The sequence below is a fragment of the Ruegeria sp. BB7 genome, assembly GCF_056539365.1.
Genome location: NZ_JBQFUV010000005.1, coordinates 109264 through 163831, shown reverse-complemented (window position 1 = coordinate 163831; position 54568 = coordinate 109264). Strand labels below are relative to the sequence as shown.

At 58.1% G+C, this 54568-nt stretch carries 63 protein-coding genes (2 of these 63 running past the window's edge); 32 read left to right on the top strand and 31 right to left on the bottom strand.

Translation table 11 applies throughout. The annotated features are described in order from the left end of the window. Window positions 1–115, bottom strand: the 5' end (the start) of a protein-coding gene (locus ACR0D7_RS11285) for an RsmB/NOP family class I SAM-dependent RNA methyltransferase (RefSeq protein WP_480679098.1). Its footprint begins 1142 nt before the window's first position; the window shows 115 of its 1257 coding nt (coding positions 1–115); its start codon is at window positions 113–115; the stop codon falls past the left edge of the window. Window positions 116–204: 89 nt separating this feature from the next. Between ACR0D7_RS11285 and ACR0D7_RS11280 the strand changes: the two genes are divergently transcribed. Continuing rightward, window positions 205–387 (top strand): DUF1674 domain-containing protein, encoded by a 183-nt coding sequence (locus ACR0D7_RS11280; protein WP_480679097.1) that lies wholly within the window; start codon window positions 205–207, stop codon window positions 385–387. Between the two features lie 4 nt (window positions 388–391). On the opposite strand, the gene ACR0D7_RS11275 is transcribed toward ACR0D7_RS11280, so the two are convergent. Then, window positions 392–1249 (bottom strand): LysR family transcriptional regulator, encoded by an 858-nt coding sequence (locus tag ACR0D7_RS11275; RefSeq protein WP_480679096.1) that lies wholly within the window; start codon window positions 1247–1249, stop codon window positions 392–394. Between the two features lie 98 nt (window positions 1250–1347). Here ACR0D7_RS11275 and tmpA point away from each other — a divergent pair, with 98 nt between their 5' ends. The 3 genes from tmpA to ACR0D7_RS11260 are packed head-to-tail and all read left to right on the top strand — an operon-like array spanning window position 1348 to window position 3736. After that, window positions 1348–2484, top strand: a complete 1137-nt coding sequence (gene tmpA, locus ACR0D7_RS11270; protein ID WP_480679095.1) for a 2-trimethylaminoethylphosphonate dioxygenase — start codon at window positions 1348–1350, stop codon at window positions 2482–2484. Further along, window positions 2481–3071 (top strand): (R)-1-hydroxy-2-trimethylaminoethylphosphonate oxygenase, encoded by a 591-nt coding sequence (gene tmpB / locus ACR0D7_RS11265; protein WP_170382043.1) that lies wholly within the window; start codon window positions 2481–2483, stop codon window positions 3069–3071. Before tmpA ends, tmpB begins: the two co-directional genes overlap by 4 nt. Then, entirely contained in the window at window positions 3068–3736 is a 669-nt protein-coding gene (locus ACR0D7_RS11260; RefSeq protein WP_480679094.1) for an ureidoglycolate lyase, read from the top strand. The genes tmpB and ACR0D7_RS11260 overlap by 4 nt, the downstream gene beginning before the upstream one ends. A gap of 10 nt (window positions 3737–3746) precedes the next feature. Here ACR0D7_RS11260 and ACR0D7_RS11255 read toward each other — a convergent pair whose 3' ends face one another. Then, window positions 3747–4406, bottom strand: coding sequence for a DUF2306 domain-containing protein (locus tag ACR0D7_RS11255; protein WP_480679093.1), 660 nt, complete (start codon window positions 4404–4406; stop codon window positions 3747–3749). A gap of 38 nt (window positions 4407–4444) precedes the next feature. Beyond that, on the bottom strand, window positions 4445–5254 hold the full coding sequence (gene dapB, locus ACR0D7_RS11250) for a 4-hydroxy-tetrahydrodipicolinate reductase (protein WP_170571576.1): 810 nt from the start codon (window positions 5252–5254) through the stop codon (window positions 4445–4447). 92 nt (window positions 5255–5346) lie between these two features. Here dapB and rbfA point away from each other — a divergent pair, with 92 nt between their 5' ends. The 7 genes from rbfA to ACR0D7_RS11215 all read left to right on the top strand — a co-directional run bounded on the left by rbfA (window position 5347) and on the right by ACR0D7_RS11215 (window position 11297). After that, entirely contained in the window at window positions 5347–5742 is a 396-nt protein-coding gene (gene rbfA, locus ACR0D7_RS11245) for a 30S ribosome-binding factor RbfA (protein WP_170571573.1), read from the top strand. Continuing rightward, on the top strand, window positions 5739–6482 hold the full coding sequence (locus ACR0D7_RS11240) for a phosphodiester glycosidase family protein (protein ID WP_480679092.1): 744 nt from the start codon (window positions 5739–5741) through the stop codon (window positions 6480–6482). Before rbfA ends, ACR0D7_RS11240 begins: the two co-directional genes overlap by 4 nt. Before the next feature lie 54 nt (window positions 6483–6536). Continuing rightward, on the top strand, window positions 6537–7442 hold the full coding sequence (gene truB, locus ACR0D7_RS11235; protein ID WP_480679091.1) for a tRNA pseudouridine(55) synthase TruB: 906 nt from the start codon (window positions 6537–6539) through the stop codon (window positions 7440–7442). Between the two features lie 21 nt (window positions 7443–7463). Continuing rightward, window positions 7464–7967: a DUF1643 domain-containing protein gene (locus tag ACR0D7_RS11230; RefSeq protein WP_480679090.1), complete on the top strand. Its 504-nt coding sequence runs from the start codon at window positions 7464–7466 to the stop codon at window positions 7965–7967. 94 nt (window positions 7968–8061) lie between these two features. After that, window positions 8062–9087: a calcium-binding protein gene (locus ACR0D7_RS11225; RefSeq protein ID WP_480679089.1), complete on the top strand. Its 1026-nt coding sequence runs from the start codon at window positions 8062–8064 to the stop codon at window positions 9085–9087. Window positions 9088–9230: 143 nt separating this feature from the next. After that, window positions 9231–9500 (top strand): 30S ribosomal protein S15, encoded by a 270-nt coding sequence (gene rpsO / locus ACR0D7_RS11220; RefSeq protein WP_170379357.1) that lies wholly within the window; start codon window positions 9231–9233, stop codon window positions 9498–9500. 255 nt (window positions 9501–9755) lie between these two features. After that, window positions 9756–11297, top strand: a complete 1542-nt coding sequence (locus ACR0D7_RS11215; RefSeq protein ID WP_480679088.1) for an EF-hand domain-containing protein — start codon at window positions 9756–9758, stop codon at window positions 11295–11297. 77 nt (window positions 11298–11374) lie between these two features. On the opposite strand, the gene ACR0D7_RS11210 is transcribed toward ACR0D7_RS11215, so the two are convergent. Continuing rightward, complete coding sequence (locus ACR0D7_RS11210) at window positions 11375–12976, bottom strand: BCCT family transporter (RefSeq protein WP_480679087.1); 1602 nt, start codon at window positions 12974–12976, stop codon at window positions 11375–11377. Between the two features lie 197 nt (window positions 12977–13173). Beyond that, entirely contained in the window at window positions 13174–13935 is a 762-nt protein-coding gene (locus ACR0D7_RS11205; protein ID WP_480679086.1) for a DUF3299 domain-containing protein, read from the bottom strand. A 283-nt stretch (window positions 13936–14218) separates the two neighbouring features. Here ACR0D7_RS11205 and pnp point away from each other — a divergent pair, with 283 nt between their 5' ends. Together pnp and ACR0D7_RS11195 are read left to right on the top strand one after the other, a co-directional pair. Further along, complete coding sequence (gene pnp / locus ACR0D7_RS11200; RefSeq protein ID WP_480679085.1) at window positions 14219–16369, top strand: polyribonucleotide nucleotidyltransferase; 2151 nt, start codon at window positions 14219–14221, stop codon at window positions 16367–16369. A gap of 92 nt (window positions 16370–16461) precedes the next feature. Next, a complete protein-coding gene (locus ACR0D7_RS11195; protein WP_480679084.1) occupies window positions 16462–16851 on the top strand; it encodes a nuclear transport factor 2 family protein in 390 nt (129 codons plus the stop codon). A 3-nt stretch (window positions 16852–16854) separates the two neighbouring features. On the opposite strand, the gene ACR0D7_RS11190 is transcribed toward ACR0D7_RS11195, so the two are convergent. Next, window positions 16855–17490: a DUF1326 domain-containing protein gene (locus ACR0D7_RS11190; RefSeq protein ID WP_480679083.1), complete on the bottom strand. Its 636-nt coding sequence runs from the start codon at window positions 17488–17490 to the stop codon at window positions 16855–16857. Window positions 17491–17804: 314 nt separating this feature from the next. Between ACR0D7_RS11190 and ACR0D7_RS11185 the strand changes: the two genes are divergently transcribed. Continuing rightward, on the top strand, window positions 17805–18269 hold the full coding sequence (locus ACR0D7_RS11185; protein WP_480679082.1) for a PACE efflux transporter: 465 nt from the start codon (window positions 17805–17807) through the stop codon (window positions 18267–18269). A 162-nt stretch (window positions 18270–18431) separates the two neighbouring features. On the opposite strand, the gene ACR0D7_RS11180 is transcribed toward ACR0D7_RS11185, so the two are convergent. Beyond that, window positions 18432–19082 carry a peroxiredoxin gene (locus ACR0D7_RS11180; protein WP_170571548.1) on the bottom strand — a complete coding sequence of 217 codons (651 nt, stop codon included), beginning with the start codon at window positions 19080–19082 and terminating at the stop codon, window positions 18432–18434. Between the two features lie 182 nt (window positions 19083–19264). Here ACR0D7_RS11180 and ACR0D7_RS11175 point away from each other — a divergent pair, with 182 nt between their 5' ends. Then, window positions 19265–20704, top strand: a complete 1440-nt coding sequence (locus tag ACR0D7_RS11175) for an aldehyde dehydrogenase family protein (protein WP_480679081.1) — start codon at window positions 19265–19267, stop codon at window positions 20702–20704. 12 nt (window positions 20705–20716) lie between these two features. Further along, on the top strand, window positions 20717–21028 hold the full coding sequence (locus ACR0D7_RS11170; RefSeq protein WP_170382063.1) for a hypothetical protein: 312 nt from the start codon (window positions 20717–20719) through the stop codon (window positions 21026–21028). Window positions 21029–21035: 7 nt separating this feature from the next. On the opposite strand, the gene ACR0D7_RS11165 is transcribed toward ACR0D7_RS11170, so the two are convergent. Beyond that, entirely contained in the window at window positions 21036–21887 is an 852-nt protein-coding gene (locus ACR0D7_RS11165) for a methylated-DNA--[protein]-cysteine S-methyltransferase (protein ID WP_480679080.1), read from the bottom strand. Window positions 21888–22019: 132 nt separating this feature from the next. Between ACR0D7_RS11165 and ACR0D7_RS11160 the strand changes: the two genes are divergently transcribed. From ACR0D7_RS11160 to ACR0D7_RS11150, 3 genes are read left to right on the top strand one after another with little or no spacing between them, the layout of a single operon-like run. Continuing rightward, a complete protein-coding gene (locus tag ACR0D7_RS11160) occupies window positions 22020–22820 on the top strand; it encodes a class I SAM-dependent methyltransferase (protein WP_480679079.1) in 801 nt (266 codons plus the stop codon). A gap of 41 nt (window positions 22821–22861) precedes the next feature. Next, window positions 22862–23506, top strand: a complete 645-nt coding sequence (gene nth / locus ACR0D7_RS11155) for an endonuclease III (protein ID WP_480679078.1) — start codon at window positions 22862–22864, stop codon at window positions 23504–23506. Then, on the top strand, window positions 23503–24492 hold the full coding sequence (locus ACR0D7_RS11150) for an adenosine kinase (protein WP_170571536.1): 990 nt from the start codon (window positions 23503–23505) through the stop codon (window positions 24490–24492). The genes nth and ACR0D7_RS11150 overlap by 4 nt, the downstream gene beginning before the upstream one ends. 9 nt (window positions 24493–24501) lie before the next feature. Here ACR0D7_RS11150 and ACR0D7_RS11145 read toward each other — a convergent pair whose 3' ends face one another. The 3 genes from ACR0D7_RS11145 to ACR0D7_RS11135 form a co-directional block, all read right to left on the bottom strand. Further along, entirely contained in the window at window positions 24502–25338 is an 837-nt protein-coding gene (locus ACR0D7_RS11145; protein ID WP_480679077.1) for a DUF547 domain-containing protein, read from the bottom strand. Then, entirely contained in the window at window positions 25335–26708 is a 1374-nt protein-coding gene (locus ACR0D7_RS11140; RefSeq protein WP_480679076.1) for a radical SAM protein, read from the bottom strand. The genes ACR0D7_RS11145 and ACR0D7_RS11140 overlap by 4 nt, the downstream gene beginning before the upstream one ends. Window positions 26709–26891: 183 nt before the next feature. Then, window positions 26892–27389: an RNA pyrophosphohydrolase gene (locus tag ACR0D7_RS11135; RefSeq protein WP_480679075.1), complete on the bottom strand. Its 498-nt coding sequence runs from the start codon at window positions 27387–27389 to the stop codon at window positions 26892–26894. A 138-nt stretch (window positions 27390–27527) separates the two neighbouring features. Between ACR0D7_RS11135 and ACR0D7_RS11130 the strand changes: the two genes are divergently transcribed. Together ACR0D7_RS11130 and ACR0D7_RS11125 are read left to right on the top strand one after the other, a co-directional pair. After that, entirely contained in the window at window positions 27528–29555 is a 2028-nt protein-coding gene (locus tag ACR0D7_RS11130) for an FAD-dependent oxidoreductase (RefSeq protein WP_480679074.1), read from the top strand. Window positions 29556–29650: 95 nt separating this feature from the next. After that, window positions 29651–30562 (top strand): AEC family transporter, encoded by a 912-nt coding sequence (locus ACR0D7_RS11125; protein WP_480679073.1) that lies wholly within the window; start codon window positions 29651–29653, stop codon window positions 30560–30562. Window positions 30563–30587: 25 nt separating this feature from the next. Here ACR0D7_RS11125 and ACR0D7_RS11120 read toward each other — a convergent pair whose 3' ends face one another. Continuing rightward, window positions 30588–31028 (bottom strand): DUF4399 domain-containing protein, encoded by a 441-nt coding sequence (locus tag ACR0D7_RS11120; RefSeq protein WP_480679072.1) that lies wholly within the window; start codon window positions 31026–31028, stop codon window positions 30588–30590. Window positions 31029–31256: 228 nt separating this feature from the next. Between ACR0D7_RS11120 and ACR0D7_RS11115 the strand changes: the two genes are divergently transcribed. Next, the gene (locus ACR0D7_RS11115; RefSeq protein ID WP_170382074.1) at window positions 31257–32171 is read left to right on the top strand and encodes a LysR family transcriptional regulator; all 915 of its coding nucleotides are present in this window, start codon (window positions 31257–31259) and stop codon (window positions 32169–32171) included. Between the two features lie 193 nt (window positions 32172–32364). On the opposite strand, the gene ACR0D7_RS11110 is transcribed toward ACR0D7_RS11115, so the two are convergent. From ACR0D7_RS11110 to ACR0D7_RS11095, 4 genes are read right to left on the bottom strand one after another with little or no spacing between them, the layout of a single operon-like run. After that, window positions 32365–33267, bottom strand: coding sequence for an OmpA family protein (locus ACR0D7_RS11110; protein ID WP_480679071.1), 903 nt, complete (start codon window positions 33265–33267; stop codon window positions 32365–32367). Beyond that, a complete protein-coding gene (locus tag ACR0D7_RS11105) occupies window positions 33264–33836 on the bottom strand; it encodes a peroxidase-related enzyme (RefSeq protein ID WP_480679070.1) in 573 nt (190 codons plus the stop codon). The genes ACR0D7_RS11110 and ACR0D7_RS11105 overlap by 4 nt, the downstream gene beginning before the upstream one ends. Before the next feature lie 14 nt (window positions 33837–33850). After that, complete coding sequence (locus ACR0D7_RS11100) at window positions 33851–34561, bottom strand: GNAT family N-acetyltransferase (protein ID WP_480679069.1); 711 nt, start codon at window positions 34559–34561, stop codon at window positions 33851–33853. After that, window positions 34558–35280, bottom strand: coding sequence for a competence/damage-inducible protein A (locus ACR0D7_RS11095; RefSeq protein WP_480679068.1), 723 nt, complete (start codon window positions 35278–35280; stop codon window positions 34558–34560). Before ACR0D7_RS11095 ends, ACR0D7_RS11100 begins: the two co-directional genes overlap by 4 nt. A gap of 51 nt (window positions 35281–35331) precedes the next feature. On the opposite strand from ACR0D7_RS11095, the gene sfsA reads away from it, so the two are divergent. Then, complete coding sequence (gene sfsA, locus ACR0D7_RS11090; RefSeq protein WP_480679067.1) at window positions 35332–36033, top strand: DNA/RNA nuclease SfsA; 702 nt, start codon at window positions 35332–35334, stop codon at window positions 36031–36033. 28 nt (window positions 36034–36061) lie between these two features. On the opposite strand, the gene ACR0D7_RS11085 is transcribed toward sfsA, so the two are convergent. Then, a complete protein-coding gene (locus ACR0D7_RS11085; protein WP_480679066.1) occupies window positions 36062–36871 on the bottom strand; it encodes a class I SAM-dependent methyltransferase in 810 nt (269 codons plus the stop codon). An 86-nt stretch (window positions 36872–36957) separates the two neighbouring features. Further along, window positions 36958–38613 (bottom strand): tetratricopeptide repeat-containing sulfotransferase family protein, encoded by a 1656-nt coding sequence (locus ACR0D7_RS11080; protein WP_480679065.1) that lies wholly within the window; start codon window positions 38611–38613, stop codon window positions 36958–36960. Between the two features lie 179 nt (window positions 38614–38792). Here ACR0D7_RS11080 and map point away from each other — a divergent pair, with 179 nt between their 5' ends. Next, a complete protein-coding gene (gene map / locus ACR0D7_RS11075; protein ID WP_170571505.1) occupies window positions 38793–39605 on the top strand; it encodes a type I methionyl aminopeptidase in 813 nt (270 codons plus the stop codon). Here map and ACR0D7_RS11070 read toward each other — a convergent pair. The 4 genes from ACR0D7_RS11070 to ACR0D7_RS11055 form a co-directional block, all read right to left on the bottom strand. Continuing rightward, window positions 39593–39772, bottom strand: coding sequence for a hypothetical protein (locus ACR0D7_RS11070; RefSeq protein ID WP_170571503.1), 180 nt, complete (start codon window positions 39770–39772; stop codon window positions 39593–39595). The two genes, map and ACR0D7_RS11070, sit on opposite strands and share 13 nt — an antisense overlap. Window positions 39773–39796: 24 nt before the next feature. After that, a complete protein-coding gene (locus ACR0D7_RS11065) occupies window positions 39797–40432 on the bottom strand; it encodes an HAD family hydrolase (protein WP_480679064.1) in 636 nt (211 codons plus the stop codon). 86 nt (window positions 40433–40518) lie between these two features. Further along, window positions 40519–41076 (bottom strand): 16S rRNA (guanine(966)-N(2))-methyltransferase RsmD, encoded by a 558-nt coding sequence (gene rsmD, locus ACR0D7_RS11060; RefSeq protein WP_480679063.1) that lies wholly within the window; start codon window positions 41074–41076, stop codon window positions 40519–40521. Continuing rightward, window positions 41073–42284, bottom strand: a complete 1212-nt coding sequence (locus ACR0D7_RS11055; protein WP_480679062.1) for an NAD(P)/FAD-dependent oxidoreductase — start codon at window positions 42282–42284, stop codon at window positions 41073–41075. Before ACR0D7_RS11055 ends, rsmD begins: the two co-directional genes overlap by 4 nt. Window positions 42285–42383: 99 nt before the next feature. Between ACR0D7_RS11055 and ACR0D7_RS11050 the strand changes: the two genes are divergently transcribed. The 4 genes from ACR0D7_RS11050 (at window position 42384) to ACR0D7_RS11035 (ending at window position 43899) form a co-directional block, all read left to right on the top strand. Beyond that, on the top strand, window positions 42384–42869 hold the full coding sequence (locus tag ACR0D7_RS11050; protein WP_480679061.1) for a redoxin family protein: 486 nt from the start codon (window positions 42384–42386) through the stop codon (window positions 42867–42869). Window positions 42870–42973: 104 nt separating this feature from the next. Continuing rightward, window positions 42974–43219 (top strand): glycine zipper 2TM domain-containing protein, encoded by a 246-nt coding sequence (locus ACR0D7_RS11045; RefSeq protein ID WP_170382088.1) that lies wholly within the window; start codon window positions 42974–42976, stop codon window positions 43217–43219. Window positions 43220–43230: 11 nt separating this feature from the next. After that, the gene (locus ACR0D7_RS11040) at window positions 43231–43578 is read left to right on the top strand and encodes an EF-hand domain-containing protein (RefSeq protein WP_480679060.1); all 348 of its coding nucleotides are present in this window, start codon (window positions 43231–43233) and stop codon (window positions 43576–43578) included. Window positions 43579–43593: 15 nt separating this feature from the next. Further along, entirely contained in the window at window positions 43594–43899 is a 306-nt protein-coding gene (locus tag ACR0D7_RS11035) for a hypothetical protein (RefSeq protein WP_480679059.1), read from the top strand. Here ACR0D7_RS11035 and ACR0D7_RS11030 read toward each other — a convergent pair. Genes ACR0D7_RS11030 through ACR0D7_RS11015 form a run of 4 tightly spaced genes read right to left on the bottom strand, consistent with a single transcriptional unit; the run spans window position 43896 to window position 46638 of the window. Further along, window positions 43896–44189: a 4a-hydroxytetrahydrobiopterin dehydratase gene (locus ACR0D7_RS11030; protein WP_480679058.1), complete on the bottom strand. Its 294-nt coding sequence runs from the start codon at window positions 44187–44189 to the stop codon at window positions 43896–43898. The genes ACR0D7_RS11035 and ACR0D7_RS11030 overlap by 4 nt on opposite strands. Next, window positions 44186–45373 (bottom strand): GNAT family N-acetyltransferase, encoded by a 1188-nt coding sequence (locus tag ACR0D7_RS11025; protein ID WP_480679057.1) that lies wholly within the window; start codon window positions 45371–45373, stop codon window positions 44186–44188. Before ACR0D7_RS11025 ends, ACR0D7_RS11030 begins: the two co-directional genes overlap by 4 nt. A gap of 45 nt (window positions 45374–45418) precedes the next feature. Beyond that, entirely contained in the window at window positions 45419–46186 is a 768-nt protein-coding gene (locus ACR0D7_RS11020; RefSeq protein WP_480679056.1) for a glycerophosphodiester phosphodiesterase family protein, read from the bottom strand. After that, a complete protein-coding gene (locus ACR0D7_RS11015; RefSeq protein WP_170571473.1) occupies window positions 46183–46638 on the bottom strand; it encodes a RidA family protein in 456 nt (151 codons plus the stop codon). Before ACR0D7_RS11015 ends, ACR0D7_RS11020 begins: the two co-directional genes overlap by 4 nt. Window positions 46639–46929: 291 nt before the next feature. Between ACR0D7_RS11015 and ACR0D7_RS11010 the strand changes: the two genes are divergently transcribed. After that, window positions 46930–47745, top strand: coding sequence for an MlaA family lipoprotein (locus tag ACR0D7_RS11010; protein WP_480679055.1), 816 nt, complete (start codon window positions 46930–46932; stop codon window positions 47743–47745). Further along, window positions 47735–48328, top strand: coding sequence for an MlaC/ttg2D family ABC transporter substrate-binding protein (locus tag ACR0D7_RS11005; protein ID WP_480679054.1), 594 nt, complete (start codon window positions 47735–47737; stop codon window positions 48326–48328). The genes ACR0D7_RS11010 and ACR0D7_RS11005 overlap by 11 nt, the downstream gene beginning before the upstream one ends. Window positions 48329–48400: 72 nt before the next feature. On the opposite strand, the gene ACR0D7_RS11000 is transcribed toward ACR0D7_RS11005, so the two are convergent. Genes ACR0D7_RS11000 through ACR0D7_RS10985 form a run of 4 tightly spaced genes read right to left on the bottom strand, consistent with a single transcriptional unit; the run spans window position 48401 to window position 52576 of the window. Further along, a complete protein-coding gene (locus ACR0D7_RS11000; RefSeq protein WP_480679053.1) occupies window positions 48401–49498 on the bottom strand; it encodes an ABC transporter ATP-binding protein in 1098 nt (365 codons plus the stop codon). Between the two features lie 5 nt (window positions 49499–49503). Then, window positions 49504–50409 (bottom strand): carbohydrate ABC transporter permease, encoded by a 906-nt coding sequence (locus ACR0D7_RS10995; protein ID WP_480679052.1) that lies wholly within the window; start codon window positions 50407–50409, stop codon window positions 49504–49506. Further along, window positions 50402–51274, bottom strand: coding sequence for a carbohydrate ABC transporter permease (locus ACR0D7_RS10990; protein WP_480679051.1), 873 nt, complete (start codon window positions 51272–51274; stop codon window positions 50402–50404). The genes ACR0D7_RS10995 and ACR0D7_RS10990 overlap by 8 nt, the downstream gene beginning before the upstream one ends. A gap of 57 nt (window positions 51275–51331) precedes the next feature. Next, a complete protein-coding gene (locus tag ACR0D7_RS10985) occupies window positions 51332–52576 on the bottom strand; it encodes an ABC transporter substrate-binding protein (protein ID WP_480679050.1) in 1245 nt (414 codons plus the stop codon). A gap of 219 nt (window positions 52577–52795) precedes the next feature. Here ACR0D7_RS10985 and ACR0D7_RS10980 point away from each other — a divergent pair, with 219 nt between their 5' ends. Continuing rightward, on the top strand, window positions 52796–53533 hold the full coding sequence (locus ACR0D7_RS10980; protein ID WP_480679049.1) for a response regulator transcription factor: 738 nt from the start codon (window positions 52796–52798) through the stop codon (window positions 53531–53533). Beyond that, a protein-coding gene (locus ACR0D7_RS10975) for a sensor histidine kinase (protein ID WP_480679048.1) crosses the window boundary here: on the top strand, window positions 53530–54568 show its 5' portion. The gene runs 413 nt beyond the window's last position; only the first 1039 of its 1452 coding nucleotides appear in the window; its start codon is at window positions 53530–53532; its stop codon lies off the right edge, out of view. The genes ACR0D7_RS10980 and ACR0D7_RS10975 overlap by 4 nt, the downstream gene beginning before the upstream one ends.

Below are 54568 nucleotides of genomic sequence, written 5' to 3'. Positions count from 1 at the left end.
CAAGACGATCCAATGCGCCTGCGGCCAGACATTCGGACAAAAGCCGTCCTTCACCCAGTATCTGATCCAGCAGATAAATCGCGCTGCGTCGGGCCGCCGTTGCGTTGTCGGACATGGAATCGCCTTTGAATAAATCCTCGCCCGCATTGCCAACAGCGGACGCGGGCGTATATCAAGCCCCTGCACGGAAAGGAACCCGAAGTCATGAGTGACGACCGCAAAGACCTGCCCCCTGCCGCCCTGCGCGCCTTGGCCGAGGCTGAAGAACGCCGCAAAAAAGCCAAGGCAGAAGCCAAGGATCTACCAAAGGAATTGGGTGGCCGCGACGGACCTGATCCAGCCCGCTATGGCGATTGGGAGAAGAAGGGTATCGCGATCGATTTCTGATCGCTTAGCCCTGCAATGCCTGCAGAAAGTCAGCAATCAGGGCACGCTGCTTTTTCGATTTGGCCCTGTCCTCGGGCCATGTCAGCCAATAACCATCCTTGGTCTGCAACGCGGGCAGATCCAACCGACGCAACTGCCCGGATTGTAAGTCCGCATTGGCCAGAGGCACCGATCCCAGCACCACCCCCATCCCCTTCCGCGCTGCCGAGATCGCGTGTTCCATCGAATCGAAGCTGAGTTTCGACGACCCGGGTAATTCGCCCTGATCCGTCTTGCGCGCCCAGTCCCGCCATGCGGGCCGTTCTCCACGCAGATCAATCAGTGGCGCGCCCCATTCCACTCCCGGCGCGGCCATGGGTACCAGAACCTCGCGCGCGATAAGGGCAGCGTCGCGGCCAGGCCAGGCCCCGCGACCATAGCGGATTTGCAGCCATGTCCGCTCTTCGTCCAGTGACGATCGCCGCGCGACGGAATCCGTCATTACCTGTACCTTGGGCCGCAACTCCTGAAACCGAGCGAGGCCGGGCAGTACCAGTGCATGAATGTTCGACGACAACCCCGCGACACGCAGTTCTCGGGGCGATTTGCCGAACAGATCCTCGGTGTTGCGCTCAAGCGCCTGCAGGCTGTCCTGAACCAGCGGCAGATAACTTTCGCCCTCGACCGTCAGTGACACCCCCCGCGCCTCTCGCACAAACAGTGTCCGGCCCAGCCATGCCTCAAGGTTGCCGATCCGCTGGCTGACCGCCGCCTGCGTCAGCCCGAATTCCCGCGCCGCGGCCGAGAACCCGCCAAGCCGCCCGGCGGCTTCGAACACACGCAGCCAGTCCAAGGGCGGCAATCCGATCTTTTTCTTAGCCATAAGATTATCCAACCCTCAGCCGAAAGAAGCATTAATTGTCGTAATGCCATGAAAGACGTATCTGCTCAACCAAAGACGCGCCGAACAGGAGACCCCCCATGCTGCGCAACGTCACTCATGAATCTTCGGTTGTGACCGTAGAATTCGATACCGGCACCCAGGCCCGCTTTCACGCCATCTGGCTGCGTGACAACGCGCTGGATTCCGACACCCGCGCGCCCGGCAACGGCCAGCGCCTGATCACTATCGGCGACATTCCCACTAATATCGCAGTCAGCGCGGCCGAGGTGGTGAATGGCGACCTGCAGGTCACCTTTCAGCCCGAAGACAAGTGCGTAACCTTCCCCGCCACTTGGCTGGCCGATCACGTCTATGATCGCGATGCGCCGGTCGAGTTTGGCCGCACCGCCCCCGGCATCACCACTTGGGAACGCGGCATTGACGCGCCCAGCGGTGACTGGAATGAGGTTCACGCCTCTCCCGCCGCCAAGCGTGACTGGCTGGCTGCTGTCGCCGAGTTCGGCTTTGCCAAGCTGACCTGCTGCCCGACCGAGCCGGAATCGCTGCTGAAAGTGGCCGATCTGTTCGGCTATGTGCGCGAGACCAACTATGGCCCCTATTTCGAGGTCCGGACCGAGGTGAACCCGACCAACCTCGCCTATACCGGGTTGGGTTTGCAGGCCCATACCGACAACCCCTATCGCGACCCGGTACCGACGCTGCAGATCCTTTACTGTCTGGAAAACAGCGCCGAAGGCGGCGATTCCATCGTCGTCGACGGATTCCGCGCGGCGGAAAAGCTGCGCGCACAGAACCCCGAGAGCTTTGCCCTGCTGGCGGGCTACCCGGCGCGGTTCGAATACAAAGGCTCCGACGGGGTTTGCCTGCGCTCGCGCCGCCCGATGATCGAACTGTCGCCGGATGGAGAGCTGGTCGGCATCCGCTTCAACAACCGGTCCTCGGCCCCGTTTGTGGATGTGCCCTTCGACAAGATGGAGGCATATTATGCCGCCTATCGGCAACTGGGCGAAATCATCGATGACCCAGCCATGGGTGTGTCGTTCAAACTGGAACCGGGCGAAAGTTTCATCGTCGACAACACCCGCGTTCTACACGCGCGCCTGGGTTATTCCGGTGCCGGTTCGCGCTGGCTGCAGGGTTGCTATGCCGACAAGGATGGTTTGCTGTCGACTTTGGCCGCGATGGAAATGGCCCAACCGGAGGCGGCGGAATGAAACCCGATTTTTCTACCCTGAACCGGGACAATATCGTGGCTTTCATCGGCGATATCTTCGAGCGCCGCGGCGGTGAGGAATATCTGGGCGAGCCGGTCACCATGGCCGAACACATGCTGCAAGGCGCGACTATCGCCGAGCAGAACGGCCAGCCAGAAGAGATCATCGTCGGCGCGTTGCTGCATGACATTGGCCATTTTACCTCGGAATTTGGCACCTACCACCCCGACGATACCGAAGACCGCCACCACGAGGATGCCGGCGCCGAGGTGCTGGAGCAGTTCTTCCCTTCGGTGATCACCGATTGCTGTCGCTATCACGTCGCGGCCAAGCGCTATCTCTGCGCCACCAAGCCGGAGTATTTCAACCGCTTGTCCCCCGCCTCGGTTCATACTTTGGAACTACAGGGCGGCCCGATGAGCGCCGAAGAGGTCGCCGAGTTTGAGGCCAACCCCAACCTGAAAGAGATCATCCAGGTGCGGTATCTGGACGAGGCCGGTAAACGCGCCGATATGGAAACGCCGGATTTCGCCCATTTCGCCCCCATGGTGCAGCGCATGGTCGACAGGCATCTGGGGGCGGCATGAACGCGCCGGAATATATCTTTGAAGCCAGCTCGAAACCCTCGCTGCCTTGGCACGAAGTGCCTTTGATCCGGGCCACTGACGAGTCGGTCAAAGGTTATGGCTGTCTGGTGGATGACCCCGAAAGTTTCGAAATCGAGATCGTGCGCTGGCCTCAGCAAGGCTGGCGCCCCATCGATGAGGGCACCGGCGATGAAGCGGGCTGGGTCGAAGGCACGTTCAAGTGCGATTGGCAGGGCGATGTTCTCTATGGCGAGAACGAAGCGGTCAAGGGGCACTATGTCCTCGGCTGGTCCGCCGACCCGCAACAGGCCCGGACCGAGCAGCAGACCGCGCCGCGTGATCAGGTGCTGCTGTGGCATATGAACTATCACCCGGACGGCGGACAGATGTTCTGGCCACTGGACAATAAGCCCTTCATCGTCCCCGCAGCCCTACCCGGTGATAATCTGACGCCCGAGAAAGTGGTGGCGTTTTGGTGTGACGGCTCGCGCGGGCTCTATATCCACCCCGGCATCTGGCACGAGGGGATTTTCCCGGTTGAGGACAATCAACGTTTCCTTGACCGCCAAGGGCGGGTTCATGCCCGCGTCAGCGCCGATATCGGCCAAGAGTTCGGCGTCTACCTCGCCTGCCCCTTACGCGCGGACAAGGTCAAAGACCTGTAACCAACGCACCCTAATGCACGGAACGGTTGCGCATGATCCAGATTTGCACCGCCAGCAAGTAGGGTAAGAAAAAAGCAAAATTCTGCACAAGATCGAAAGGGCCCGAGAAATCGGACTTTGATCCAACCCCTCCGGTCAACAGGTACCAAACCGTGTAATGCACCCGGTAGAGCCACGACCCCAATGCCAGCCAGAACAGCCGCAAGCCCCAGGCCCAATGCCCTTCACGGTTCCTGGTCCGCGCCATACGCGCCAGCATCAGCGCCGAGGTGAAAAGGCACAGCCCATAGAGGAAAAACGCCGCAGACATCACCGGCCCGCCAATGGTTCCGCGCAGAGGGATGTAGGTCATTCCGGCCAGCCCAGTGATCAGCCCCAGCGCAATCAACACCCCGCCCAGCGCACGATGAAACCCGTTGAACCTCTGCCGCAGGGCGCGGATCAGTTGCAGAGGCACCAGCGCCACCAGAATTGTCCCGGTCAGGATATGCAGCATCATAGCCGCGTTTCCGACACTTTGGCCATCGGCGAATAAATAGCTGTTCCGGGCGGCATCATCAGACAATCCTATGCCGATCATGCCGAACCCATGCACCACAAAAGGCAACAGCGTCAGATAGAACACTATCAGCAACAGGCTGAACGCCACACGAGATCTCAGGGTCCGCATAAGCAGAGCTTAGCGCCCCGAGGTGATACGTCTACGGCTTACAACCCCAGCACATCCACCATGTCGTACTGACCCGGTGCTTTGCCCTGACCCCAAAGCGCCGCCTTCAACGCGCCGCGGGCAAAGATGGCTCGGTCGGTGGCCAGATGTCTCAGGACGATGCGTTCTCCGGGGGCGGCGAACAGAACGTCATGTTCGCCGACGATGTCGCCTCCGCGAATGGCGTGGAAACCGATATTGCCGCGTTGGCGTGCACCGGTGATGCCGTCGCGGCCGCGGTCGGACACATCCGCTAGATTGACCCCCCGCCCCTCGGCGGCGGCCTCACCCAGCATCAGCGCGGTCCCCGAGGGCGCATCGACCTTGTGGTGATGGTGGCCTTCGATCACCTCGATGTCGAAATCCTCATCCAGCGCAGCGGCGACCTTTTTGGTCAGTTGCACCAGCAGGTTGACGCCGAGGCTCATATTCCCGGCCCGCACGATCACCGCATGGCGCGAGGCAGGCTCCAGCGCCGCGATCTGTTCATCACTCATGCCGGTGGTGCCAATCACGTGGACACACCGCGCCTGTGCCGCCAGCGCGGCAAATTCCAGCGTTGCTTCGGGCGCGGTAAAGTCGATCACGGCCTGCGCCTGTGCAAAGGCTTCCAGCGGGTCGTCGGTCACGGTAACGCCCAGCGCCTGACCGCCCATCGCTTCGCCCACATCCTGACCGATCCAGTCATGGCCCGCACGTTCAACCACGCCGACCAGACGGGCTTGGTCACTGTCCGTCACGGTTTTGATCAGCATCTGCCCCATACGGCCCGAAGCCCCTGTGATGACGATCCCCGGAATATGGGTCATTGCGCTGGTCCTTTTCGAATTAGTCGGCTCAATGCCTCCTACCCGGTTCGCGCCCGCTTGGCAAAGGCCGGATTTGGGCTTAGATCGGGGATATGGCAAAGAACAAATTCCACGATGGCCCCGGCCCGTCCCAACGACAGCTGCGCGTCGGCGAACTGATCCGCCGCACCCTGTCTGAGGTTCTGGCACGCGGAGATGTCCACGACCCCGACCTGAACCGCATGTCGATCACCGTGGGCGAGGTGCGCACCTCGCCCGATTTGAAGATCGCAACTGCCTATGTGCTGCCTTTGGGCGGTAAGGGGCAGGAGGACGTGATCGAACTGCTCGCCCGCAACAAGGGAGAGCTGCGGCGCGCGGTGGGCAAGAAGGTCGGGCTGAAATTCTCGCCCGATCTGCGGTTCCGACTGGATGACACGTTTGACCGTCTCGACGACACCCGCCGCATGTTCAGCCAGGACGCGGTGCGCCGCGATCTGGACGAGTGATCCGAGCACTTGCCACGCTGGGCGCGGTCCTGTGGGCCGCGCAGGCCGGGGCGGTGACCTGCGAAAAGATAACTCATGAGGACAAACGGTATACTATCTGCGAAGTGGATGCCGCCAATGAGCAGTTGCGGCTGTTCCTCAATGATGAGGAAGGCAACCTGCTGGGTCACTTTTCGTCAGTGAATGAGGCGCTTGAACCCGATGGAAAGCGCCTCGCCTTTGCGATGAATGCGGGCATGTATCACGACGATCGCTCACCGGTCGGCCATTATGTCGAAGAAGGTCAGGAGCATATGCGCGTGATCCCCAACGCTGGCCCCGGCAATTTCGGCCTGTTGCCCAATGGTGTGTTCTGCATCCGCGATGGCCGTGCTGATGTGTTCGAGACGCTTGATTTCGTCGATCAGCAGCCCCAGTGCCGCTTTGCCACCCAATCCGGCCCGATGCTGGTCATTGATGGCGAATTGCACCCGCGTTTCTTGCCCGATTCGACCTCGCTTTATGTACGCAATGGCGTGGGCACCAGCGCTGATGGCACGCGCGCAGTGTTTGCGATTTCCGAGGATTACGTCACCTTCCACGAATTCGGAAGCCTGTTTCGCGACGTGCTGAAGACCCCGAACGCGCTGTTCTTTGATGGCAATATCTCGCGAATGTATGAGCGTGCCAGCAACCGGTCGGATATCGGGTTCTCGCTAGGACCGATCGTGGGTGTGGTCGAAGACGCGCCCAGAAATTGACAGCGCTGAGGCGATCCGCTAACTCGCGCGCCTTAGCAAGAATTCAGGTGAGATATGGGACGCAAACGCAAGGGTCGCGACATTTCCGGTTGGCTGGTGGTGGACAAACCCGCGGGCATGACCTCAACCGCGGTGGTCAACAAGGTGCGTTGGGCGATGGACGCCAAGAAAGCGGGCCATGCGGGCACGCTGGACCCCGAAGCGACGGGCGTTCTGGCCGTGGCGCTGGGAGAAGCGACCAAAACTGTTCCCTACATCACCGATGCGCTCAAGGCATACACCTTCACCGTGCGACTGGGTCAGGCCACTAACACCGACGACGCCGAAGGCGAAGTGATTGCCGAAAGCGACGCGCGCCCATCGGACGACGACATCAAACAGGCGCTAACCCCGTTTCTGGGGGACATCATGCAGGTGCCGCCCAAGTTCTCGGCTGTGAAGATCGACGGCCAGCGCGCCTATAAGCTAGCCCGCGATGGCGAGGACGTTGAACTGTCGGCCCGCCCGCTATGGGTCGAGGAGTTGATTCTGGTCGACCGTCCCGACGAAGATCACGTTGTGCTGGAAATGACCTGCGGAAAGGGTGGCTATGTTCGCTCTATCGCGCGCGATCTGGGCGCGGCGCTGGGGTGTCATGGCCACGTTAAAGAGCTGCGTCGCATCTGGTCCGGCCCGTTTGAGGTCGAAGACGGGTTGAACGTCGAACAGATCGACGAGATGGCCAAGACCACCGCACTGGACGAATACCTGCATCCGCTGGAAACCGGCCTCGCCGACCTGCCTGAATTGAAATGCACCCCCGAAGGTGCCACTCGCCTGCGCAATGGCAATCCGGGTATGGTTCTGGCGTCGGACGTCGAATACGGCGATGAGGCCTGGGCTTCGCTGGATGGCAAGGCTGTGGCCGTGGGTATCTACAAATCCGGCGAATTGCATCCCAGCCGGGTTTTCGTTGCCTAAACAGCGTGCTAGGCCGGTGGCATGATCACCCGTTCCCACACCAAGGGCGACGCGCCCTCGACCGCCATCTATTCCGATTGCGAGAAGTATCGATACAGCCTGACCCGCATCTGGGATCCGGATGGGCGCAAGGCGTTATTCGTGATGCTGAACCCATCCACTGCGACCGAAGTGCAGAACGACCCAACGGTCGAACGTTGCGAGCGTCGCGCGCGGGCCTTAGGGTTCGGCGCGTTTCAGGTGACCAACATCTTTGCCTGGCGCGACACCGACCCACGCAAGATGCGCGCCGCCGCTGATCCGGTGGGGCCAGAGAATGACACGGCCATTCTGGACGGGGTTCAATGGGCCGATCAGGTCATCGCCGCATGGGGAACCCATGGCGCACACTTGGAGCGCGGTCCGGCGGTTGAAACACTGCTGCGCGGCACCGGTCAACCTCTGTTTCATCTGGGCCTGACCAAAGCAGGGCATCCGAAGCACCCGCTGTATATAGCTTATACCCAACAACCCGAACCGTGGTAACAAAGGATTAACCATTTGATCAGCTTGGCTTTGACCAAACTGTTGAATGTATAAGACATTTACCCTCGGAGCAGCGCGTTGACGGAGGGTTCCCATGTTTCTGATCGGTGTCCTGAGTCTGGCCGCTGTCGGCGGTGCCGCCTACGCGATCAGCGACGCATTCATCCCCGAGGACGATTCCAAGGATGACGACAACATCGAAGATCAGCCAGATGAAATCTCTGAGGGCGAGTTTCTGGAGATCGACGAAGACCAGAGCGCGCCGGAAGATACCACTGAACCTAAGGAACCTTCGACCGGCACCATTCTGTCCGAATTCGAAGGCGATCTTGTCATTACTGGAACGGATCAAAACGATGTCCTGACTGGTCAGGACGGAAACGATCAGATCAACGGTTACGGCGCGGATGACGCCATAGACGGCGGCGCGGGTCATGATGTCCTGCATGGGGGCAAGGGCGCGGATACAATCGCGGGTGGTGAAGGCAACGATACCCTGCACGGGGAACATGGTGATGATCTGCTGCTGGGGGGTAAGGGCGACGACGCGCTATACGGCCATTTCGGCGCGGATCAGATGGATGGGGGTGAGGGCGCAGATACGCTCTATGGCGGGCAGGATGATGATATTCTGGCCGGGGGTGCGGGTGACGACGCCCTGCATGGCGGGTTTGGCGACGACGTGCTGAATGGTGGCACAGGTGAGGATGTTCTGTTCGGAGGTGATGGCGACGATATTCTGAATGGCCAAGATGGCGACGGCGAGCAAGCCCCCGACTTCCTGAATGGCGGTGCCGGAGGGGATACGATCCTAGCCGACAGCGGCGATATCGTCACCGGCGGCGACGATGCGGATGACATTATCCTCGCTCCCGAACCTGAAGAGGAACCCATCACCGTTATGGATTTTCAGCCCGGCCAGGACAAATTGTTCATCACCTGGGACGGTCCCGAAGACCCCGACATCCAGATTGAACAAGACGCCACCAATGAAAATCTGACCCATGTTCAGATCAACGGACTCGACGTGGCGCGATTGCTGGGCGCCGAGGGGTTGACCGCAGACGATATACAGCTGATTACCGAAGTAGAACTGGCCCGGCTAAGCGCTTTGGGCTGATCCGGTAGAATCCCTTTGCCATTTACTCAAAATGCGCTTATACGCGCCCATCCGCATCGGAATCGGTGCGGTTTTCTCCATGGGCCTGTGCTGGACGACATCCCGGCCTGCGCCATCAACTCTAACCTTTGAAGGAGACCCCGATGTCGATTACTGCCGCTGAAAAAGCACGCGTCATGAAAGAATTCGGCACCAAAGAGGGCGACACCGGCTCGCCTGAAGTACAGGTTGCCATCCTGACCTCGCGTATCACCACCCTGACCGAGCACTTCAAGACCCACAAGAAAGACAACCACGGTCGTCGCGGTCTGCTGAAAATGGTCGCCCAGCGCCGTAAGCTGCTGGACTATCTGAAGGGCAAAGAAGAAGCGCGCTACCAGGACCTGATCAAAAAGCTGGGCATCCGTCGCTAAGCACTTTTCGTACTTTTTGTACGGGATCTGAGATCCGGATTTTCTAATATAAACGCCCGCCGTTTTGGCGGGCGTTTTTTTGTGCCCACCGGAAACCGTTCAACGGAACATCGCCAAGTTCATCGTCAGACCTAATATTAGGGTCTATACCTAGAGCCGATTTTTTGACGCAACCTAAGAGAGATTTTGTCCACATTGACAAATCTCTTAGTAGTTTGAAACATATCAGCATATTTTCAAACGGACTTGAGGCTCATGAAATTCACGAAACTGCTTTTCGCTTCTCTCTTGGCAAGTTGTATTGGGCAAGTTGGCGCGGCGCAAACTGAGGTCAAGGAATATCCAAATATCCAGTTATCTCAAAAGGTTCTGAAACAGATTAGGACTGACCCAAACGGGTTTACTGAAAATGCGATCCGGCGACTGCTTGATATTGCGCCAAACGGGGAACTGACCAAGGAGGCCTTACACATCCGCGCCGAGACAAAAATCGCGCAGCATCGGGCAGCGCGTCTCACCGGGTATCTGGCCTTCGATCTGGATGGTGATCTGGAGATAACGGCATCCGAAATTGAACGGCAATTGCCCTATTTGAATACAAACCACGCAACTGTTCTCAGGACCGTTCTCGCTACGTCGGATCGTGATCGCGACGGGAACCTGACGTTGCAGGAACTCTGGCAGGCTGCGATGGAAGCATCAGCACCTAGTCAGAGACACCGTAACAGCAGTGAAGAGCTGATGCGGTTCGATGCCAACAAGGACGGTACCGTTACCCCTGAAGAAATTGCGACGACCGTCGATCAGATCGCAAGCGCAAAGATTTCTCCAGATGTCGTGCGCCCCAAGCCCGTCCGGCTAGACCGGTTCGACCCCGAGTTGCACTGCGACCTTCCGAAGCCTTCGACCAGGGCAAAAATTGTTCTTCTGGGAGGTTATGAAGGGTACGCGATATCGAACGTGGCCCTCTCGGGGCAGGACCGCGAAACCTCCGCCGCGATCATTGACATCGAAAAGGGCGATGAGCCGCTGTACATCATTGCGACCGCGCAAGATTCTATCGTGTGGCGGCTGACCGGTGAGACCAACCGGGTCGAGCGTTTTGTGGCCCCCGCAATGTCACGTGGCGTCGGCGTCGTCGGGCTGGACAGGAGCAAAATTCATTTTCAACCGGGTCGGGAGTGCCTGCCGAAATACTTCACAGACGTGGATTCGGGCGAAACTCTGATCGCCAAAGGTCAGCTCGCCTCTCGGCTCAATCGCAATGTCGACAAAGTGGTGGGAGCCTACAAACTTGGTGAAATCCAGCTTCCGTCCGGGCGCCAATCGGCCAACTCAAGCAGTTCGACTAAGGCAAGCGGGCTGACTATACTCAAAGGCGACAAGCGCTACCTGGTGACAGAGGACGGTGTTGAACTGTTGGATTCTCCGGCAACAGATCAAACCGGCGGCCTTGAGCGCAAACTGGAGAACCTGCTGCTCCGGTACAATCGAGGCGGCGTACTGGAATTCAATCTTGATGATGTCGTCGCCTCTAACGAAGCGGTACTGTATGATGTGCTGCCACAGCAGGCCGGATTGCTGCAACTAGCGCGCGAAGGAGCCATATCTCAGACCCCGGATGGCTATTTCAGGATCAATAAACCTATTCCGAGGTTCCCTGCCGGGCTGAACGGCGGCCATAGTGTCAAGTTCATCATCTCTACCGGCGTTCCGATACCAGAGGGGTCAGCGGGCCATTCCGTAGTAATTCTGGAGGAAACCGGCGCCTGCATTTCCGGAAGCATGTGCCGCTAAATTCGCAAATAACAACCGCAACTAAGAACGCCCGCTAATTCGGCGGGCGTTCTGCATTTTTACGGTGGGGCAGAGCCCTACATCTTCGCCTTTTCCGATTTCAGCGCCAGCCACAGACAATAGCACATGATCAGAACCACCAGCGTGAAGGGGATGCCGGTCGACACCGCAGCACCCTGCAGGGCCGAGAGGCCTCCGCCCAACAGCAATGCGATGGCCACCAGACCTTCCAGTGTGCACCAGAACACCCGCTGCACCACAGGGGCGTCCATCTTGCCGCCTGCCGTGATCGTGTCGATCACCAGCGATCCAGAATCGGACGAGGTGACAAAGAATATCACGATCAAAACCAGCGCGATGGGGGCCACTATACCGTAGAGAGGCAGCTCTTTCAGGAAACCGAACAACGCGCCTTCAGGGGCATAGCTGTCGATTACCGTGGCACGGACACCTTCGGCTCCGCCGGTGTTCAGCATATCAATTGCGGCACCGCCAAAGGTGGACATCCAAAGGGCGCAGACCGCTGTCGGCGCCAACAGGGCACAGATCACAAACTCCCGAACCGTGCGGCCCTTGGAGATGCGGGCAATGAACATGCCGACAAAGGGCGACCATGCAATCCACCAAGCCCAATAGAAGGTGGTCCAGCCGTGGAAGAAACTGGTGTCTTCGCGTCCGAACGGATTGGACAGGGCCGGCAAATGCCGCACATAGTCGGCCATCACACTGAAATAGCGCGAGATCGCTGTTCCAACCCCTGTGACCACGATCACAAAGAGGAACAGGCCGACAGCCATGATCATGTTGATCTCACTCAACCGTTTCACACCTGCATCCATACCCATCAGGACCGATCCCAATGCGATCATCGTGATCCCGATTATCAGCAGCACGACAACTGTTGGCGAAGGTTCGATGCCAAAGACTTCATTCAGCCCGGCGGCAACCTGTTGCGCGCCCAACCCCAGCGACGTTGTCAGGCCGAATAATGTGGCAAAAACCGCAAGCGTGTCGATGAGGTGACCCCACCAGCCCCAGACGCGTTCGCCTAGGATCGGATAGAAGGCTGACCGCAAGGTCAGCGGAAGTCCTAGGTTATAAGCGAAGATCGCCAAACTCAGACCAACAGCGGCGTAGACCGCCCATGCTTCGAGACCCCAATGGTGAATCGTACCAACGACGCCGATATATTCGTTGCCCGGAACCGCAATATCCAGATCCAGAGGACGCGCGCCGCCACTCTCGGCGAAGTTATAGTAGACCGGTTCGAGAACTCCGAAAAACAGCAGCCCGATCCCGATACCGGCTGCGAACATCATCGCAATCCAGCCAGCATACGAGTAATCCGGCTTGGCATCCTTGCCGCCAATCCTGACTTTCCCAACGGGCAATATGATCAGGGCCAGACAAAACAAGGTGATCGCATTGACCGACAAAACCAAGAACCAGTCAAAGGTGCTGGTGAGCCACGGCCTGAGCCAACCAAAGAACGTCGCTGCGGCCTCTTGGTTGGCCAATGCGATCAGAACGAACGCAAAGATCAGGATACTCGAGATCAAAAAGACCGGGTTGTGTATGTCCAGACCGAACGGCCGGACATTGTCTTGCCCCAGCTCGTATTCGGTCTCAAAATCATAGATCCGGGGATCCGGATCCAACATTTTCTTGGATTGTGCCATTCGACTTTCCCTCAGTTTGCTGCTGCAAACGCCAAGGTCTTCGGTCGGTGGACGGAGATAAATTCGGTTTCCCCTTGGCGCGTTTCCCGTCATTTCGACCGCGGGTCTTATGGTAAGAGCTTACACCGTAATCAAAAATTTCGCAAAGCGCGGTCAGATTTCAGTTTGCCTGCCCCAAAAATGCGCAGGCAGACTGCTCAATCCGACACGTGCGCCCCGCCGGTTTTACGGCTGCCTGCCGCGCGCAACCGATCCTTGAGCGTTGGTGACCATGAGGTCTGCCCATCCCTTGTTTCCAACGTCTCGACAATCTCAGCATCCATTCGGAAGGTAGCGCGCATCGGCATCAGACCGTCGACCACGTTCATCTCATAGTCCGTGGGTGCAATGACAAGGTGTCCGGTAAGGCGCACCGGCTCGTGCGCATATGCGGGCGTCCATCCGTTGCGGAGTTTCACTCGGATCATCTGGTTCGGAGCAGGGGGCGGCAGGTGGCTGCACATACCGGCCTGAGGCACCAGATAGGCGACCGAATGCCCATCCTCATCCGGTGGTGCGGGAAGGGCAAAACCCGTCAGAGTCACCGTTTGACCATTCAGGCTGGGATTTCCGCTGGTATTGGCCTTTTCCCGTCGCTCAATCACGATCTCGCGTTGGGACAACAACCAATCGACATCAATCTGGTCGGCTGCAAGAGCATCTTCAGTTTCGATCAGAAGCTCCTGCCATTTCTGGCGCTCATCCGCACTGCCAACATCCTGATGCAATCGGCCGCGGAGACGGATCGCAAACAGCAGATCATCGAATTGCTCGGGGGAGAGCGCGCGAAACGGATCGTCGTAATTCTGCACTGCCGGGTCTGGCAATGCGCCCCAATCCAGCGGCGAACCGGGCGCAGCAGCAGCCGGACCCGTCAGGCCCAGCAACGTCAGCAATGCAATCTTCAGCCAGGACTTCATCCGCTTTTCCCGCCAGAAACCCACGATACGCCCGCATCTTAACGGCCCGCAGCGCCCAACGTCCATGCCGAGAGGATCACAATCTCAACAAAGCACAAGCCCGCCCACCCGGTTCGGTTTCGCTTTCCTTTAGGTGCAATCTCATGTATGCGCGCGAGTATCTGAGACGTTGTGCCCTGACCCCGGCACTCGAACGGAAGATAAATGGGGTCGGCGGCAATGGGGCCGCCATGCAAAACCGGAGACCCGCAGGGGCGGGAGTGCTCCGTTCTAGGATACGCATATGTTTGATGTAACGAAGAAATCGATGCAGTGGGGCGAAGAGACGCTGACACTGGAAACTGGCAAGGTTGCCCGTCAGGCCGACGGCACCGTGATTGCCACGCTGGGCGAGACCAGCGTCATGGCCAACGTGACCTTTGCCAAGCAACAAAAGCCCGGTCAGGACTTTTTCCCGCTGACCGTGCATTATCAGGAAAAATACTATGCCGCCGGTAAAGTTCCGGGTGGCTTCTTCAAGCGCGAGGCGCGCCCGACCGAGAAAGAGACGCTGACCGCGCGTCTGATCGACCGTCCGATCCGCCCGCTGTTCGTTGACGGTTTCAAAAACGAAGTTCTGGTGATGTGCACCGTGCTGTCCCACGATCTGGTCAACGACCCCGACATCGTTGCAATGATCGCGGCATCCGCTGCCCTGACCATTTCCGGCGCGCCGTTCATGGGCCCGATCGCCGGTGCTCGTGTTGGTTTCGTGGATGGCGAATACGTCCTGAACCCGACTGTGGACGACATGCAGGACCTGCGCCTGAACCCCGAACAGCGTCTGGACCTCGTTGTTGCCGGCACCAAGAACGCCGTGATGATGGTGGAATCGGAAGCTTACGAACTGTCCGAGGCTGAAATGCTGGGCGCCGTGAACTTCGCGCACGAGCAAATCCAGCCGGTTCTGGACCTGATCATTGATCTGGCCGAAGAAACCGCAAAAGAGCCGTTTGAGTTCGTCGCCCCCGATTACTCGGAACTGTACGCCGCTGTTGCCGCAGCTGGTGAAGAGCAGATGCGCGCCGCCTTTGCGATCACCGACAAGCAAGAGCGCACCGCCGCTGTTGCCGCCGCGCGTGAAGCGATCAAGGAAGCGCTGACCGAAGAACAGCTGGAAGACGCGAACCTGGGTTCGGCGATGAAAAAGCTGGAGGCCGGCATCCTGCGCGGTGACGTCGTCAAGGGCGGCAAGCGCATCGATGGCCGCTCGACCACCGACATCCGTGGCATCGAAGCCGAAACCTCGCTGCTGCCGCGTACGCACGGTTCTGCCCTGTTCACCCGTGGTGAAACGCAGGCGTTGGCCGTGACCACGCTGGGCACCGGTGACGATGAGCAGTTCATCGACGCGCTGCACGGCAACTTCAAATCGAACTTCCTGCTGCACTACAACTTCCCTCCCTACTCGGTCGGTGAAGTTGGCCGCGTAGGTGGCCCCGGTCGTCGTGAGATCGGTCACGGCAAGCTGGCATGGCGCGCCCTGCAGGCGGTTCTGCCTGCGGCGACCGACTTCCCCTACACGATCCGCATCGTGTCGGAGATCACTGAATCCAACGGCTCGTCCTCGATGGCGTCGGTCTGCGGCGGTTCGCTGTCGATGATGGATGCGGGCGTTCCGCTGAAAGCACCGGTTGCCGGTGTTGCCATGGGTCTGATCCTGGAAGATGATGGCGACTATGCCATCCTGTCGGACATTCTGGGTGACGAAGACCACCTGGGCGACATGGACTTCAAGGTTGCGGGTACCGAAAACGGCATCACCTCGCTGCAGATGGACATCAAGGTCGCGGGCATCACGCCTGAGATCATGGAGAAAGCCCTGGCGCAAGCCAAGGACGGCCGCATGCACATTCTGGGTGAGATGGGCAAAGCCCTGTCCGAGACCAACGAATTCTCGGTCCACGCCCCGCGCATCGAAACCATGAACATCCCGACTGACAAGATCCGCGAAGTGATCGGTTCGGGCGGTAAAGTCATCCGCGAAATCGTCGAAGTGTCGGGTGCCAAGGTCGACATCAACGACGACGGCGTCATCAAGATCGCCTCGCCTGATGGTGAATCGATCAAGAAGGCCTATGAGATGATCCACTCGATCGTCGCTGAGCCTGAAGAAGGTCAGGTCTACACCGGTAAAGTGGTCAAGATCGTCGACTTCGGCGCCTTTGTGAACTTCTTTGGCAAGCGCGACGGTCTGGTCCACGTATCCCAGATCGAAAACCGCCGCCTGAACCATCCGTCGGATGTTCTGAAAGAAGGTCAGGAAGTGAAGGTCAAGTTGCTGGGCTTTGACGATCGCGGCAAGGTCCGCCTGTCGATGAAAGTGGTCGATCAGGAAACCGGCGAAGAGATCGTTCCCGAGAAGAAAGAAAAGAAAGAGGAGAGCGCAGAGTAATCTGCCCTTTTTTCAAGTGACGAAGGCCCCGGCGGAAACGCCGGGGCCTTTTTCGTGCTAATATGCCCACGGACCCAGCAGGAGGGATGGCGATGTCTGACAACAGACAGATTGACGAACTGGCGCGGCGCTACCTCCGCGCACTCGAAAGTGGTGATCGTTCTGAATTGCTGGGCTTGTTTTCCAAGGGCGCCTCGGCAACCTCACCAATTTCTGGAAAGCAACCGGCGCGGGACTTTTACAGCAACGTGCTGAAGATCACGAGCGACCGCTCCATCCTTCACAAGAACACCTTTTCCGACACTTCGGGTGCGCCACAAATGGCGGTGCATTTCAACTACACACGCACCATCCGAAACGGGCACCCTGAGACAATTGAGTGCGTCGACCTGTTCGAACTGACCGAGGATCAAAGCCAATTCCAATCGGTGCGGATCATCTATGACACTGCACCGGTTCTGGTGGATTTCGGAGAAGCGTGACCGTTAGTGCGCCACACCTGACGGTCCGTGCTTCATGACGTGCCACTGGCCGTAGCTGTCATTCAGATCCAGCTTGATCGCCGCATCCGCCTTGGTCGAGGCGCTGCCGATCTCGGCCAGGGTGAATTCGATCCCGCCGGGGATATCAATCCGAACCCGATGCGGGCCACCGCCATGCGGTGCTTCAATCGGACGACCGGTCGACTTGAGCACATCGCCAATCACCACCTTGGCCGTGCGCCCCTCCATATCCATCTCGAAATCAATTGGGAGGTATAGGGTCTCGTGAAGGGTTTTGCACATCGCACGGAAGACGAACCAATGGGTCGCCATCTCCTCGGTTTCTTCGCCTTGAAAAACCTTCTCCAGTGCAGATCGTTGCGCGTCCGAGGCACTTGGGTCAATGATCACCTGCATTTCACCGCCGCCTTCGAAAATCGGGCCGGGCCAGGCATAGATCAACGCAGCCTTTGCCCCCGCAAGGTCAATGTCCCCGAAATGACCCTTGGAAATCTCCAGCACCTCAAACCCCCGGCAATGACCCTGGGTCGGTAATTCCTCGAACTGGCATGGACACGCATAACCGCAGTTGCAGTTCCCAAACGCATCGCCCTCAACATACCAATCTGTAAATGCCATCGTCATCTCCTGTTATGCACAGTCTGAATGCCCGATGTTCCTGGTTGCATGCCTGCAGATGAGTCTGCCTTCGCTACCCTATCACATTTCCGTCGCTTCACGAACCGACGACCTGATGCCACCACGTCCCGGGCCTCTGTACGTCCGGACAGACAGATTGAAATCCGCTGCTCCAGCACGGGTGTGTGCCAGTTCACAGTCAAGTCAGACACGTCATGGCAGGTTACCCAAGGGAAGCCAAAAAGAGCAGAAGTCACCATCCCTTCCAGCGACAGCCGAATTCAATCCGGATCACTTTTTCAAAAAGGCCCCAGATGACATTAAGGACTTTCAAAGAGCGTATCATCCAAACTGGCAGTTTCGAGGTGATCGGCATCGCCATCGTATCGCCGACCTACGCCTATCTGGTTGGCGCGTCGATGGCTCATGGCTTTGCCCTGATTACACTGCTTTCTATCGTGGTGCTTATCTGGTCTCCCATATTCAATACCTTGTTCGACCTGATTGAACGAAACTGCACATGTCGGCTGGCCTGTGAAAGACCGCATCGATTGCGCCTCGTCCATGCAGTGATGCATGAGGTTACGGCCGTTCTGATCACCTGCCCGCTCTTGATGCTGATCGGCGGCCATTCGTTGAAAACCGCGCTGCTCGTCAACCTGGGCCTGACGATTACCTACTCAGTCTACACATATGTTTTTCACATCATGTATGATCGAATCCGCCCGGTCAGGAAAACCTGTGACACAGTGATTGAACCGATTTCTCTGATGTCTTGAAAACGCCAAGTCCAAGCCAGGTGCTCGCGTTTGGGCCATTCCAATTCTCGGAACACCACAGTTGGAATTCCGCCCGCTTCATCTGGCTAAAAATATCTTCGGGGGGAATTGCGCCGCAAGGCGCGATGGGGGGCAGACAGCCCCCCTTGACCCGGCCCCACCTTACGATGGTGCCTTGGTCTTGCGCAGATAGGGGAAGATCGTCTCGAACTCGCCAAACTTCTCTTTCGCTTCGTCGTTCGAAACGGCAGGCGGGATTATGACATCTTCGCCCGGAACCCAGTTCGCTGGCGTAGCCACACCTTTGGCCGACATCTGCAGACCGTCCAGCGCGCGCAGAATTTCGGCAAAATTTCGGCCCACGGTCATTGGATAGGTCATCGACAGTTTCAATTGCTTGTCCGGTCCGATGATAAACACTGAACGTACCGTGGCACTGTCGGCGGGCGTACGCCCATCGGGCAGATAGGCTTCGGCAGGCAGCATGTCGAACGCCTTGGAGACGGCCAGACCATCATCGGCGATGATCGGGAATCCCGGGCTGGCATTGCCATAAGCCTCAATGTCTTTTTTCCATTTCTTGTGGTCTTCAACATTGTCCACAGACACACCGATGACCTTAGTGCCACGCGCGGCCCATTCGTCGTTCAACTGCGCCACAGCTGAAAACTCGGTCGTGCAGACAGGGGTGAAATCCTTGGGGTGCGAGAACAGGATCGCCCAGTTGTCGCCGATCCAATCGTGGAACTGAATGGTGCCCTGATCCGTTTCTGCAGTGAAATTCGGAACCGTATCGTTGATGCGCAAACCCATGATGCATCTCCCTTTTTGTAAAACCCGAGTCGGTCGCGATAAGCCTAAACAATTTGCACAATTGTTAAACCATTCTTGCCCACGAAATAATTTGATCAAATTATTGCTTGCCGTGTTTTGATCCCGGTGCCAGAGTGGCCGCAAAATACCGGTTTCGTGCAACTAGCACAGGAGGATGCGCCATGATCGAAAAACGCGAGTTCTATATCAACGGCCAATGGGTCGCCCCCTCGGCGGCCAATGACTTTTCCGTGATCAACCCTTCGACCGAGGAGCCCTGCGCAGTGATCTCGTTGGGCGGGCAGGTCGATACGGATGCCGCCGTGGCTGCCGCCAAGGCCGCCCTGCCCGGTTGGATGGCCATGCCGGTTGCAGAACGTATCGCATTAGTGGAGAAGCTGACTGAGATCTATCAATCTAGGTCTGAAGTCCTCGCACAGGCGATGTCACTTGAGATGGGCGCGCCTCTGGACCTGTCGCGCAGCGCACAGTCGGGCGCCGGGATGTACCACCTCAAGAATTTCATTCGCGCCGCAAAAGAGTTTCAATTCGAACGCCCACTTGGCGATCACGCCCCCAATGACCGGATTATCTATGAGGCCGTGGGCGTTGCCGCCCTGATCACACCGTGGAACTGGCCGATGAACCAGATCACGCTCAAGGTAGGCGCAGCAGCGATTGCGGGCTGTACGATGGTATTAAAACCTTCAGAACAAAGCCCGCTGAACGCGATAATCTTTGCCGAGATGATGGACGAGGCGGGTTTTCCGCCCGGTGTGTTCAATCTGGTCAATGGCGATGGTGTCGGGGTTGGCTCACAACTCTCGGCGCATCCAAACGTGGATATGGTCAGCTTCACCGGATCGACCCGTGCGGGCACCGCGATTTCCAAGGCTGCGGCCGAAACATTGAAGAAAGTGCATCTGGAATTGGGCGGCAAGGGCGCGAATGTGGTCTTTGCTGATGCAGATGAAAAGGCCGTTAAACGGGGTGTTCTGCATATGATGCAGAACACCGGCCAAAGCTGTAATGCCCCCAGTCGGATGCTGGTGCAGCGCCCGATCTACGATCAGGCAGTCGAGACAGCGACCGAAGTTGCCAACAAGGTTGCCGTTGGACCGGCGCTGGAAGAAGGCCGCCATATCGGCCCCGTCGTTAATGAAGTGCAATGGACCAAGATACAGGACCTGATCCAGAAAGGTATCGACGAAGGTGCCCGTCTGGTCGCAGGGGGAACCGGACGGCCTGAGGGGTTGAACAAGGGATACTATGTACGCCCAACAGTGTTTGCCGATGCCAACAACCAGATGACTGTCGCGCGCGAGGAAATCTTTGGCCCGGTTCTGACCATGATCCCCTTCGATACCGAAGAAGAGGCCATAGAGATCGCCAATGACACGCCTTACGGGTTGACCAACTATGTTCAGACGCAGGATGGTGCACGTGCCAACCGCTTGGCCCGAGTATTGCGGTCGGGCATGGTTGAAATGAACGGTCAGTCGCGCAGCGCGGGCTCACCTTTCGGGGGAATGAAGCAATCCGGCAACGGGCGCGAAGGCGGCGTGTGGGGGCTTGAGGATTTCCTTGAGGTCAAATCCGTTGGCGGTTGGGCCTTAGAATAGGCGAGACAGAATTTGGCAGTTAACTTTGAGCTTCTAAATACTTTGGAGCCTGTGTGTGGTGAGCAATTGGCTCAAATGCACACGGGCTCTCTGCTGAGACGATTAAATGACCTGCGAAGCCTGCAAGAAACCTTCCCTCAAAGCGATTGGACGGTCGAAGACAAACAAGCAGTAGAAGCCGCCGGCCTAATCGCTTTCAAAGACCAAGAAAATTGGAAGCACGCTTGGACTGACGTGAAGAACGAACTTGCCCAAAGAGAGCACTTGAAACGGGGCAGCAAAGAAAAAAGGCGTGCCGTGCAAAAGCGAAAGCAAAACAGGTAGAAAATAGCTAAGCCTCCGCCTGTGCCGCTTCATAAGCCAACATCGCGCGTTTCACTGGCAGACCCCAGTGATAGCCACCCAGACCACCGGATTTCCGCAAGGCGCGATGGCAGGGGATCAGCCAGCTAACCGGGTTGCGCCCCACTGCAGTACCCACCGCGCGAACCGCCTGTGGTGAACCCACCCGCTGCGCAATCTCGGAATAGGTTGTCACCTGACCAGAAGGAATATGCATCAGCGCTTCCCATACTTTGATCTGCAAGGGGGAGCCGATCAGGTAAAGAGGTGTCGGTTCCAAACGATCGCTAACCGCACCGAAGGCGCTGAGCACCCAGGGACGCAGGCGCATCGGATCTTCAACGAAATCTGCCTGTGGCCAACGCGACAGCATATCCTCCATCGCCTCTTCCTCACCGGTTTCAGCGCCGAAAGCCATGCCGCAGATGCCTTTGTCGGTGCCCATCACAAGCGCCGGGCCAAAGGGGCTTTCGAACCAGCCCCAATAGATCGTCAACCCCGCGCCCTTGCGCGCGTATTCGCCGGGGCTCATGGATTCCCACTTTAGAAACAGGTCGTGCAGACGGCCACTGCCCGACAGGCCGACATTGTGGGCCGTCTCCAACGTGGTAAATCGCTCGCGCAGCAGCGCCTTGGCGTGGCCCAGCGTCAGATATTGCTGGTAGCGTTTCGGCGACACCCCGGTCCAGCGCGAGAACAGGCGCTGGAAGTGCGCTGGGCTCATGTCCATCTGACGTGCCAGCTCATCAAGGCTGAGCGGATCGCCGCCCTGATCTATCAGCTCGATGGCGCGACGCATGACGTTATAGTGATAGCCGCCTTCCGGATTCTGGATATTCATGACTCACCTCTTGCGTTGCATTGATCATAACCCCTCGGATGCGGTCAGAGCGACCCGGAACTTGCGCAACCCGCCACAGGTTTGTCGAAATGCCTGGACCTTGGTACCCTGAATCATTTCAGGAGCCAGCCCATGTCGCCAATTGATGCCTTTCGCCTTTCCGACGCAGCCGCCCGCAAATATCAGGATCATTCCGTCCCTGCGATGTTCGCCCCGCTGGCCGAGGCCACGGTTGAGCGGCTGGAATTGCCCGCTGACGGGCATATTCTGGATGTGGCCTGCGGCACCGGAGCGTTAACCCGCGCCTTACTACAGCATTTACCCGGAAAGGGCCGTGTCGTCGGGGCGGATTTGAACCAATCGATGATTGATATCGCTCAGTCTCTGACAACGCAGACAAATCACAGGGTGGACTGGGTGGCATCCGATGTCACGGCATTGCCATTGGATGCACACAGCTTTGATCTGGCCTGTATTCAGCAGGGATTGCAGTTCTTTCCCGACAAACCGGCAGCATTGGCCGAGATTTACCGCGTGCTGAAACCGGGTGGGCGATTGTGTCTGACCTGCTGGCGCGCCATCTCGCCTTTTAACAACGCATTGGCCGAGGCATTGGCAATTCATGTCGGCGATGACGCAGCACAAAAAGCTCGTGCGCCATTTTCGTTCCGCGACGGGGACGTCATCACAAACCTGCTGCGACAGGCGGGATATTCGATTGCCCTACACGATGGGATCATTCTGCAACGTCGGTTCGAGGATCTGAGAGCGCAGGTCCTTGCCTTGCCGGTCGAACAGGACATGCGCGAAAAAGGCGAGGCTGTGATCGACCTCGTTTTGGACGACATTTCCACCCGCCTTGCCCCTTACGCGCAAGAGGGCGTGTTTATCGTGCCGCAGGAAGCGCATTTCTTTGTCGCCATGCGGCCCTGACGCCCTTTACCCGCTGGCCTGCACACGGCATTAAGGCGCGGATGGCAAAGCAACTCGATTATCATACGATCCGCGAGATCTTTACGCGTTTTCAGGACGCCGACCCGGAACCCAAGGGCGAGCTGGAGCATGTGAACGTCTATACTCTGGTCGTGGCTGTCGCGCTGTCCGCGCAGGCGACCGATGCAGGCGTCAACAAGGCCACGCAAGAGCTGTTCAAGATCGCTGACACGCCACAAAAGATGCTCGACCTTGGCGAAGAAGGTCTGATCGAACATATCAAGACCATCGGCCTGTTCCGACAGAAGGCCAAGAACGTCATCAAGATGAGCCGCATTCTGGTTGACGACTACGGTGGCGAGGTCCCGAATTCCCGTGCCGCTCTACAATCGCTGCCGGGCGTGGGGCGCAAAACCGCCAATGTGGTTCTGAACATGTGGTGGCGACAGCCGGCGCAGGCGGTGGACACCCATATCTTTCGCGTTGGAAACCGCAGCGGCATCTGCCCGGGTAAGGACGTGGACGCGGTAGAGCGCGCCATCGAGGACAATATACCGGCGGATTTCCAGCTGCATGCACATCATTGGCTGATTTTGCATGGCCGCTATCACTGTAAAGCACGCAAACCTATGTGTGGCACCTGTATCATACGCGATCTCTGCGAATTTGAGGACAAGAACCTATGAAAACCTACCAGCTTGTCGGCATCGGAAATGCCGTTGTGGACGTGATTTCCCAAGCCGATGACAGTTTCCTGGAACTGATGGGCATCGAAAAAGGCATCATGCAGCTGATCGAGCGGGACCGGGGCGAGGTCCTTTATGCGGCAATGGAAGGGCGGGTGCAGACACCCGGCGGTTCGGTCGCCAACACGATCGCGGGCGCGGGCGCGCTGGGGCTGGATTCGGCATTTATCGGACGGGTGCATGACGACGCCCTGGGTCGCTTCTATGCGGATGCGATGAACGAGGACGGCGTCGATTTCGTCAACCCGCCGGTACCGGGGGGCGAGCTGCCAACCTCGCGCTCTATGATCTTCGTTTCGCCCGACGGCGAGCGTTCGATGAATACTTATCTGGGCATTTCTTCCGAACTTTCGTCTGCGGATGTCTCCTCAGACGTGGCGGGCAACTGTCAGCTCATGTTCCTTGAGGGCTATCTGTTCGACAAGGAAAAAGGCAAGGCCGCGTTCCTTGAGGCCGCGCGTAACTGTCACAAAGGCGGCGGCAAGGCCGGGATCGCAATTTCCGACCCGTTCTGTGTCGAACGTCACCGGGTCGATTTCCTGCTGCTGATCGAAAACGAGCTGGATTTCGTTATCGGAAACGAGGCCGAGATCAAATCACTGTTCGAAACCGACGATCTGGAAGAGGCGCTGGCGAAAACTGCCGGGATTTGCCCTCTGGTCGTCTGCACCCGGTCAGGAGATGGCGTGACGGTCCTGCATAACGGCGAACGCATCGACGTGCCGGTTGAAAAAGTGGTGCCCGTGGACGCAACCGGCGCTGGCGACCAGTTCGCAGCCGGGTTCCTGTACGGAATGGCCACGGGTCGTGATTACGAGACCTGCGCCAAAATCGGCAATGTCTGCGCCCGGGAAGTGATCAGCCATATCGGCCCACGCCCCGAGGCCAACATGCAGGAACTGTTGCGCGCTGAAGGTTTGCTGTAGGTTCTGTCTTCAGAACTCTGCAGCAGCATCGTTCAAGGCCCAGTCGTATTGGTAGGCTTTCACACGCTGAGCCTCCTGTATCCGCGCACGCAATTCGGGCTCTGCCGCTGTTCGGATATAAGCCAGAACAGCCTGCTCGTCCGGCCCGAAATCCTCGCGGAACCAGATGTAGATCTTGGACAGGATCAACCCGCCGCGCGCGTCAAACCGCACACCGCGCGGATCGTTAATATAGGCGTGTTCGGCGGCAGTGAAGTCACGTTCCAGCGTTTCGGCCCGCCAAGCGCGATCCATCAGGTTCGGGCAGCCCACAGCGGCGCAGTTCAGGGCATAATGAATGCGCGGCTCATCGAATGTGGGCCGGATAATGCGATGCTCAATATCGTTCAAGCTCAACACCTCACCCGCCACCTGAACCAGAGGCCGGTTCCAGGGACCAATCGAAAACGGCCCGTCCTTGATATCGCGGATCGAGGCGACCGGGTAATTCTCCAGCACGACATCCACCGTCACCGCGTTATAGAGGTTGATCCAAAAGGCCAATTGCTGATCGCGTGTCAGAACTGCCGGATCGACGGCCTGCAGTTCGGCAAGGTACCTATCCAGCCGATCTCGGTCAGGTGTTGTCACCTTTCCATAGGCCACCCGGTTCACGCCTTCTTCGTCCGGTGCCACGTAACGAGACAGAAAATCCGTCCAATCCCGGTGATCGACCTGCTGCCCAGGCGGTGGGGCAAAACTGGTCAGTGATTTCTGTGGCAAAGCCTCGGGTGCAGGCAACGCAAGGCGTTCGACACTGGCACAAGCCGCAAGCAAAGGCAGCAACAGGATCAACAGCTTTCTCATGATGCATCCTTCCGGGTCCGGCGCAGGGCCCGCATCTTTCCTTTGAGGTGCTTCAACGGGGCCAATGCGGGGTCATTTAGATCCGGCAATTCGGGCGTGGCAGACAGGCCTGGAACAGCCGCGTTCCACCAATTTGGCCCAGAAGAGCCTTCAATTCTGTCAGGCGTCGCAAGATGCAAATCGCGTTGTGCATTGTGTGCACACATGGACAAGGGACCATTCGCCGTAGCCACCATGAACACGCAAGAAGCGCAGCGATCTTCCTCCAACGCATCCGCCGCCATAAAGTTATGAATGAACACGGCCTGACGCCGTAGCGGACCACGCAGCAACCCTGACCCCAGCCGCGCCACGCTCAGCGCCAAATGACCCAGCACCCGCAAGGCCAGCAGCGGGTGACGGAGGATCATGCGGCGCACTTTGGGGCGGATACGGATATGCGCGTCTTTCTGGTCGTCCACTGCCTCAAGCGCGGTGATCACCTGATGCACCAGCCGCCGGTTCGACAGAAGAGAGATCGCGCGCCCACTGGCCGTGACCACACTGGCATATCGGTTGCATTTGGAATGCCCAACAGCCGCAGCGCCAAAATGCAACGGGGTGCCATAACCCGCCTCGATTGCGCGGGCCACACTGTCTTGCGTGATCGCGTCGGGCCGTTCACGCAGAACCCCACGCCCGGTATCGGCCTGCATCTGAAACGAGACAAATGCAACTTCGGGACAATCTCGCAAAAACCGTGCCAGCTCAGAAATCTCGTCGAAATTGCCTCCGAACACGGTGGTGTTGAACAGGATGCGCAGCCCCAGCCCGCGTGCCCGGCGGATATAGGCGCGCCGCACCGTGTTTAACTCTGCCTCGCTGTCGAAGCCTTTGCGCTCCTGCGTCATGTCTACGTGGAAGGCCACATCATCCAGCCCGGCCGCCGCAAGCCGCGTCAGAAATGCCCGGCTGGCACGAATACCGTTTGTCATCAGACAAGACCGCATCCCCAAGCGGCGAATTTCACGACAAAGCGCCTCAATATCATCAACCTTGCGCAGGGTCGGATCACCCCCGGTCAACTGTACCGAAACCCCGATGCCATAGTGGCTGCGGATCGTGGCAAGCCGCGCGTATAGAACCGAAAGCGGCGGATCATAGGTCATTTCGGCCCGATCCGAGAGATAACACAGCGTGCAATCCAGATTGCAGCGCTGGGTGACCTCAAGCGCGACGCAGGCGATAGGATAGAAGCGCCCCGCCGTCTGACCCGCGCCATATTCACCGCAACGTTGCAAGCCCCCGCGCAAAGGCACGCGGCGGTCGGTTCCAAGAAATTTACGCCCGGCGGGGACGATGCTGCACAGGTTTGAAGCGGTATCTTTCATACGCCTCAAGCTAAAGGCGAGGGGCATCCCCGGCCACGCCCCTTCACGGCAAATTGTGGGATGGCGAGGTCGAGATGACGCGCCACGCACCAAAGTATTTACGCGCGCCCGATGTGAATCTGCAGCGGGCCAAAGGTAAGCTGACCAGAAATTTCGACCAGCATCCGAATACCTTTAGGAACTCTAATCCGAAGAAAGGCCTAGAAAGTCTGCAAAGGCGTCCACCACCTTCTCGTACACCTCACGCTTGAACGGTACGATCTCTTGGATCAGCTTGTCGGGGTCTTGCCATTTCCAATGGGTGAATTCCGGGTGATCTGTGGCGATATTGATCTGATCGTCGCCGCCAGAGAACCGCAACAAGAACCATTTCTGCTCCTGACCTCGGAAACGGCCCTTCCAGATCTTGGGCACAATGTCATGAGGCAAGTCGTAGGGCAGCCAGCCATCGGTCTCGGCCACGATTTCAACCAGATCAGACGCCACGCCGGTTTCTTCCCACAATTCGCGCAGGGCGGCATCGCGCGGGTCTTCGCCTTTGTCCACACCGCCCTGTGGCATCTGCCAAGCGTCCTTGTGGCGATCATTTCGCTGGCCGACGAATACCTTGCCCTCGGCATTCATCAGCATCAGCCCGACGCAAGGGCGATAGGGCAGTTTGGCGATTTCTTCCGGGGTCATGCGCGGCCTCATAATTCTGCTACGGAACGTCTGTAACAAGCACGGCAGCGCCCGCAAAGGGGATGACGTTAGGTTTCGCGTGACAAAGTTGACGCGAAGGTCAATCTAATCGGCAAATATCGGGAGAGAAAGTTCGCCATGACTGCATACCCACATATGCTGGCCCCGCTGGACCTGGGCTTTACCACGTTAAAGAACCGCGTGTTGATGGGCTCGATGCATACCGGTTTGGAAGAGACCGGCGACTGGAACCGGGTGGCCGAATTCTATGCCGATCGCGCACGGGGTGGCGTAGCTTTGATGGTGACTGGGGGGATCGGGCCAAACCTGGAAGGCTCGGTGTTGCCCGGCGCGTCTATGATGACCACCGACAAAGACGTGGAAAACCATTCAATAGTGACCGACCGAGTACATCAGGCCGGTGGCAAGATCGCGATGCAGATCTTGCATGCGGGACGCTATGCTTATGGTCCGAAATGCGTGGCCCCCAGCCCGGTGAAATCCCCGATCTCGCCCTTTCCGCCGCATGAATTGGACGAGGATGGGATCGAGAAACAGATCCGCGATATCGTCAATGCCGCCGTCTTGGCTCAAAAGGCAGGCTATGACGGGGTCGAAATCATGGGCTCGGAAGGATACTTCCTGAACCAATTCCTGGTGACCCATACCAACAAGCGCACCGACCGCTGGGGCGGTTCCTATGAGAATCGGATGCGCCTGCCGCTCGAAGTTGTCCGACGCACGCGCGAGGCAGTAGGCACAGACTTCATCATCATCTATCGCCTGTCGATGATTGATCTGGTGCCCAATGGGTCGACCCATGATGAGGTTGTAGTGTTGGCGCAGCGGATCGAGCAGGCCGGAGCGACAATCATAAATACAGGAATTGGCTGGCACGAGGCTCGGATTCCGACCATCGCCACCAGTGTACCGCGTGCGGCCTTTGCCTGGGTGACAAAAAAGCTGATGGGCAAGGTATCGATCCCGGTGATCACCTCAAACCGGATCAACACGCCCGAAGTAGCCGAAGAGGTTCTATCGACGGGCTGCGCCGACATGGTTTCTCTGGCCCGGCCGATGCTGGCGGATGCCGATTTCGTCAACAAGGCTATGTCGGGTGAGCCAGCCAAGATTGCGCCCTGCATCGCGTGCAATCAGGCCTGTCTGGATCACACCTTCAGCGGCAAGCTGACGTCATGCCTTGTGAACCCGCGTGCCTGTCATGAAACCGAACTGGCGATCGAACAGGCCGAGACACGGAAAACAGTTGCCATTGTCGGTGCTGGCCCGGCTGGTCTGTCCACTGCGATGACCGCCGCCCAGCGCGGCCATGACGTGACCCTGTTTGACCGCGCGGCTGAGATCGGCGGACAGTTAAACATGGCCAAGCAGGTGCCGGGCAAAGAAGAGTTTTGGGGGCTGGTCGATTGGTATCGCACTATGATGGCTGATCTAGGCGTGAAGGTAGAGCTGAACCGCGAGGTCAGCGCCGATGACCTGAGGGGCTTTGACGAGGTTGTCATCGCCACAGGTGTTACCCCACGCGATCCGCAGATACCGGGGCAGGAACGTGAAAACGTCCTCAGCTATATCGACGTATTGCGGAAGAAGGCCGAAGTCGGCAAATCCGTCGCCGTGATCGGCGCTGGCGGCATTGGTTTCGACGTATCCGAATATCTCGTCGAAGAAGGCCACAGCCCCACCACAGACCTGCCCGCATGGATGAAGGAATGGGGCGTCACCGACCCCGAGGAGCACCGCGCGGGTTTGGCCCCCGAAGGCCCACAACCCGAGGCCCCCAAGCGTCAGGTCACTTTACTGCAGCGCAAGAAACAGGCGCATGGCAAGGGGCTGGGCAAGACCACTGGCTGGATTCACCGCACGACACTGAAGATGAAAGACGTGAACTTCGTGGGCGGCGTGAATTACGAACAAATCGACGAGAACGGCCTGCATGTCAGCTTTGGCGAAGAACGTTCAGACCCCACCGTGATCGCCGCGGATACGATTGTTCTGTGCTCCGGACAGGTGTCCGAGCGCAGCCTTGCGGACGCGCTGATCGAACGCGGGATCACCCCGCATGTCATCGGCGGCGCGGACGTGGCTGCCGAGTTGGACGCCAAACGCGCGATCAATCAGGGAACGCGACTGGCGGCTGGATTGTAAGTGCGGTCAATTTCGACATCGATATGTCGGCATTCACCTAGTCAAGGACGATTGACCGGCTAGAGTGGCAACGCTGAATGTAGGGACAGCCTGCCATGGTCTTTGCCACCATATTATCCGGGCTTGCCCCGAGTTTCCTGATGGTCGCGCTCGGCGGGGTGATCCGGGCGCGCTTGTCTGAGAATGCATGGCAGGGTCTCGACAAGCTGAATTTTGAAATTCTATTTCCAGCGTTGCTGTTTGTCGCGGCCTGCAAACGCCCCATCGCGGTGGCGGATGTGCTGCAGATTGGCCCGGCTGTATGGGCCATTCTGATATTTGCGATGCTTTTGGGCTGGGCAGCCCGGCCAATCGGCCCGGACCGATTTCTGGATTTTGCGGGCGGCTGGCAGACGGTGTGGCGCTTTAATTCGGCAATCGCACTTGTGGCGTCGCAAACCCTGGGGTCGGGTACAATCGGTCAGATGGCTGTAGCCATTGGGATGGCGGTACCTGTTGCCAACATGCTTGCGGTTTTGGTGCTGTCGAAGGGTGGTAGCCTGAGCATTTTGCAAACCCTGTCCAAAGTAGCGCTGAACCCCTTTTTGCTGGCAAGCGTCTTGGGCGTGACCGTCGGCCTTTCCGGCATGTCTATTCCCGCGCCCATCCTGGCCCCGCTTGAAATGGTCGCTGCGGCGGCAATTCCGATTGCGCTGATTTCAATCGGCGCAACCATGAACTGGACCGCTCTGGCAAAGATGGATCGGTTCAGCGGATATGTTTGCCTGACACAGCTGGTTCTGGTGCCGGGCGCTACATTTCTTGTCTGCGTTCTTGCCGATGGGGCGAACGGGCTGGCCCCTGTATTGATCCTTTTTGCAGCACTGCCTACTGCGTCCGCTGCACATGTTCTGGCGTCTGGCTTCGGCGCTGATAGAAAACTGGTGGCCACGCTGATAGCTCAATCAACACTTCTAAGCGCTGTGACCCTGCCACTGTGGATACTGGCGGCAAGAGCCGTGTTTTAGGGCTCGCACCGTCGTCTAACAAAATCTACTCCACCGTAATCGTTATCACCTCGGACACAATCGGCGTGGCATGCGGCACGTGACCTGCATCGCCCAGCACCAGCTGCAGGGTATGTTCACCGGGGGCAAGATCCAGTGTCACCTCGGTTTGGCCACCGCCGAAATGCACGTGGTTGTCGTCTGACGGCAGCCCATAGGCCAATTCATCTGCCCCGTCTTCGCCTTCACCCAATGGGGGACGGTCGATCAGCAGATGATGGTGACCTGTGTTTTCTTTCTCGGTCCCGGCAGGAGCCACGCCCATACCGCTCAATCCAAAGACCACGGTTACGGGCGACTGAACGGTGTCACCGTCGGACAGATTCACAAAATAGACTTTGGCTTCGGGGTTGGACGGCGTCTCTCCTCCTGCCATCACAAGGGTGGCCGAAATGAAAAATGCGGCAATAGCGAAAAAGGCTTTCATGATCTCCTCCGTGGTCACAAATTTGCCATTCTCATCATAGCATATCAGCGTCAGAGCCCATAAATCCCTTTCTCTTTTGGGTTGTGGCGCCGTTGGAAACCACTGTTTCCGCGTTTCCCAAGCGCAAACGATCCGAATAAAATCCCCGATATTATCCCATGTCCGCCCAGTTTCCGCCCAGATTGACCCCAATAGTGAGACAATGAATAAAGGACCTGGGGAACGAGAATGGACAGACTGACCGAAATGGAGGCCTTTGCCAATGTGGTGGACCAAGGTGGCTTCACCGATGCGGCGAAAAAGATGGGCATCTCCAAATCGGCCGTATCTAAGCACGTATCGAGCCTTGAGGCGCGACTAGGTGCACGGCTGCTGAACCGCACGACCCGACGTGTTTCACCAACAGAAATCGGGCTGGCCTACTATGATCGCGCCCGCCGCGTTCTGAATGACGCAGGCGAGGCGGATGCGCTGGTGACCTCGATGCAATCAGCCCCGTCCGGTCTGCTGCGCATCAGCGTAGCGACAGATTTCGGCGTGAACCATTTGTCACCGGTATTGTCAGAATTCCTGGCCGCTTACCCGGATATCACCGTAAATATGGTGCTGAACAACCGCTATGTGGAACTGATTTCGGAAGGGTTCGACGTGGCCGTGCGCATCGGCGAACTGGAAGATAGCACGCTGCGCGCACGCAAGCTGACCGAAACCGTGAAACGTATGGTCGCTGCACCCAGCTATGTCGAAAAATTCGGTCGCCCGCAAAAGATCGATGATCTGAACGAACACAAGCTGCTGCATTACTCCAGCCAGTCTTCCGGCAATGTCTGGCGGCTGACCGCGCCTTCAGGTGAAAAACGCCAGGTTCGCACTGCCGGATGGCTAAGCGTTAATGACGGGCAATCTCTGTTGAATGCGGCTATCTCGGGGTTGGGTATCGCCTATTTGCCCAGCTACCTGTACGCCGACGCGTTAAAATCCGGCGCGGTGCTGGATGCAATGCCATCGCTGCCAGACGAGGTACAAGGTGTCTATGCGGTTTACCCGCCCGGCCGCTTCACGCAGCCGAAGGTGCGCGCTTTCATTGACTTTCTGGTAGAAGCCTTCGCGGACAAGGGCCTGATGGACTGGTCGGGCTCGTAAGAACCTAATACATCACGGAAAACGTGTTGAACGCATATTCCCGCAACGCGGCGTGAAATCGGCGCTCTTGCGGCACTACATCCTCGTGCATTGGCCTGCGCCCGCCATGACAATCAACGCTTGGGAACGTCATCCAGTCGGCCGTTTGAACCTCTTTTGATTCTGGAAGCCTACCTGACCTAAGTCACTTGGATCAGTTGACCAGCAAAACCGCCTCAACCCGGCGGTTCAACTCGCGACCTTCCGGCGTTTCATTCGATGTCAACGGCGCAAGATACCCGATGCCCCTCGCCTCCAGCCGGTCGGCGGCAACACCATGCGCTTCAATCATGCGGGCGCGAACGGCCTGTGCCCGGCCTGTGCTGACCGAGATATTCGCATCCAGAGCACCAGTGTCGTCCGTATGCCCCACAAGCGCCAGTCGTGTATCCGGATTGTCGGCCAGATAACGCGCAATCTGTGCCAATGAGGTGAAAGGACCCTCGCCCAGAGTAATTTCGCCGGTTCGGAAATGCAGATCATCCAGAATGACGTGGCCATTTTGGTCCAGCGCAGCCAGAAGATCCACCGGAGCGCTAACCACTTCTTCAACCACCAGCGGCGGCGGGTCTTCTGAGGCAACTGGTGTAACACGGATCATCTGAATATATCCGCTGGGCGGATTGCGACTGACCAGCAGGCTCAGCACATCATCTCCGCGCGCAGCAGACAGAAATCGATAATCCTGAATCGCCACATACATGTCAGGGGTCGGAACCACCTCGGTCGCGAAACGGAAATCAAATCCACCACAGGCATCGGCCTCACATTCAAACAGCACGTCATAGCCCTGTGCGATGATCTGGTCGCGCAGCGGAGCCAGCAATTGCAGCGTGGTGCTTGAGCCTGATTGCACACGCCAGGTAATCCGTTCCACCCGCCCTTCAGTTTGGCGCACCGGCAGAGTGTCGTTGGCAAAAGGACCGATGGGCAGATCGTAGCTGTCCAGCGGGCTGGTCCGGTCGCTGATCTGGCGCGATCCGGTCGGCATAGTCATCTCTTGCGCGGCAATAGGCCCGGCCAGAAATAAAAGGATCAGTGAAGCAAATCGGATCATCGGGCCTGCGCGTGGTACTCGTCGTTCGGGGCCATCGCCGTGGCGCTCGCCACCCGGTTCGACATGTTGAAAAATCCGGTGACATTGGCGATGTCCCATATATCCCGGTCGGTGAACCCCGCATCACGCAAGCGTTGACGATCAGGTTCCTCGATCTCGGTACTGGCAGTTGTCATCTTGGCGGCAAAGTCCAGCATCGCCCGCTGGCGCGCGTCCAAGGGGGCAACGCGGTAGTTCATTACCAGCATTTCGCCCAACTGTGGATCGCCCGACAATTGCCGCACCGCCGCGCCATGGGCCACGAGGCAATAGAAGCACTTGTTGATTGCCGACACGACCACCGCGATCATCTCACGCTCCAATTTGCTCAGTCCGCTATCGCCAAGCATCAGGTCATTATACATCGCCGTGAACGCGTTCAGCTTGTTGATATCAAAGGCATAGGCGCGCAATACATTCGGCACAAAGCCAAGTTTTTCCACGCAAATATCGAAATACTTCTGCGTCTCGGATGGCAGAGGGTCTACCACCGGCAGGTCCAGCGCAGTGGGCTGATTTTGGTCAGTCACGTCAGGTTCTCTCCTTAGACAAGCTGACGGTAGTGGTATTCGCCGACAATCTCCATCCCAAGGGTGCGATAAAGCCCGTTGGCCCCCTCATTCGCCTTGGTACAAATCACGCTAAGCGTTCCTGCACCGTTTTTCCGCGCCCAGAACGCGGCGGCGCGCATTGCCCATTTTCCCATCCCCTGACGGCGGTGGTTAGGCAAAATCTCAAGCGCGTGGACCATAGCCACCCTGTCCTGCACCGCGACAAAACCGGCGCCAGCGGGCTGATCATTGCCGCGCAAAAGCAAGCCGATTTTCGGACCTTTGGCGCGCTGCATCACCGCAACCCTCTCAGGCCCAATGCCGCCCTGGGCCCAAATCTCACGCATGATGGCCAACGGCTCCCACGTTGTGAATACGGTGACTCGCGGGATCGGCAGATCCGTCAGGTGATCGACCGGGCAGGCATAGATGTTGACCGGGTCCAGAACCTCATAGCCGCGCGCGGCCAGTTGCTCATCAAGCACCTCGTCTCCCGGACGCAGGCAGAAGATACGCTTTTGCCCCATGGCCAGCATCTCGGCCTCGGCGGCATCGATATCCTCGTCTGTCACCGCACCCAGCGCGCTGGCAGCGGACACCCGCGAGCCACCGCCCCGCCCCTTCCGCAACTGAAACGGCCCCAGCCGATCGTACCCTGCGGCAGGCCAGGTGCCGTCCACGATTTCCGGCCAGCTGATGTTCACAGACCCAGCTCTTTTGCCAATCGAGTGACGGCGGCGTCGATGCGGGCGCCATCAGTTCCGCGGATCACTACATTCGACCCAAAAGCACCGTTGACCTGAAACGGGTAGCTGCCGATGGACAAGTCCGAAAAATCCTTGGCCAGCGCTGACAGGGGGCCGGCGATATCACCCTCGCCCCGATCGACACGCAATGTCTGCGACAGCAACGGGCTGCCACCGGTCAAGCCGGGCAGTACACTGGCCACCATGGCCTGAAAGACCGAGGGCACCCCGGCCATCACATGCACGTTTTGAATAGTGAAGCCCGGCGCGGTGGAAACCGGATTATCGATCAGCGTCGCACCGTCCGGGATGCGGGCCATACGCAGGCGAGCCTCGTTCAGCTCTTGCCCTGACTTGTCATAGCGAGCCTGCAACAAGGCACGCGCATCCTCGCGCACGTCGATGGGGGTAGTGAAGGCGCGTGCGATGCAATCGGCGGTGATGTCGTCATGGGTCGGTCCGATCCCACCGCTTGTGAAGACGTTGTCATAGGTGTCCGACAAAGCCTTGACCGCGGCCTCGATCGCGGGTGCATCATCGCTGACAATCCGAACCTCTTTCAGGTCGATGCCGTGTTTGGTCAGCTCACCGGCCAGAAAATGCATATTCGCGTCGCGGGTCCGGCCCGAGAGGATCTCATCCCCGATTACAAGCATTGCAGCGGTTGGATTGGCCATGGCGCACGCCCCCTCTTGATCGACCCTTAGGGCAGGTATAGGCCCTGAGACATGCGATTTGAAACCCCCCTTGTCCCCGCCCGTCTGATCCACCGCTACAAACGCTTTCTGGCCGATTGCACGCTTGAGGACGGGCGCGAGGTGACAGCGCATTGCGCCAATCCGGGCTCGATGATGGGATTGGCCGAACCGGGTGAGAGAATCTGGCTGGAGCCCAATGACGATCCGAAGAAAAAGCTGAATTACGGCTGGCGGTTGGTTGACCACGAGAATGGGCATTTTACCGGGGTCGATACCTCGGTCCCGAACAAGGCCCTGCGCGCGGCGCTGGAAGCCGGCGAAATTCCGGAACTGGCGGCCTATGAAACCATCCGCCCCGAGGTAAAATACGGCGAAAACAGCCGCATTGACTTTCTACTGACCCAACCTGGTTTGCCGGATGCCTATGTCGAGGTCAAAAGTGTCACCCTCTCACGCCAACCAGGTCTGGCCGAGTTCCCCGACAGCGTCACCGCGCGCGGCACCAAACATTTGGGCGAACTGGCGGCGATGGCGGCGCAGGGCCACCGGGCGATCATGCTGTATCTGGTGCAGCGTACCGATTGCGATCAGTTTACGCTGGCGGTCGATATCGACCCAGCTTACGCCGCAGCGTTCCAAGCGGCGCAGATACAAGGGGTCGAACGGTTAGTCTATGGAACGCGGATTTCGCCCGAGGGCGTTTGGGTTCAAACAACGCGTTTCAGAGACTAAAGACAGGCCTTGGAAGTGACGGTCGCCCTCACAATCGACAGTCAAACACGGTTGCCGACAAAGGCATTGTATGATCGCTGATTTCAAAACGCTTTTGAAGGGCCGACAGGATTTCGGCGACGACGGCATCCGGATTCACATCGCCGCGTTCCTTGATTTCATCAATCAATGGGTTTCCGTAAACCAACGCAGTCGCAAACTTCTCAATGTTAACGATCGGCTTCGTCAACTTGATGGTTTCGTGCCTGATATCCTTCCATCCGGCAGCCACAAGATCAGCACGAACGACCTCCGGGTCACCATAGTGAAACGGGACCTTGTAAAACCCCGGCGGATCATCCGGAAAGAATTGGGCCACCGTCCTATGTGCCGTTTCAGAAAACGGGTTCTCGGTCATCGGACTCCAGACATTAAACACATAACGCCCACCGGGCTTCAAAACACGCGCTGCTTCCCGGTAGGATTCGGTTTTGTTCGGAAAGAACATCACTCCGAACTGACAGACCATTAAATCAAACGAGTCATCCTCAAACGGCAGTTCCATAGCGTCCGCAGTTGAAAACACCACGTTTTCATCCGCGGAAAACTTGCCCTTTGCAATTTCAAGCATGGGGGCATTCAGGTCTGTAACCACCAAAGCTGCATCTGGGTGCAACCGATCTCGCAATCTCCGACTGACGATTCCTGTACCGGCCGCAAGCTCCAAAACACGCTCACTCGGGATGACGCTGCACAAGTCAGCCAACTTCTCAGCGTAATCTGTAAAGATATTTGGCCCCAGCCCCTGATCGTAGTGGCTTGGAATATCACCAACAAAACTTGCAGAATTACTGGACATGACCCCCTCCAAATTTGCCCGAAGCAAACTAAAGGGAATCTACCTGAAATACCGTTTTTTAGCGAATCCGGGCAGGGATTTTGAACTTAACCCCGAAGGTCCGGCCACAAATCAGCATCGAGGCTTTGAACAAACGGCCCCAACTGATCCGCCGCTGCCTGCCAGCCTCCGATCGAAGCCGTGTTGACTGGTTTACGGGCCTGCAGGTTACTGGCCGTTCGAATCGCATTCGCGGATTTGTCAGGTGACAGCATGACTTCTTCGAACGGCAAATCGCAAATCCCCGCAATATCCTGCACAATGTCCTGCAGGTTGCTGACCAGTGTCTCATAGCGAATGTCATGTACCCGACCCGGCAGAACCGCGTGCCAATGCTGCATGTATCGCTGATAGCGGTTGGCCTCGGCAGCCATCCATTTCAGGTCATGTGTGTAATACAACCCCCCAGCGCCGAAATTCGCACGCCACATGGACAGAGCGACATCGCGCGGGTCACGCAGAACGTTCAGGATCACCGCGTTGGGAAAAGCCTGCGCGACATCCCCCAGAAAAGCGTAGTTGCCCGGAGCCTTGTCGACGAAGGCCACGGCATCCTCGGGCACAGTTGGCAGCTTTTTCAGATAGAAGTCCGCCAATTTGTGGTCCGCGCGCCAATCGGGCGATTGTGCCTCGGCCTTTCTGGCCCATTGGTGCACGGTTGCAAGCTCACCCAACCCCTGAACACGGGAATGTCGGGCCAGAATACGCTCAACCAGCGTTGTACCAGAACGGGGCAGACCGACCACGAAAATCGGTCGGGCTCTGTCTGGTCGAACGGGCTCAGCCGCAGGCAGCGGAGCAGCCAGCCGCTTGGCGCAGTCCTGTTCGCTTTGCGTCTCCCAATCTTCAAACCCGGCGCGCTGTAGCTTATGGGCCTCGGCCAGATGTTGCATTTCCAACGGCGTGTTTTTGTCCCGCCGCGCAAGGTTTGCCGCCGCATACTGAAGTTTCACAGCATCCTGAGGATTGGCAGTGCCACGCTCAAGTGACCCGGACACCTGAGGTTTGAGTACCGCGATATCCTCGAAGGTCAGGTTGGGAAGACCGGTCATAATCTCAAGCGCTTCGGGATGACCCGGCGCAATCGCCAAAGCTGCACGTACGTTTTTCAGAACGTCACCCAGTTGACCCAGACCAATTTGTGCTCTGGCCAGATGAAGCAGGCCGGGAAGGAACCTCGGGTTCTTTCTGACCGTAGCCTTTAGAACATCGACGGCGCTGTCCCACTGATGCATCTCGTTTAGACAGTCGGCTTTCAGAATCTGCGCATTCAGGTTGGCGGGTTCAAGTTTCAAAACCTGATCAACGATGGCAAGCGCCTGCTCTGGCTTCTGCTCTTGCAGCAAGGCTAGGGCCCGGATGAACTTCTGCGCCGGGTTAAGAGGACCACGAGCGTTGATTTTATCAAGGAACTTCAATGCGGCTGCAGGGTCGCCACCCTGTACGAGACTCAGCGCGTAATTCTGAATCAGCTCAACATTGCCTGGGTCCAGCTGCCAAGCCCGTTCAAAATGAATCTGGGCCTGTTTGAAATTTTGCTGCTGCACCGCACACAAAGCCGCAAGCCGGGGCAAAGCCGCAGCCTTGGGCCATTTTTTGGCTGCCTTGGTGGCACGTTTTAAGGCGCGATCCGGCCGACCCGCCTTGAGAAGCTCGCTGATACTTGCGATCTCTGCCCTCAACTGGTCAGCTTTTCTTTGCATTTGCATGCCCTTCCCTGTTTCACGCGCCCGCGCAGGCTCGTCATGTGCTAGTTGAAATTTAACTGAGGGTCTACATATGATCAGACGCTCGCCTGACAGTACAAGCGCGCACCCTCTGGTACTTTCTGCACAAGCAGCGTAAAAGAAGTGCTGCGCAAAACTTTTGGAGCCTCGCACCGATGAAAGAACATCGTGGCCGTCTGACCAAGGATGGCATCCGCATTTACGAACAGGGTGACTTTGCCGGCATGCACGCGGCAGGGGCCTTGGCGGCGCGGATTCTGGATGACATTGCCGAGCACGTCTTTCCCGGCCAGACCACGGGCGTGATTGACGGGCTGATTACCCAGATGGTCGAGGACGCGGGTGCGACCTCGGCGACCATTGGTTATAAGGGCTATCAGCACGCCAGCTGCATCAGCGTCAATCACGTGGTCTGCCACGGCATTCCCGGCGACAAACGGCTAAAAGATGGTGACATCCTGAATATCGACGTAACTGTCATTGTGGACGGCTGGTTCGGCGACACGTCGCGTATGTATGTAGCCGGTAAGCTGCCCCGCAAAGCCGAGCGCTTGATCCAAGTGACCCATGACGCCCTGTTCAAAGGCATCGAGATGGTCAAACCTGGCAACACCTTTGGCGATATCGGCCACGCGATTCAGACCTATGTCGAAGCACATCGGATGAGCGTCGTCCGTGATTTCTGCGGCCACGGCCTTGGCCGTGTGTTCCACGCCCCGCCGAACGTACTGCACTATGGCCGCCCCGGAACCGGCGCCGTGCTGGAAGAGGGAATGTTCTTCACCATCGAGCCCATGGTGAACTTGGGCCGCCCCGAGACCAAGACATTGGCAGATGACTGGACCGCCGTGACCCGCGACAAATCGCTGTCGGCGCAGTTTGAACATTCGGTCGGTGTAACAGCAGATGGGGTCGATATCTTCACGCTCTCGCCGGGTGGCAAGTTTCATCCGACCTATTCGTCCTGATCGACAGCCTGATCGCGCATCAGCTTCAACAATAGGGTTTCCTGCCTCCATGGCGTAACCGCGTCATGGATAAACACCGGCGCACGCAGTGGCTTGCGCCCCGGCCCGGTGGCGGCGTCGCTATCCCGTGAAGATGTCCAGAAAGGCAACCTAACAGCTTGATCCATGCCCCGGATACTAGCACGCCCTGATCAAATACCCAAAAGCTTGGGCACCTGAGCCATGTCGGTAAAGAGTTCGGCCCCCAATTCGGCAAGGTCTTCGCCTCCTCCATTGGGCACAAAGGCCAAACAGCGCATCCCCGCACGTATCGCAGCGGTCACGCCACTGGTGCTGTCCTCGATCACAACCGGAGCCAATGCACCGAACCGCTCGGCCGCGGTCAGAAAAAGGGTTGGATCGGGTTTCGCGGTGCCTAGAACATGAGCTGAAAATACGACCTGGCTGAAACGTTCCCACACCCCGTTCTGACCTAATGTGATTTTCATCTTGTCCGGGCTGCCGTTTGAGGCGACGCAAAAGGGGATCCCCTTGGCGTCCAGCGTGGTCAGCAATTCGGAAACACCCGGCATTAGATCCACACCCTGTCGAAGACGGTCATAAGTTTCGGCATAGACCTCATCTATCCAGTTTTCCGGCAAGTCCGCCCCCAGATCGCGTGCCTTGTCACGAACCCCGGCCATCGTACCGCCAAGGAAGAAACCCACGCTATCTTCCAGCGTCAGGTTCAGCCCATAACGCCCAAGGTTATCGACCAGCACCTGATTGGACAGAGGCTCACTATCCACAAGAACCCCGTCGCAATCGAAAATGACCAGATCGTGCATGTCTGCCCTCGTTTTTATTGCCAGCGCCTAGCCAACCGCACACGCAGGTGCAAACCGGGCGTCAGCGTAACCTTGCCTGCAGGGTTTCAGCCTGAAACATTTCGCCATATCAACGAGATATGCGTGTCACCATATTTCCGACTGTCCTGCATCACATACCCTTCGGGCGCGGGCATCGGTGCGTTTTCTTCCCAGACGATCAGGGCATCGTCGGTCACCCAGCCGCCGGACAGGGCCGCAATGGCTTTTTGACCCAGCGCCTTGCCATAAGGCGGGTCCAGAAAGATCAGGTCATAAGCCGCGCCCGGATTGTCACCCAATCGCGTAGCGTCACGGCGGATCAGGTCGGTACGGTCAGCGCTGCGGGTCAGGTCGATATTCTTGCGGATCAGGCGCTGCGCCACACGCCCGTCATCCACAAAGGTCACATGCGCCGCACCGCGCGACAGCGCCTCTAGCCCCAATGCGCCGGTGCCTGCGAAAAGGTCCAGCACCCGCAGCCCGTCAAAGTCGATCTGATGGCTGAGGACGTTGAACAGGCTTTCCCGGACGCGGTCGGTGGTCGGGCGCAGATGTGCGCCCGCATCGCCTTTGCCGACCGAGGCCAAGGCACGGCCCCGGAACTCTCCGGCGATGATCCTCACGCTTTGAGGAGCGGCTTCAGATCCGCGTCAGGATTGGAAACCACTGCTGGATCAGGAGTTTTACCCGCATCGATCAAACGTTTGCCCACCATGTAAGCGCGCGGATCATTCATCGCGTCGACGGCGATCAACTGATCGTCCTTGTAGTACCAGAAGGATACGGTCTGGCCTTCACCCTGCCGGGTCACAACGCGATCATAACCGGTGTTCAACCCTGCGATTTGCAGCTTCACATCATACTGATCCGACCAGAACCACGGCGTCGCCACATAATCCTTGGCCGCACCCAGCATGTTCTGGGCCACAACCTCGGCCTGATCAATCGCATTCGGGACGCTTTCCAATCGAATTCGGTTGCCTTTATACGGGAAAGACGCGCAATCGCCCGCTGCCCAGATCGACGGGTCAGATGTTCGGCCATGGGTATCGGTCTTGATGCCGTTCTCCAACTCTAACCCGGCCATTTCAGCCAGTTGTGTCGACGGAACGATACCGACGCCAACTACGACGAAATCAACATCCAGCTCAGTGCCGTCGCTCAGGACAGCGCCAACCACTTTGCCGTTTTCGCCCACCAGATGATCCAGACCGACGCCTTCGCGTATATCGGCCCCGTGTTTCGTATGTAGCGCTCGGAAGAAATCACTGGTCTCGGGCGCGGCGACACGTTGCAGGATGCGGTCGGCCATCTCGACCAAGGTCACCTTGACGCCGCGCTTGGCACAAACCGCCGCGGCCTCGAGCCCGATATAGCCGCCGCCCACAATCAGCGCGCGTGCGCCGTCTGTCACACGGGGTTCCATCTCGTCGATATGGGCCAGATCGCGCACCACGTGCACGCCTTCCAGATCGCCACCAATCGCGGCAGGCAGATAACGCGGGTCTGACCCGATGGTCAGCGCCAGTTCGTCATACGCGATGACTTCATCGCCGACGGTCACAGTCTTTGCCTGAGGGTCAATCGCGGTGACGCGCTGACCCAGACGCAGGGTGATATTGTTTTCGGCATAAAAGCTCTGGGGCCGCAGGAACAGACGTTCCAGCTCCATCTCGCCCAGCAGATAGGCTTTGGACAGCGGCGGGCGCTGATAGGGCAAATACGGCTCAGCCCCGATCAGGGTGATGTCCCCTTCAAAGCCGTCTTTACGCAGTCTGGCCACAAGCGAAGACCCCGCCTGACCTGCACCAATCACGACAATATGGCCCATGTTCCTCCCGCCCTGTCGAATTACCGTGGTCTGATCCACACGACCACCTATATTGCGGCTTGGACTGACTCTGCAAATCCAAACGACAGGAGCCTAAAAATGATTTCAACAGGTGACGCACTGCCCGATGCAACATTGTTTCAGATGGGCGCAGAAGGCCCTGAAGAGGTGCGGATTTCAGACAAGACTAAAGGGCGCAAAGTAGTGATCTTTGCGGTGCCTGGCGCGTTTACCGGCACGTGCACCAACACACACGTTCCAAGTTTCATCCAATCTAAGCCCCAGTTCGACGCCAAGGGCGTGGATGAGATCATTTGCGTCTCTGTAAATGACCCGTTTGTAATGAACGCTTGGGGAGAAGCTACAGGTGCGACGAAAGCAGGCCTGTCGATGCTGTCTGATCCCGCTTCCGAATTCACCAAGGCCATTGGAGTGGATTTCGACGCCCCGCCCGTTGGGCTGTATGGGCGATCAAAGCGTTATGCGATGCTGGTTGAGGACGGAACGGTGACTACGCTCAATCTGGAAGAAAACCCCGGTTCGTGTGAAATTTCGAAGGGCAAGGGCTTGCTGGCCGCGATCTGATATTGCGTGTGGCGCCGGGACACCTCCGAACCATGCGTACTAATTAACTTGATGCAACGCCCTGATCAGCCAATAGTTGAGGCATAAGATCAGGGAGTTCATTGATGAAACTAAAAATTTTCACTCTACTGCTTGGAACCGCGGGGGCACTGGCTGCTTGCGGTCCAGCCCCCACCCCACAGCAACAAGCAGCGCGCCAGCACGAGATTGCCTGCCTCAGCGGCACTCTTGGCGGTGCGCTGATCGGCGGCGCCATCGGTAACCAGTTCGGCGGCGGGTCCGGCAAAGCGATCCTGACAGGCGCAGGTGCGGCAACCGGCGCTGTTCAAGGCAACAGATACGCATGCTGAGGAGAGTCCAGATGACACGTGGAATTTTGATTGTCGCAACCGTAGTTCTGACCGGTGCGGCCTCGGCAGAAACCACAGCCGAACTACATGAGAATGAGCTAAAAGCCATCGACACGAATAATGACGGGTTCCTGTCCCGCGATGAGTTCAATGCCTTTTCCGACTACGCCTTTCAGGAAATGGATGAGGACAAGAACGGTACGCTGGGATTGGACGAAGCCAAGCCGTTTCTGGACATAAAGCAATTCCAGAACGTTGACCGCAACAATGATGACTTTATTTCAAGGGCGGAATACGACGCGCAAATGAACGACGATTTCAATGCAGCGGATCAGGATGGCAATGGTCAGCTAGATTAAGAACTGGGGCGTACCGTGAATAAATGGATTGGCTTGGGAACACTTGCACTGCTTGCGGCCTGCGACGCGCCGCAGGCACCGGTGGTAACCGGGCCGGATGGACAGCCGCGTATTCAGATCAGCGCATCCGGCCTAACCTGTTACAACAATCGCTGCCTCGATATTAACCCGGCCGCACGCAGTGTCCGTCAGGTCGGCAACCGGACAACCCGCATTCCACGCAATATCGACGTCAGCAGCGGCAGTGTAACCGCTTCTGAGTTCGAGCAGATGGGAATCGCAGCGTCGCTTGCGGGTGGCGTCGGCTCAGGCAACCGCTAGCAAAGGCTGTCCATCTTGCGCGCCAGCTTGGCGTCCAGCGCCGAAATGCCGCCAACATCATGGGTGGCCAGCGTCACCTCGACTGTGCGATAGACGTTGGTCCATTCAGGGTGATGGTTCCATTTCTCGGCAAAAATCGCCACCTGGGTCATCCAGCCGAATGCATGGACGAAATCCTCGAAGATGAAGGTCTTGGTAATCGCATCCCGGTCTTCGACCATGGTCCAGCCGTTATTGAACAGCGGGTCCAAAAGCGGTCCGCGGGTCTCGGGCGACAATAGTTCGGTCATTGCTGTTCCTCCGGGTTCGATTTCCTGAACGGTCCATATTCCGTCAGAATCTCAATCTCTTGTCCCACTGCGTGGGCCTCGGCGTCCAGATATTTCTTGATCGCATCGGCAAAACCGGGATCGGCGACCCAGTGCAAGCTGTGTGTGCGCATCGGCAGATAACCACGTGCCAACTTGTGTTCGCCCTGCGCGCCAGCTTCAACCCGAGCCAGACCTTCCGCAATGGCAAAGTCGATTGCCCTATAATAGCACAATTCGAAATGCAGACAGGCGTGATGCTCGACACAACCCCAATAGCGGCCAAAAAGCGTTTTGCGTCCGATGAAATTCAGCGCTCCGGCGATGGCATGCCCGTCACGTTCCGCCAGTACCAGCGCGATGTCATCGGCCATGGTTTCCTGTGCGATATCAAAGAATTGTCGCGTCAGATAAGGCGAACCCCATTTGCGCGCGCCGGTATCCTGATAGAACCGCCAGAACGCATCCCAATGCTCAGGGCGCAGATCATCACCGGTCAAAGTGCGGATTTCGCCGCCAAAACCAACGGCCTGCGCACGTTCCTTGCGGATATTCTTGCGCTTGCGCGAGGACAACGCGGCCAGAAACCCTTCAAAATCGGCATATTCGTCATTCAGCCAGTGAAACTGCTGCGACTGACGCACCATCAAGCCCATCTGTTCGCCTGCCAGCGCCTCATCTTCGGTGCAGAAGGTGGCGTGCAGCGATGACACCCGGTTGTCCGCCGCCAGCTGCACAGCCCCCTGTACCAGTGCCGACATGCCCAGCGCCTCGTATCCCGGCCGCACCAGAAAGCGCCGCCCGGTGGCAGGGGTAAAGGGCACCGCGATCTGCAGTTTGGGATAGTAGCGCCCGCCTGCGTTCTCATAAGCGTGCGCCCAGTTATGGTCGAAGATGTATTCTCCCTGGCTGTGCGACTTGGCATACATCGGCGCCGCCGCGATCAGCATCCCATCCAGATAAGTGGTCAGGTATTGCGGCTGCCAGCCAGTCCCCGGCCCGACCGAGCCACTGTTTTCCAGCGCCAACAGAAACCGATGGGTGGTGAATGGATCAAGCGGACGCCCCCCGTCGGATGCTTCGGGGCAGGCGCAGGCGTCCCAATCCTCGGCAGATATCTGCGAGAGTGATCCCAGAACCTGTACTTCGATTTGCGCCTGATCCATGTACCCTCCGCGTCTGATCTTTATCTGTGACGGTGGGGGAAGGGTTCAACCCGGGTGCGGAGCCAAATACCCTTCGAAGGTCACATTATCGGCAACAGCGCGGGCCTCTGCCTCCTGTTCGGACGACCGCACGGTCCAGCACAAGATCGGTACGCCGCGCGCCTTCAGCTCGGCCACGCGGGGACGGTTCAGGTCCGCAAACTCATGGCTGATGAAACTGGCACCGACACGGTCGAAATCCGGGATGTCACGCAGGTGGTCGCAGACAGCCTGCGGTAACAATTCTATCTCGGGCTGGTACGAACACGTCACCAAACCACGCGGCAGATGGGGCGCCAACCGTGCCAGCTCAGCCACGCTGTTGGGGTTGAATGACATCAGCGCCACCGGTCCGTCATAGCCCTGCAATGCGCGCACGGCATCTGCCTCCAACAGTCCGATATCGGAGCCCATCGCACCATCCTGATCCTTGAACTCGATCAGCAGGGGCACTTTGCCAGCCACCATGTCGAGCACTTCGTCCAGCATTGGAATACCGTCATCAGCATGAAGCAACTGCGTCGCCTGTGCCTGCGCGGCCGAGATTTGCTGAATGGGGCCGGACTGCCCGGTCAAACGGGTCATGTCATAGTCATGAAACACCATCGCCCGGTTGTCCAAGGTCAGCTGCAGGTCGATCTCGATTCCATACCCGGCCTCGACAGCAGCACGAATGGCCGCCCGGCTGTTTTCCGGGCGGTTGTCGGTCTTGTCGTGCAGCGCCCGATGCGCGATCGGGGTCTGCAGGAACGCGGACGGCAGAGTCGGTGTCATTGGACCTCGAAAATACCTTCGATTTCGACGGCCACGCCCAGCGGCAGCGACGCGGCGCTGACGGCAGACCGGGAATGTCGACCCGCATCGCCCAATGCCTCGACCAGGAAATCAGACGCGCCGTTGATCACCTTTGGCTGGTCCGTGAAATCAGCGGTCGAGTTCACAAAGCCGGTCAGTTTGATCACCCGCACCAACTTGTCGATGTCCCCGCCGCAGGCTGCCTTTACCTGAGCCAACAGGTTAATAGCACAGACCTTGGCTGCTTCGGCTCCGGCCTCAACCTCCATGTCGTCACCCAACTTGCCTGTGATCAGGTCATCTGCTTTGGAAATCTGACCCGAGACATAGACGATGTTGCCCACCCGCACGAAGGGCACGTAATTTGCCGCCGGTGCCGGCGCGTCCGATAGGCTGACGCCTAGGCTTTCCAGTTTCGCTGCAATGCTCATGAAGTTTCCTCCCAATCTCTGAGTCGGGGCGAAGCTAACCGGGAAGCGTCAGTTCGGAAAGTACGAAAACAGGGATGGACGCGCCTGAAAGGTGGGCGTAACTTTTCTTATTCCAAAGAGTTGAACCGGTGCGACTTTACCTACAACCGAAATGCAGGTTAAACGCTAGCTGTTTCATATTGAGCGTGAAACGGCTATGGACATCGGATTGGGCCATGCCAAGTGGCCACAGGCAGTATTGATTAAATGTTTGGACAAACAACGTCCGAATGGTTTGGAGTGGCAAAGACCGTGTTGAGCAGACCCCGCCTGAAATACCTGATCGTTCTGCCGTTGCTGGCAGCCCTTGGCGCCTGCGCCACGCGTCCGCCAGAGGGCACTCCGCCCAACGAAGTGTTCGATCCTTACGAAAATACCAATAGGGGTATTCACAAGTTCAATCTGGGCGTCGACAGGTTCCTGTTCCGCCCGGCTTCGAAAGGCTACGTGAAAATCGTCCCCGATCCTGTAGTAACCAGCTTTAACCATTTCGCCGAAAACCTGACGATGCCGGGACAAGCGCTGGACTACCTGTTGCAGGGCAATGTCAAACAATCCGGCAATGCGTTGCTGCGCTTTGTGGTTAACACCACGGTGGGTGGTTTTGGCCTGTCTGACCCTGCCGCCGAACTGAACCTGCCGCCCGTGGACACCGATTTCGGCGAAACCCTGCATATTTGGGGCGTTGGCGAGGGCGCCTATGTCGAATTGCCGTTTTATGGTCCGTCCACCCAACGGGACGCGATCGGCGTTGTCGTCAATTTGTTCTCGAACCCGATCAATTTCAGCCCTACCCGCCCGATCGACAATATCGGTGTTTATGCCGAGGTGGTGCGGCGCATGGGCGACCGGGGTCGGTTCTCGGACACGGTCGATTCGATCCTGTATGAAAGCGCCGACAGCTACGCGCAGGCACAAACAATTTACATCCAGAATCGTCGCTTTGAACTGGCACGCGATGATGAGGACGCCTATCTGGGCCTGTATGACGACCCTTATGCAGAAACCGGGACCGACCCAGTCAGGGACCCCTACATAGACCCCTACGAGGACCCCTATGCCGAATAACCTTTTAAAACGACGTGATTTTATTGCCACCGGCTTGGCCGGTTTGGCGCTGACCACCCTGCCCGCCTTCGCCCAGACTGAAGCCAGCGCCAAGGCTCTGGTCGTCAGTGTTGTCGATGACATCAACCGCGTGATCGCTTCGGGTAAATCCGAAAAAGCCATGATCCGCGATTTCGAAAAGATCTTTGTGCAGTACGCCGATGTGCCGATCATGGCGCGCTATGTGCTGGGGGCCGATGGTCGCTCGGCCAGCCCCTCGCAGATCAAGCAATTCACCAGGGCGTTTCAGGGCTATATTTCCAACAAATACGGTCGCCGCTTTCGTGAATTCATCGGTGGTCAGGTCACCGTGCGCAATGCCCGCAAGATCAAAGCCGGTTACGAAGTGCGTACCTCGGTCAAGCTGCAGGGATCGTCCCCATTTGAAGTAACATTTCTGGTGTCAGACAAATCGGGCCGCGACAAGTTCTTCAACATGTTTATTGAAGGGGTGAACATGCTGCTGACAGAACGGACCGAGATCGGTGCCATGCTGGATGCCCGTGGGGGTGACCTGAACCGTCTGATTAAGGATATGAGCTGAAAACAGGTTAACTGACCTGATGCATTAGTTGAAAAAGCGCCGCGCGATTGGCTTCGCGCGGCGCTTTTTCGTTCAGTTTAACCGCTCACCGGTTTCCTTGGCGAAATAGGACACTTTGCTCATGTCAAAGGCCAGGTTCAGCATCTTGCCCGCCTGCGCAGTTGTTTCAGCGTGCAACCGTGCGGTGACCTGTTTGCCGCCCAATTCCGAAACCACATAGGTGTCGGCCCCGGCAGGCTCGACCATATCAACCAGGCACTCAGCCTCTTGCACGCCATCACCAGCACGGAAGCCGGCCTCGGCGATATCTTCGGGGCGTAGGCCAAGGATGACATCCTTGGGCAGCGACAGATCGCGGGCATCTTTCAGCACCAGCGTCTCGCCGGTTTCGCGCGCGATGGCGATTTCTGTGCCGGATCCGTTCTTGGTCGCCTGCGCGGGGATCAGGTTCATCGCGGGTGAGCCCATGAAATCGGCGACAAACAGGTTGGCCGGGTTGTTGTAGATCTCAGCAGGGCTACCGATCTGCTGAACGATACCTCCTTTCAGAACGACGATCTTGGTCGCCAAAGTCATCGCTTCGATCTGGTCATGGGTCACATAGACGATGGACGCGTCCAAAGTCTGGTGCAGTTTCTTGATTTCAGTCCGCATCTCGACCCGCAGCTTGGCGTCGAGGTTGGACAGCGGTTCGTCAAACAGGAACAGCTTGGGATCGCGCACCAGCGCCCGGCCCATCGCCACCCGCTGACGCTGACCGCCCGACAATTGACTTGGGCGGCGGTTCAACAGCGGCTCGATCTGCAGCAGTTGGGCGACCTCTTTCAGCTTGGCCTCCTGCGTTGCCTGATCGACCCCGCGCACTTTCATGCCGAAAGTGATGTTCTTCGCCACCGACATGGTCGGGTACAGGGCGTAGGACTGGAACACCATTGCGATGTCGCGATCCTTGGGGCTGACATGGGTCATGTCCTTGCCACCGATGGACAGCGTACCGCCGGTGATTTCCTCCAGCCCCGCGATACAGTTCAGCAGGGTGGACTTGCCGCAGCCCGAAGGGCCGACCAGCACCAGGAAATCGCCCGGTTCGATCGAGATATTGATTTCTTTCAGAACCTCGGTCGCACCGTAATTCTTGTACAGATTGTTGATATCAAGGATGGGAGCCATGGGTCTTATCCCTTCACTGAGCCAGCGGTCAGGCCGCGGATGAAATACTTACCGGCGACGACATAGACGAGCAGCGTCGGCAGCCCCGCGATGATCGCGGCGGCCATGTCGACGTTGTACTCTTTGACGCCGGTGGTGGAGTTTACGATGTTGTTGAGCGCTACGGTCACAGGCTGCGTTCCCGCCTGGCTGAACGACACGCCGAACAGGAAGTCATTCCAGATCTGCGTGAACTGCCAGATCACGGTCACCACGATGATGGGCAGCGACAGCGGCAGGAAGATCGACCAGAAGATCCGCAGGAAGCCGGCACCATCCACACGCGCCGCTTTGGTCAACTCGGATGGAATGGTGACATAGTAGTTGCGGAAAAACAGCGTGGTGAAGCCGAGGCCATAGATCACGTGGACAAAGATCAGGCCCGGAATGGTCCCGGCGATGCCCATCATGCCGAGTAGACGCGCCATCGGCAGCAGCACGACCTGAAACGGGATGAAGCAACCAAACAGCATCAGCGAGAAGATGATGTTCGCGCCTTTGAACCGCCATTGCGCGACCACATAACCGTTCAATGCGCCCAGCAGGGTCGAGATCGCCACGGCAGGCACCGCAATCAGGACCGAGTTCCAGAAGTAAGGCCGCAGGCCTTCGCATTGGATACCGGTACAGGCACCGGACCAAGCGGTTTTCCAGGCATCGAAGCTGACTTCGCGTGGCAGGGAAATCAGGCTGCCAGTCCGAATTTCCTCGAGGCTCTTCAGCGATGTGGTCAACATCACGAACAGCGGCATCAGGTAATACAGCGCGAAGAGGCCGAGCAGGATGTATAGCAGCCAGCGCAGGGCAATCTTTCCGGCGGCACTTTGGGTGCGGGTTTGAGATTGGGATTGGGGCATCGACAAATCAGTCATTTTTCGCCCTCAGCTCTGAGTAAAGATAAGGAACCACGATGGCAAAGACGACCAACATCATGATCATCGCGGAGGAGGCCGCCTGACCAATATCGCCGCGCGAAAAGGCCATGGCGTACATGTAGGTGGCGGGCAGATCGGTCGCGTAGCCCGGACCACCGCCTGTCAGGGCGATGACAAGGTCAAAGCTCTTGATCGCAAGGTGCGCCAGCACGATGAAAGCAGACAGGAAGATCGGGGCCATCGAAGGGATGATGATCGCCGTATAGATGCGCCACGTGGGGATACCATCGACCTGCGCGGCCTTGATGATTTCACCGTCCACCGAGCGCAAGCCCGCGAGGAACAGCGCCATAACGAAGCCCGAGCTTTGCCAGATCGCGGCCATCACGATTGTGTAGATGGCGTAATCGGGGTTCACCAGCCAGTCGAATTCGAAATTCGTAAAGCCCCAGCCCTGCACCATGGATTCGATGCCCAGACCCGGGTTCAGGATCCATTTCCAAGCGGTACCGGTCACGATCATCGACAGCGCCATCGGGTACAGATAGATCGTGCGGATCGCCCCTTCGACGCGGATTTTCTGATCCAGCAGGATCGCCAACAACAGGCCCAGCACCATCGCGATCACGATGAACAGCGCGCCAAAAATATACAGGTTGTTGATTGCCGTATCCCAGCGAGGGGAATCAAACAGGCGTTCATATTGGATGAAGCCCTTGATCTCGTATTTCGGCAACAATTTCGATCGGGTCAGCGACACCCATGCGGTCCATCCGATAAATCCGTAGACAAAGATCAATACGGCGATGAACGACGGTGCCAGCACCACCTTGGGCAGGTGGATTTCCAGCCATTCGGACATTTTTTCCTCCGGGGAAAGATGCTCTGCCCCTCACTATAGGGGGCAGAGCGTGTTGGATCAGTAGCTGTTTGCCACTGCGTCCGCCAATTGCTGAACCGCGTCAGCCGAGGACATATCCGAGTTGAAATGCGCGGTCACAACGTCCGTAATCGCACCGGACTGCGACCCGCGCAGGGCCATGCCGTGGGCGTAAGACGGCAGCAGCGAGCCAGCCGCCGAGGTCGAACCCATGTCTTCGGCCGACAGATTGGCGCAGATGTCAAAGTCTTCCAGACCTACGTCGGTCCGCGCAGGGATCGAGCCTTTGTTCAGGTTGAACACTTTCTGGAAGTTCGGTGCGACGATCAACTTGGCCAGCAGGTCCTGACCGGCTTTCTTGTCGTCCCCATCCACGTCGAACATGGCGAAGCTGTCGACATTGTACAGGTAACCGTCACCGGGGGTCGAGGAGCACAGGAAATCTTCGCCGGGGGTCTTGCCCGCCGCCAGAAACTCACCCTTGGCCCAGTCGCCCATGATCTGGAACGCCGCTTCGCCATTCATCACCATGGCCGTGGCAAGGTTCCAGTCACGGCCAGAGAAGTTCTCGTCCACATATCCACGCATGGTCCGCATCTGATCAAAGACCTGAACCATCGTGTCCGAGGTCAGCGCCTCGGGGTCCAGATCAACCAGTGCCTTTTGGTAGAATTCAGGTCCGCCAATGCCCAGCAGAACCGCTTCGAAAACGGTGGCGTCCTGCCAGGCCTGACCACCATGGGCCAGCGGGATCACACCGGCATCCATAAGTTTGACGGCAGCGGCATTGAACTCATCCCACGTGGTCGGCATTTCGATGCCGTTGGCGGCCAGAATATCGGCATTGGCCCAGATCCAGTCAACACGGTGCACGTTCACAGGTGCCGCGCACCATGCGCCTTCGCACATCATGTGGCCTGCAATGGATGCGGGCAGCACATCCGCCCAACCTTCGGCCTCAGCCACAGATGAGATATCGGCCAGAACGCCTTCTTCGTACCATTCCTGAATGGCGGGGCCCTTCAGCTGAACCGCAGTCGGCGCGTTACCAGCCAGAACACGGGCACGCAGAGCGGTCATCGCGGCGTCACCGCCGCCACCAGCGACTGGCATATCTGTCCATGTACCGCCGTTCGAGGCGAACTCTTCCTGCAGAACGGCCACCGATTTGGCTTCACCGCCCGAGGTCCACCAATGTAGCACCTCAGCCTGAGGTTCGGCCACAGCCGACGACCCTGCCACAACGGCCAGTGTCGAAACGGTGGCAAATGCAAAACGCTTCATGTTGTGTCTCCTCCCTAGAGAACATAGTGACTGCTGATGCAGCAATGCCCGCTATAGTGAGGCCAGAAAACTGTCTGGCAACGCAGAATCCGCGCCAAAACCCTGCACTTGCCCAATTTTTCACCGCTTCTGTTACAGCGTGTTACGTTGACATTGAATCTGTTTCCGTTCGTTACAATGGATGATGACGGAGGAGCTGAAACTGGGAGGACAAGCTGCGTGAGCATTCCGCGACTTTTGGTGGTGGATGACGACCCCGAAATGCGGTCGATGATGACCCAGTTTCTACACAAAAACGGGTTCATTGCGTTGCCCGCCAGTTCGGAAGATGAAATCCGGTCTCATCTGACGGCAGGCCGGATCGACCTGATCCTGCTGGACGTGATGCTGGGGGACGAGAACGGGGTCGATATCTGCGCCCGCCTGCGCGCTGAACAGGATGTGCCGATCATACTGGTCTCGGCCCTGTCGGCGGATCATCAGCGTATGGCTGGGTACGAGGTCGGGGCCGACGACTATATCGCCAAGCCCTTCAACCCTCAGCTGCTGCTGGCCCGGGTTCGCGCGGTGATGCAGCGCGCCCGACGCACGCCCTCGCTGGCCTATCGCCGCCGAACCAAGAGTTTCCAGTTCAACGGCTGGAGCTATGACGGCAAACGCGATGAAGTGCATTCGCCCGAGGGCTATCTGGTCTCACTGTCGCAACGGGAAACGGCGCTGCTCAAAGTTTTGCTGGCCAACCCGCATATCCCCCTGACCCGGGATGAGATCGCCGCCGCGTTGGATGTCACCGGCAGTGCCGACAAGCCCGAGGCGCAGGGCCGTGCCATCGATATGCTGGTCGGACGGTTGCGATCCAAGATCGAGGCCAACCCGAAAGACCCGCAGATGCTGCGCACCGAACGCGGGGTCGGCTATGTCTTTGCTGCCGAAGTATCGATGGAAGAGGACGCATGACAGCGCGTGCCCCGCGCCTGCGCAGCCTGGGCTGGATCTGGACCGGAGCGGCCTTTGCCTCAGGCCTGCTGTCCGCGGGTCTTTGGTTCGCCTCAGCCCGTGCATGGGACCAGTTTCTGACCAGAGCCTATGTTGCCGGGTTTGCTGTTTACGAAGAATTGCGCGTGGGCCAGTTGCCTCCGCCGGGGATCACGATCACCCCCTTGCCACCAGAGGCGGCGAAACTGGCAGATGCCGGAAAGTTCGAGCAATTGCCGGGCCTGTCGGATCGTAGCTTTGTCACCAACCTTTCGATCCTGACCGACAACGCCGCTCCGCTTGCCGGACGCGAACTGACACTTGCGGTGATGTCCGACCGGCTGGTCTATCCGGTTTCGGATATCATGTCGCGCCTCGACCAGATTGGGCCTGAGAAACTGGGCAATCTGACCCGTCTACTGGCCACCTATTGCAGCGAACCGATCCTGATCGCACAGTTCGGGCGCAGTGAGTGGAAGAAGGTGGACGGCACCGATGTCTGGGGCTGCAAAGCTGCACCTGCCGATCTGCGCCTGCCTGCCATTCTGGCCGCGATTGTGGCGCTGGCGGTTATTCTGACCTCGGTTGGCAATGTTTCGGACAGCTTCACCCGCTTTGCAACCGCCCTGCGTGACCGCAAGCGCCGGGGCGGGCCGAACAGTTATGACGCCGATGGTCCGGCGGAATTGCGCGAGATCGTTTCAGCTGTGAACGCGCATCTGGATGATGAAAGAATGCAGTTGGAAAAGCGCGCAACGGTATTGTCCGGCGTCAGCCACGACCTCGGAACCCCAGCGACGCGTGTTCGTTTACGAGCCGCGCTGATCGCCGATGACGAACTACGCGAAAAACTTGAGGCCGACGTAGACCAGATGACCGGCATGATCGAAAGTGTTCTGACCTATACCAGGTCAGAGCTCAGCGTTGAGGAGCCGCAACAGATTTCGTTGACCGCCTTGGTCGAGTCATTGGTCGCCGATTACCAGGACATGGACCTGCCAGTAACGCTAAGGAAAA

Bases quoted from the DNA above. Each gene is read 5' to 3' on its own strand.
- ACR0D7_RS11230 (WP_480679090.1), top strand. From the start codon at position 7,464: ATGATCACCCGTTCCCACACCAAGGGCGACGCGCCCTCGACCGCCATC.
- ACR0D7_RS11115 (WP_170382074.1), top strand. From the start codon at position 31,257: ATGGACAGACTGACCGAAATGGAGGCCTTTGCCAATGTGGTGGACCAA.
- ACR0D7_RS11140 (WP_480679076.1), bottom strand. From the start codon at position 26,708: ATGAAAGATACCGCTTCAAACCTGTGCAGCATCGTCCCCGCCGGGCGT.
- truB (WP_480679091.1), top strand. From the start codon at position 6,537: ATGGGACGCAAACGCAAGGGTCGCGACATTTCCGGTTGGCTGGTGGTG.
- nth (WP_480679078.1), top strand. From the start codon at position 22,862: ATGGCAAAGCAACTCGATTATCATACGATCCGCGAGATCTTTACGCGT.
- ACR0D7_RS11165 (WP_480679080.1), bottom strand. From the start codon at position 21,887: ATGAATATCCAGAATCCGGAAGGCGGCTATCACTATAACGTCATGCGT.
- ACR0D7_RS11095 (WP_480679068.1), bottom strand. From the start codon at position 35,280: ATGGCCAATCCAACCGCTGCAATGCTTGTAATCGGGGATGAGATCCTC.
- ACR0D7_RS10985 (WP_480679050.1), bottom strand. From the start codon at position 52,576: ATGAAGCGTTTTGCATTTGCCACCGTTTCGACACTGGCCGTTGTGGCA.
- ACR0D7_RS11135 (WP_480679075.1), bottom strand. From the start codon at position 27,389: ATGACCCCGGAAGAAATCGCCAAACTGCCCTATCGCCCTTGCGTCGGG.
- ACR0D7_RS11110 (WP_480679071.1), bottom strand. From the start codon at position 33,267: ATGATCCGATTTGCTTCACTGATCCTTTTATTTCTGGCCGGGCCTATT.
- ACR0D7_RS11225 (WP_480679089.1), top strand. From the start codon at position 8,062: ATGTTTCTGATCGGTGTCCTGAGTCTGGCCGCTGTCGGCGGTGCCGCC.
- ACR0D7_RS11065 (WP_480679064.1), bottom strand. From the start codon at position 40,432: ATGCACGATCTGGTCATTTTCGATTGCGACGGGGTTCTTGTGGATAGT.
- rpsO (WP_170379357.1), top strand. From the start codon at position 9,231: ATGTCGATTACTGCCGCTGAAAAAGCACGCGTCATGAAAGAATTCGGC.
- ACR0D7_RS11180 (WP_170571548.1), bottom strand. From the start codon at position 19,082: ATGGGTTTGCGCATCAACGATACGGTTCCGAATTTCACTGCAGAAACG.
- ACR0D7_RS10990 (WP_480679051.1), bottom strand. From the start codon at position 51,274: ATGTCCGAATGGCTGGAAATCCACCTGCCCAAGGTGGTGCTGGCACCG.
- ACR0D7_RS11030 (WP_480679058.1), bottom strand. From the start codon at position 44,189: ATGACCGAACTATTGTCGCCCGAGACCCGCGGACCGCTTTTGGACCCG.
- ACR0D7_RS11255 (WP_480679093.1), bottom strand. From the start codon at position 4,406: ATGCGGACCCTGAGATCTCGTGTGGCGTTCAGCCTGTTGCTGATAGTG.
- ACR0D7_RS11275 (WP_480679096.1), bottom strand. From the start codon at position 1,249: ATGGCTAAGAAAAAGATCGGATTGCCGCCCTTGGACTGGCTGCGTGTG.
- ACR0D7_RS11280 (WP_480679097.1), top strand. From the start codon at position 205: ATGAGTGACGACCGCAAAGACCTGCCCCCTGCCGCCCTGCGCGCCTTG.
- ACR0D7_RS10995 (WP_480679052.1), bottom strand. From the start codon at position 50,409: ATGACTGATTTGTCGATGCCCCAATCCCAATCTCAAACCCGCACCCAA.
- ACR0D7_RS11015 (WP_170571473.1), bottom strand. From the start codon at position 46,638: ATGAGCATTGCAGCGAAACTGGAAAGCCTAGGCGTCAGCCTATCGGAC.
- sfsA (WP_480679067.1), top strand. From the start codon at position 35,332: ATGCGATTTGAAACCCCCCTTGTCCCCGCCCGTCTGATCCACCGCTAC.
- ACR0D7_RS11085 (WP_480679066.1), bottom strand. From the start codon at position 36,871: ATGTCCAGTAATTCTGCAAGTTTTGTTGGTGATATTCCAAGCCACTAC.
- ACR0D7_RS11195 (WP_480679084.1), top strand. From the start codon at position 16,462: ATGTCTGACAACAGACAGATTGACGAACTGGCGCGGCGCTACCTCCGC.
- ACR0D7_RS11260 (WP_480679094.1), top strand. From the start codon at position 3,068: ATGAACGCGCCGGAATATATCTTTGAAGCCAGCTCGAAACCCTCGCTG.
- ACR0D7_RS11205 (WP_480679086.1), bottom strand. From the start codon at position 13,935: ATGAAGTCCTGGCTGAAGATTGCATTGCTGACGTTGCTGGGCCTGACG.
- map (WP_170571505.1), top strand. From the start codon at position 38,793: ATGAAAGAACATCGTGGCCGTCTGACCAAGGATGGCATCCGCATTTAC.
- pnp (WP_480679085.1), top strand. From the start codon at position 14,219: ATGTTTGATGTAACGAAGAAATCGATGCAGTGGGGCGAAGAGACGCTG.
- ACR0D7_RS11145 (WP_480679077.1), bottom strand. From the start codon at position 25,338: ATGAGAAAGCTGTTGATCCTGTTGCTGCCTTTGCTTGCGGCTTGTGCC.
- ACR0D7_RS11215 (WP_480679088.1), top strand. From the start codon at position 9,756: ATGAAATTCACGAAACTGCTTTTCGCTTCTCTCTTGGCAAGTTGTATT.
- tmpA (WP_480679095.1), top strand. From the start codon at position 1,348: ATGCTGCGCAACGTCACTCATGAATCTTCGGTTGTGACCGTAGAATTC.
- rbfA (WP_170571573.1), top strand. From the start codon at position 5,347: ATGGCAAAGAACAAATTCCACGATGGCCCCGGCCCGTCCCAACGACAG.
- ACR0D7_RS11020 (WP_480679056.1), bottom strand. From the start codon at position 46,186: ATGACACCGACTCTGCCGTCCGCGTTCCTGCAGACCCCGATCGCGCAT.
- ACR0D7_RS11070 (WP_170571503.1), bottom strand. From the start codon at position 39,772: ATGGATCAAGCTGTTAGGTTGCCTTTCTGGACATCTTCACGGGATAGC.
- ACR0D7_RS11130 (WP_480679074.1), top strand. From the start codon at position 27,528: ATGACTGCATACCCACATATGCTGGCCCCGCTGGACCTGGGCTTTACC.
- ACR0D7_RS11080 (WP_480679065.1), bottom strand. From the start codon at position 38,613: ATGCAAAGAAAAGCTGACCAGTTGAGGGCAGAGATCGCAAGTATCAGC.
- ACR0D7_RS11160 (WP_480679079.1), top strand. From the start codon at position 22,020: ATGTCGCCAATTGATGCCTTTCGCCTTTCCGACGCAGCCGCCCGCAAA.
- ACR0D7_RS11000 (WP_480679053.1), bottom strand. From the start codon at position 49,498: ATGGCTCCCATCCTTGATATCAACAATCTGTACAAGAATTACGGTGCG.
- ACR0D7_RS11055 (WP_480679062.1), bottom strand. From the start codon at position 42,284: ATGGGCCATATTGTCGTGATTGGTGCAGGTCAGGCGGGGTCTTCGCTT.
- ACR0D7_RS11210 (WP_480679087.1), bottom strand. From the start codon at position 12,976: ATGGCACAATCCAAGAAAATGTTGGATCCGGATCCCCGGATCTATGAT.
- ACR0D7_RS11040 (WP_480679060.1), top strand. From the start codon at position 43,231: ATGACACGTGGAATTTTGATTGTCGCAACCGTAGTTCTGACCGGTGCG.
- dapB (WP_170571576.1), bottom strand. From the start codon at position 5,254: ATGACCCATATTCCGGGGATCGTCATCACAGGGGCTTCGGGCCGTATG.
- ACR0D7_RS11150 (WP_170571536.1), top strand. From the start codon at position 23,503: ATGAAAACCTACCAGCTTGTCGGCATCGGAAATGCCGTTGTGGACGTG.
- ACR0D7_RS11190 (WP_480679083.1), bottom strand. From the start codon at position 17,490: ATGGCATTTACAGATTGGTATGTTGAGGGCGATGCGTTTGGGAACTGC.
- ACR0D7_RS11005 (WP_480679054.1), top strand. From the start codon at position 47,735: ATGCCGAATAACCTTTTAAAACGACGTGATTTTATTGCCACCGGCTTG.
- ACR0D7_RS11045 (WP_170382088.1), top strand. From the start codon at position 42,974: ATGAAACTAAAAATTTTCACTCTACTGCTTGGAACCGCGGGGGCACTG.
- ACR0D7_RS11050 (WP_480679061.1), top strand. From the start codon at position 42,384: ATGATTTCAACAGGTGACGCACTGCCCGATGCAACATTGTTTCAGATG.
- ACR0D7_RS11125 (WP_480679073.1), top strand. From the start codon at position 29,651: ATGGTCTTTGCCACCATATTATCCGGGCTTGCCCCGAGTTTCCTGATG.
- ACR0D7_RS11175 (WP_480679081.1), top strand. From the start codon at position 19,265: ATGATCGAAAAACGCGAGTTCTATATCAACGGCCAATGGGTCGCCCCC.
- ACR0D7_RS11120 (WP_480679072.1), bottom strand. From the start codon at position 31,028: ATGAAAGCCTTTTTCGCTATTGCCGCATTTTTCATTTCGGCCACCCTT.
- ACR0D7_RS11025 (WP_480679057.1), bottom strand. From the start codon at position 45,373: ATGGATCAGGCGCAAATCGAAGTACAGGTTCTGGGATCACTCTCGCAG.
- ACR0D7_RS11185 (WP_480679082.1), top strand. From the start codon at position 17,805: ATGACATTAAGGACTTTCAAAGAGCGTATCATCCAAACTGGCAGTTTC.
- tmpB (WP_170382043.1), top strand. From the start codon at position 2,481: ATGAAACCCGATTTTTCTACCCTGAACCGGGACAATATCGTGGCTTTC.